This window comes from Serratia sp. HRI (assembly GCF_010119335.3).
In the GTDB taxonomy this organism is placed as follows: domain Bacteria; phylum Pseudomonadota; class Gammaproteobacteria; order Enterobacterales; family Enterobacteriaceae; genus Serratia; species Serratia nevei.
In genome coordinates, this window is sequence record NZ_CP083690.1 from 3,489,395 (window position 1) to 3,547,065 (window position 57,671).

A 57,671-nucleotide genomic window follows, 5' to 3' on the forward strand; every position below is an offset into this window, starting at 1 on the left:
TGTCGTGTGAGTGATTAAGATTGCAGCAGTTTAGGAAACAAAATGCGGGTTGTGTGACGGCGGGGGGGGATTCAGTGCATGAAATAAGCAACAAATCACATAATGCGCAAAAATAACGTAGATCCGAGCGATGGCGTGCGTTCAAATAATGAACGAAATCCCGTTGCGCTGCTCGCCAAATAGCCATTCATTAAAGCGTCATAACCATGCAATAAAACTCGGGCAAAAAGTTTGCACTCTGCCTTGCGTAAGGTTTGGTAAAAGTTAAATCCCCAACCCGGCGCGTAAATGGTAATACCATCACGGCGTTACCGGTTTGCAGCGGGGTTTTCAGCGGGGTGTTAAAATGTGCAGGTAACCTGATTTCGATCAAGGCCCGTATGGACAGGAGGTGAATACTTTGTTACTTTACCGTCACGTTTTTGAAATTGGTATTACCAATTGACTCCGCGCCATTCGCAGAGAAGAATTCACTCATGGCCTACAGCAAAATCCGCCAACCCAAGTTGTCAGATGTTATCGAGCAACAGCTCGAATACCTGATCCTCGAGGGGACACTGCGCCCAGGCGAAAAACTGCCTCCGGAGCGCGAGCTGGCGAAACAATTTGATGTCTCCCGTCCTTCTCTGAGAGAGGCCATTCAGCGCCTGGAAGCGAAAGGGCTGCTCCTGCGCCGTCAGGGCGGCGGCACCTTCGTGCAAACTAATCTGTGGCAGAGCTTCAGCGATCCGCTGGCCGAGCTGCTGGCCGACCATCCCGAATCACAGTTCGATCTGCTGGAAACCCGTCACGCGCTGGAAGGCATTGCCGCCTATTACGCGGCGCTGCGCGGCACCGATGAAGATCTGGCGCGCATCCGCGACTGCCATATCGTGATTCAACAGGCTCAAGACAGCGGCGATCTCGACGCCGAAGCCGATGCGGTCATGCAGTATCAAATCGCCGTGACCGAAGCTGCCCACAACGTTGTGTTACTTCACCTGCTACGCTGCATGGGGCCGATGCTGGAACAGAACGTGCGTCAGAACTTTGAATTGCTCTACTCGCGCCGTGAGATGTTGGCAAAAGTGAGCAGCCACCGCGCCGGAATTTTTGAGGCGATTGTGGCACGCGAGCCGGAAAAGGCCCGTGAAGCCTCGCATCGCCACTTGGCGTTTATCGAGGAAATCTTGCTGGATCTCAGCCGGGAGCATACTCGGCGCGAGAGATCGCTACGGCGTCTCCAGCAACGCAAGGATTAAGAGCTGTCCTCTTCAGGGTACACCAGCCTGCGGGGGTTAAGTTCGAGGTACTTAGTTAAGTACTTAAGCGGCAACTAAACTGATGGGCCTGTCTTCGTGTGTTTTTTGCACAGAGCACAGGAAGACAGGCTCCAAACAAACCATTAGACAGATAAGGAATACCACCATGTCAGAACGTTTAAACAATGACGTGGATCCGATCGAAACCCGCGACTGGCTGCAGGCGATCGAATCGGTCATCCGTGAAGAGGGTGTTGAGCGAGCTCAGTTTCTGATTGATCAGGTATTGGGAGAAGCCCGCAAAGGCGGCGTTAACGTTGCGGCCGGTGCTGCAGCGCACAACTACGTCAACACCATCGCGGTAGAAGACGAACCGGCCTACCCAGGCAACCTGGATCTGGAACGCCGCATTCGCTCAGCGATCCGTTGGAACGCGATCATGACCGTTCTGCGCGCATCCAAAAAAGACCTGGAGCTGGGCGGCCACATGGCTTCCTTCCAGTCTTCCGCGACCTTCTATGAAGTCTGCTTTAACCACTTCTTCCGCGCACGCAACGAGAAAGACGGCGGCGACCTGGTGTACTTCCAGGGCCACATCTCTCCAGGCGTTTACGCGCGTGCCTTCCTTGAAGGCCGCCTGACCGAAGAACAAATGAACAACTTCCGTCAGGAAGTGCACGGCAATGGCCTGTCCTCTTACCCGCATCCTAAGCTGATGCCGGAATTCTGGCAGTTCCCGACCGTATCCATGGGCCTGGGCCCAATCAGCGCCATCTATCAGGCGAAGTTCCTGAAATACCTGGAACATCGCGGCCTGAAAGACACCTCTGAGCAGACCGTTTACGCCTTCCTGGGCGACGGCGAGATGGATGAACCGGAATCCAAAGGCGCCATCACCATCGCGACCCGCGAGAAGCTGGACAACCTGGTGTTCGTCATCAACTGCAACCTGCAGCGCCTGGACGGCCCGGTCACCGGCAACGGCAAGATCATCAACGAACTGGAAGGCATCTTCTCCGGCGCAGGCTGGCAGGTGCTGAAAGTGATCTGGGGCGGCCGTTGGGACGAGCTGCTGCGTAAAGACACCAGCGGTAAACTGGTTCAGCTGATGAACGAGACCCTGGACGGCGACTACCAGACCTTCAAATCCAAAGACGGCGCTTACGTGCGCGAGCACTTCTTCGGCCGTTATCCGGAAACCGCGGCGCTGGTCAAAGACATGACCGACGACGAAATCTGGGCGCTGAACCGTGGTGGTCACGATCCGAAGAAAATCTTCGCTGCACTGAAAAAAGCGCAGGACACCAAAGGCAAACCGACCGTTATCCTGGCCCACACCATCAAAGGTTACGGCATGGGTGAAACCGCGGAAGGTAAAAACATCGCTCACCAGGTGAAGAAAATGAACATGGAAGGGGTTCACCACTTCCGCGATCGTTTCAACGTGCCGGTTGCCGATGCTGACATCGAAAAACTGCCGTACATCACCTTCGACAAAGAGTCCGAAGAGTACAAATACCTGCACGAACGTCGCCAGGCGCTGAAAGGCTACGTGCCGACGCGTCTGCCGGAATTCACCCAGAAGCTGGAAATGCCGGCGCTGGAAGATTTCAGCTCGCTGCTGGAAGAGCAGAACAAAGAGATCTCCACCACTATCGCCTTCGTGCGTGCCCTGAACGTGATGCTGAAGAACAAGTCGATCAAAGATCGCCTGGTGCCAATCATCGCCGACGAAGCGCGTACCTTCGGTATGGAAGGTCTGTTCCGTCAGATCGGTATCTACAGCCCGAACGGCCAGCAGTACACTCCGCAGGACCGTGAGCAGGTGGCTTACTACAAAGAAGACGAGAAAGGCCAAATCCTGCAGGAAGGCATCAACGAACTGGGCGCAGCCTCTTCCTGGCTGGCCGCAGCGACTTCCTACAGCACCAACGATCTGCCGATGATTCCGTTCTACATCTACTACTCGATGTTCGGTTTCCAACGTATCGGCGACCTGTGCTGGGCAGCGGGCGACCAACAGGCGCGCGGCTTCCTGATCGGCGGCACCTCGGGCCGTACTACCCTGAACGGCGAAGGTCTGCAGCACGAAGATGGCCACAGCCACATTCAGTCTCTGACCATCCCTAACTGCATCTCTTACGATCCGGCTTACGCGTACGAAGTGGCGGTGATCATGCACGACGGTCTGGTGCGCATGTATGGCGACAACCCGGAAAACGTGTACTACTACCTGACCACGCTGAACGAAAACTACCACATGCCTGCGATGCCGCAGGGTGCGGAAGAAGGTATCCGCAAGGGTATCTACAAGCTGGAAACGCTGGAAGGCAGCAAAGGCAAGGTACAGCTGCTGGGCTCCGGTGCCATCCTGCGCCACGTGCGCGAAGCTGCGCAGATCCTGGCGAAGGACTACGGCGTGGGTTCCGACACCTACAGCGTGACCTCGTTCACCGAACTGGCGCGCGACGGCCAGGATTGCGAGCGCTGGAACATGCTGCACCCAACCGAAACGCCACGCGTGCCTTACATTGCTCAGGTGATGAGCGACGCGCCGGCGGTAGCTTCTACCGACTACATGAAACTGTTCGCCGAACAGGTTCGTACTTATGTGCCGGCCAGCGACTATCGCGTACTGGGCACCGACGGCTTCGGTCGTTCGGACAGTCGCGAAAACCTGCGTCACCACTTCGAAGTCGATGCATCCTACGTGGTGGTTGCTGCACTGGGTGAACTGGCTAAACGCGGTGAGATCGAAGCTTCTGTGGTTGCCGATGCAATCAAGAAATTCGACATCAACCCGGAAAAAGTTAACCCGCGTCTGGCCTAAGAGGTACTGAATAATGTCTATCGAAATCAACGTACCGGACATCGGTGCAGATGAAGTCGAAATCACCGAGATTCTGGTGAAGGTCGGCGATAAAGTTGAAGCGGAACAATCGCTGATCACCGTGGAAGGCGACAAGGCTTCCATGGAAGTGCCCTCCCCGCAGGCGGGCGTGGTGAAAGAGATCAAAGTGGCGGTCGGCGATAAAACCGAAACCGGCAAACTGATCATGATCTTCGAAGCGGCAGGCGCAGCGGAAGCTGCACCGGCGGCGAAAGCGGAAGAAAAACCGGCGGCAGCTGCTGCCCCGGCCGCCGCTGCGGCCAAAGACGTTGCCGTGCCGGACATCGGCGCCGACGAAGTCGAAGTGACCGAGATCCTGGTGAAAGTGGGCGACAAGGTGGAAGCCGAGCAGTCCCTGATCACCGTGGAAGGCGACAAGGCTTCCATGGAAGTCCCTGCGCCGTTCGCGGGCACCGTGAAAGAGATCAAGATCGCGACCGGCGACAAAGTGAAAACCGGTTCCCTGATCATGGTGTTCGAAGTGGCCGGCGCCGCTTCCGCTGCGGCCCCGGCTGCGGCGCAAGCCCCTGCCGCCGCTGCAGCGCCTGCGGCCTCTGCGGCCAAAGACGTCGCCGTGCCGGATATCGGCGGCGACGAAGTCGAAGTGACCGAAGTGATGGTTAAGGTGGGCGACAAGGTTGCCGCCGAGCAGTCTCTGATCACCGTGGAAGGCGACAAGGCCTCTATGGAAGTGCCTGCACCGTTCGCGGGTACCGTGAAAGAGATCAAGATCGCGACCGGCGACAAAGTGAAAACCGGCTCCCTGATCATGGTGTTCGAAGTGGAAGGCGCTGCGCCTGCCGCTGCCGCCGCTCCAGCCGCTAAAGCGGAAGCTGCGCCGGCTCCGGCCGCCGCTAAAGCCGCCGCTCCGGCTGCGAAAGCTGACGACAAAGGCGAGTTCGCCGAGAACGCGGCATACGTGCACGCGACCCCGGTCATTCGTCGTCTGGCGCGTGAATTCGGCGTTAACCTGGCGAAAGTGAAGGGCACCGGTCGTAAAGGCCGCATCCTGCGCGAAGACGTTCAGACTTACGTGAAAGACGCGGTGAAACGCGCTGAAGCGGCACCGGCGGCTGCCGGCGGCGGTCTGCCAGGCATGCTGCCATGGCCGAAAGTGGACTTCAGCAAGTTCGGCGAGATCGAAGAAGTCGAAATGGGCCGCATCCAGAAGATCTCTGGCGCGAACCTGAGCCGCAACTGGGTGATGATCCCGCATGTGACTCACTTCGACAAAACCGACATCACCGATCTGGAAGCGTTCCGCAAGCAGCAGAACGAAGAAGCGGCCAAGCGCAAGCTGGACGTGAAGTTCACGCCTGTCGTGTTCATCATGAAAGCCGTGGCTGCCGCTCTGGAGCAGATGCCGCGCTTTAACAGCTCGCTGTCCGAAGACGGTCAGAAGCTGACGCTGAAGAAATACATCAACATCGGCGTGGCGGTAGATACCCCGAACGGCCTGGTGGTTCCGGTGTTCAAGGACGTGAACAAGAAGAGCATCACCGAGCTGTCTCGCGAACTGATGGCCATCTCCAAGAAAGCGCGCGACGGCAAGCTGACCGCGGGCGAGATGCAGGGCGGCTGTTTCACCATCTCCAGCCTGGGTGGCATCGGGACGACTCACTTCGCGCCGATCGTCAACGCGCCGGAAGTGGCTATCCTGGGCGTCTCCAAGTCTGCGATGGAGCCGGTCTGGAACGGTAAAGAGTTCATGCCGCGCCTGATGATGCCGATGTCGCTGTCCTTCGACCACCGCGTTATCGACGGTGCCGATGGTGCGCGCTTCATCACCATCATCAACAACATGTTGTCCGACATTCGCCGTCTGGTGATGTAATGCAAAAGGGGCGCAGCATGCTGCGCCCCTGACGATTCTGTAGCAGTTTTGTCGGATTTTGCACAACTCGACAAAATTGTTGAGACACGGGTCACTCGAACACGCTTTGCAGATTATTAACAATTCTGTAAACTGCTCGCGGTGTAAGCGTCCCGGTGGATGAAGGGCGTTATGAGATCGATTAGCAATAAAAATGACGTCTGACCCGCCGGACAATCAATTAAGAGGTCATGATGAGTACTGAAATTAAAACTCAGGTCGTGGTACTTGGGGCGGGCCCGGCAGGTTACTCTGCAGCCTTTCGTTGCGCTGACTTAGGTCTTGAAACCGTTCTGGTTGAACGTTATTCCACTCTGGGCGGGGTTTGCCTGAACGTGGGATGTATCCCTTCCAAAGCACTGCTGCACGTTGCCAAAGTGATCGAAGAAGCCAAAGCGCTGGCCGAACACGGCATCGTTTTCGGCGAGCCGAAAACCGACATCGACAAAGTGCGCGTCTGGAAAGAAAAAGTCATCACTCAGCTGACCGGCGGTCTGGCTGGCATGGCGAAAGGCCGTAAAGTGAAAGTGGTCAACGGCCTGGGCAAGTTCACCGGCGCTAACACCCTGGTTGTGGAAGGCGAAAACGGCCCAACCACCATCAACTTCGACAACGCCATCATCGCTGCAGGTTCTCGTCCGATCCAACTGCCATTCATTCCTCATGAAGATCCACGCGTGTGGGATTCTACCGATGCGCTGGAACTGAAAACCGTCCCAGAGCGTCTGCTGGTTATGGGCGGCGGCATCATCGGCCTGGAAATGGGCACCGTATACCATGCGCTGGGTTCACAGATCGACGTCGTTGAAATGTTCGATCAGGTCATCCCGGCGGCAGATAAAGACGTGGTGAAAGTCTTCACCAAACGTATCAGCAAGCAGTTCAACCTGATGCTGGAAACCAAAGTGACCGCGGTAGAAGCCAAAGAAGACGGCATCTACGTCACGATGGAAGGTAAAAAAGCGCCGGCAGAACCACAGCGTTATGACGCGGTGCTGGTGGCGATCGGCCGCGTGCCGAACGGCAAACTGCTGGATGCCGGCAAAGCCGGTGTTGAAGTTGACGAGCGTGGCTTCATCAACGTCGACAAACAGCTGCGCACCAACGTGCCGCACATCTTCGCTATCGGCGACATCGTCGGTCAGCCGATGCTGGCGCACAAAGGCGTGCACGAAGGCCACGTTGCCGCAGAAGTTATCGCCGGCATGAAGCACTACTTCGATCCGAAAGTGATCCCATCCATCGCTTACACCGAGCCGGAAGTGGCATGGGTGGGTCTGACCGAGAAAGAAGCGAAAGAGAAAGGCATCAGCTACGAAACCTCCACCTTCCCGTGGGCGGCTTCCGGCCGTGCGATCGCTTCCGACTGTGCAGACGGCATGACCAAACTGATCTTCGACAAAGAAACTCACCGCATCATCGGTGGCGCGATTGTCGGCACCAACGGCGGCGAACTGCTGGGTGAAATCGGTCTGGCTATCGAGATGGGCTGCGATGCGGAAGACATCGCGCTGACCATCCACGCTCACCCGACCCTGCACGAATCCGTGGGCCTGGCGGCGGAAATCTACGAAGGCAGCATCACCGACCTGCCTAACCCGAAAGCCAAGAAGAAGTAATTCTGCTGGCTTGACCGGTTAACCAGCGGCCCCTGACAAGGGGCCGTTTTTTTTGCTCAAACTCAGAAAGCGGTATTTTTGTGGCCGCTGCGCCAAATTCCGATCCTCCTGCTTATATCCATTCTAACTATATGGATATAATGCCCTGCTAGTCCGGCAGCCGATTACGCTGCGCTCAACGATTCAGCAAAGATTTAATGTTGCTTTTATGTGAACGAATTAACAACCGTTTCAAATCCTGATATGCTGGCTGAGCGGAACCGGGCACTGTACCTTACAGTCCAGGACATCGACAGCAGTGCCCCGTCAGGATAGATGGCATCTATATCGCCGTGCGCTCTACCCATCAGTCTTTCATGCTGTAACGCTGTTTGACCGTGCTTGTTTGCCCCAATCACCGTTTCGGGGCCTTTACGGGCCGATCGCCTAGCCGCAGAGTGAAACCCCAAGGGTATAAACCCGGTTTGCATATACGCCAGGCACAATAAATGACAATGAGAGCGAGGAGAACGTCGTGCTAGAAGAATACCGTAAGCACGTAGCCGAGCGTGCTGCTGAGGGCATCGCCCCTAAGCCGCTAGACGCCACCCAAATGGCCGCGCTGGTCGAACTACTGAAGAATCCGCCAAAAGGCGAAGAAGAATTCCTGTTAGACCTGCTGATTAACCGTGTTCCACCGGGCGTCGATGAAGCCGCCTACGTCAAAGCAGGTTTCCTGGCGGCCATCGCCAAAGGCGAAGCGACATCCCCCCTGGTTACCCCCGAGAAAGCCATTGAACTGTTAGGCACCATGCAGGGCGGCTATAACATTCATCCGCTGATCGAAGCGCTGGACAACGAAACGCTGGCGCCCATCGCCGCGAAAGCGCTGTCCCACACGCTGCTGATGTTCGACAACTTCTACGACGTGGAAGAGAAGGCCAAGGCCGGTAACCCGCACGCCAAGCAGATCATGCAGTCCTGGGCCGATGCCGAATGGTACCTGTCACGCCCTGAGCTGGCGGAAAAGATCACCGTCACCGTGTTCAAAGTCACCGGCGAAACCAACACCGATGACCTTTCTCCGGCGCCGGACGCCTGGTCGCGCCCGGACATCCCGCTGCACGCGCTGGCGATGCTGAAAAACGAACGTGAAGGCATCGTGCCGGATCAGCCGGGCAGCGTCGGCCCGATCAAACAGATCGAGCTGCTGAACAAGAAAGGCTTCCCGCTGGCCTACGTCGGCGACGTGGTCGGCACCGGTTCTTCCCGTAAATCTGCCACCAACTCCGTGCTGTGGTTTATGGGCGACGACATCCCGCACGTGCCGAACAAGCGCGGCGGCGGCGTGGTGCTGGGCGGCAAGATTGCGCCTATCTTCTTCAACACCATGGAAGATGCCGGCGCCTTGCCAATCGAAGTGGACGTGTCCGAGCTGAACATGGGCGACGTGATCGACGTTTACCCGTACAAAGGTGAAGTACGCAACCACGAGACCGGCGCGCTGATCGCCAACTTCGAGCTGAAAACCGACGTGCTGCTGGATGAAGTGCGCGCCGGCGGCCGTATCCCGCTGATCATCGGCCGCGGCCTGACCACCAAGGCGCGCGAAGCGCTGGGTCTGCCGCACAGCGACGTGTTCCGTATCGCCAAGCCGGTTGCCGCCAGCAGCAAAGGCTTCTCGCTGGCGCAGAAAATGGTCGGCCGCGCCTGCGGCGTCGCCGGCATTCGCCCTGGCGAGTACTGCGAACCGAAGATGACCTCCGTCGGTTCTCAGGACACCACCGGCCCGATGACCCGCGATGAGCTGAAAGACCTGGCCTGCCTCGGCTTCTCCGCCGATCTGGTCATGCAGTCGTTCTGCCACACCGCCGCGTACCCGAAACCGGTCGACGTGACCACGCACCACACGCTGCCTGACTTCATCATGAACCGCGGCGGCGTCTCGCTGCGTCCGGGCGACGGCGTGATCCACTCCTGGTTGAACCGTATGCTGCTGCCTGACACCGTCGGCACCGGCGGCGATTCCCACACCCGCTTCCCGATCGGCATCTCCTTCCCGGCCGGTTCCGGCCTGGTGGCGTTTGCCGCCGCGACCGGCGTGATGCCGCTGGATATGCCTGAGTCGGTGCTGGTGCGCTTCAAAGGCAAAATGCAGCCGGGCATCACCCTGCGCGATCTGGTGCACGCCATCCCTTACTACGCGATCCAGCAAGGCTTGCTGACCGTCGAGAAGAAGGGCAAGAAAAACATCTTCTCCGGCCGTATTCTGGAGATCGAAGGCCTGCCGGACCTGAAGGTCGAGCAGGCGTTTGAGCTGACCGATGCGTCCGCCGAACGTTCCGCCGCCGGTTGTACCATCAAGCTGGACAAGGCGCCGATCGAAGAGTACCTGAACTCCAACATCGTGTTGCTGAAGTGGATGATCTCCGAAGGCTACGGCGATCGCCGTACGCTGGAGCGCCGTATTCAGGGCATGGAAAAATGGCTGGCGGATCCGCAGCTGCTGGAAGGCGATACGGATGCGGAATACGCGGCGGTGATCGACATCGATCTGAACGAGATCAAAGAGCCGATCCTGTGCGCGCCGAACGATCCTGACGATGCACGCCTGCTGTCTGACGTGGCCAACAGCAAAATCGATGAAGTGTTCATCGGTTCTTGCATGACCAACATCGGCCACTTCCGCGCGGCCGGCAAGCTGCTGGATCAGCACAAGGGCCAGCTGCCGACCCGTCTGTGGGTGGCGCCGCCAACCAAGATGGACGCGGCTCAGCTGACCGAAGAAGGCTACTACAGCGTCTTCGGCAAGAGCGGGGCGCGTATCGAGATCCCGGGCTGCTCGCTGTGCATGGGCAACCAGGCGCGCGTGGCGGACGGTGCGACGGTGGTCTCCACCTCGACCCGTAACTTCCCGAACCGTCTGGGTACCGGTGCCAACGTCTATCTGGCGTCTGCTGAACTGGCTGCGGTTGCGTCCCTGCTGGGCCGCCTGCCGACGCCGGACGAGTACCAGACCTATATGGCGCAGGTCGACAAGACGGCGGCGGATACCTACCGCTATCTGAACTTTGACCAACTGGGGCAGTACACCGAAAAAGCCGACGGCGTGATCTTCCAGACCGCGGTTTAATTCAGCGTCAATCCCAAGCTGCGGGGCCCTTTCCAGGGCCCCGTTTTTTTATTTTACGTTCAAAGCCTGCCCGCTATTTTTTGAATATTTCTACGTGGATATCTTTGTGATCGCTCTCTTGCCCGGTGGCGGAGATGATGCGATAGAAGCAGTATTTCCCATCCAACCCGCTGAGTTCATTACATTTCTTATCAACCTCTGAGGAAATATATTTATGGCCGACGGTAGGCACGCCGGTCTGCTGAATGGAGAGATCGCCGAGTTTGGTGTAGCTGGCGGATTCTTCAAGGGTGATTTGTTTGGCGGCGAACGCCGATGCAGAGAACATCATGCTCAATGCGACAATGGAGGTTATGTATTTCATGGCACACATCCTGATCGTGGTGATAGGTATGAATGAGGTGAGAACACCACTGGCCGCTGGTGAACATAATTAGAGCTCCTTTATTTAAAAGCTAATCGATATTGAGGGGATGTCAATAAAGCCGCGTCGCGCCAGAAACAATTAACTTATTAATTTTAAAGGGAAATTATAATCCCGATAAAATCGTGACATACATCTCCACGGTATCTACATGATTCAAATAAATAACCTGCGAGCGGCGGATTATCGGCAGACTTTTCGCATGGCGGGCATGCGCCGCGCGGCGACGAGGCACCGCTTCGCTTTCCTTAAGGGATCGCGGCCGGCGTCTTCCCATCGCCGCCGCAAGCCGCTATATTGCGTGCCGCCAAGGTTTTATTTTGCCGAGTTGCCAACTTTGCGAGCGCTCACTGAGTTAGCAATCAATTTATGTTTACACTAAGAAAAAGGGCTCAGGAGGGCATGCTATGGATTACGAATTTCTGCGTGACGTTACCGGTCAGGTGATCGTCAGATTTTCGATGGGGCATGAAGCGATTGGCCACTGGATCAACGAAGAAGTCAAAGGCGATTTCAACCTGCTGGACCGCATAGAAGCCGGTGCGGCCGAGGTCAAAGGCAGCGAACGTCAATGGCAGCTGGAAGGCCATGAATATACGCTGTTGATGGATGGTGAAGAAGTGATGATCCGCGCCAATCAGCTGGAGTTCGAAGGCGATGAAATGGAAGAGGGGATGAACTACTACGACGAAGAAAGCCTCTCATTCTGCGGCGTTGAGGACTTCCTGCTGGTGTTGAAGGCCTATCGTTCTTTCATGCTGAAATACTAAGCATCAGGGCGCGGCGTGCCGCGCCCTTTCCATCACAGAGGCGGGATATTGCGGCCGTAATAGATTTCCTGCATCTCTTTCCATAACAGATCGGTGATCTGTTTGCGTTCGACGGCGCTCAGCGCTTCCGGTGCCGCGTTGAATAGGTAGTGCTTCAGATCGAAATCCTTCAGCAACATCTTGGTATGGAAGATATTTTCCTGGTAAACGTTCACGTCCATCATGTGGTACAGCGTCTTGATGTCTTCCGACATAAAGTTCTGGATCGAATTGATCTCATGATCGATGTAATGTTTCACGCCGTTCACGTCGCGGGTGAAACCGCGCACGCGGTAGTCCATGGTGACGATGTCGGATTCCAGCTGGTGAATTAAGTAGTTCAGCGCCTTGAGGGGCGAAATGACGCCGCAGGTCGAGACTTCGATATCGGCGCGAAAGGTGCACAGTCCGCCTTCCGGATGGCTTTCCGGGTAGGTGTGTACGCAGATGTGGCTCTTGTCCAGGTGCGCGACGACCGTGTTCGGCAGCGGGCCGGGGTGTTCCGACGTATCGACGTCTTTTGGATCGATCGGCTCTTCGCTGACCAGGATGGTGACGCTGGCGCCCTGCGGCTCGTAGTCCTGACGCGCGATGTTCAGAATATTGGCGCCGATGATTGAGCAGGTCTCGCTCAGGATCTCGGTCAGCCGGTTGGCATTATATTGTTCGTCAATGTAGGTGATATAGCCGTCGCGATCGTCCGCGGTCTTGGCGTAACAAATATCGTAAATACAAAAACTCAGGCTCTTGGTCAGGTTATTGAAGCCGTGCAGTTTTAGCTTATGCAATTTGGGCCACCTCCTTTATCTTCTCGCTTAACGTGTTACGTTCAGGGCATTGAGCAAATATTGTGGCAGGGCAAAGCTGCCGACGTGAATTGCCGGGTTGTAATAACGGCAGTGTAGGCCGCTTTGGTTAAAGCGCTGTTGCAGAGTAGGCAGATCGATCTGGCGCAGCGCCGGGTTCTGGCTTGCCCAAGCAAAGGTCATGATGCCGCCGTAATAGGTCGGGATCGCTGCCTGATAGAAGCTGACGTCGCTAAAGTAGCCGCTCAGTTTGGCGTGGCTGTTGACCGCTTCGTCCTGCTGCAGGAAACAGACGCCGTTTTGCGCGACGAAAATACCGCCCTCATTCAGGCAGCGGGCGCAGCCTTCATAAAACGCTGAGGTGAACAGGCTTTCACCGGGGCCGATCGGATCGGTGCAGTCGGAGATGATCACATCGAAGGTTTCGTCGGTTTGGTTCACGAAGTTGACGCCGTCGTCGATCACCAGCTTGAAGCGCGGATCGTCATAGGCGCCGGCGCTGTGGTTGGGCAGGTATTGGCGGCAGAACTCGACGACGCCGGCGTCGATTTCGACCATGGTGATCTGTTCCACGCCAGGATGCCGGCTGACTTCGCGCAGCATACCGCCGTCGCCGCCGCCGATGATCAGCACTTTCTTCGCCGCGCCGTGCGCCAGCAGCGGCACGTGAGTCAGCATTTCGTGATAGATGAACTCGTCACGCTCGGTGGTTTGCACCACGCCGTCGAGCGCCATCACGCGCCCCAGCACCGGGTTCTCGAAGATCACCAGATCCTGATGATCGGTCTTCTCGCGGTACAGCACCTTCTCTACCGAGAAGTACTGGCCGAAGCCCGTATGCAGCGTTTCGTACCAAATTTCTTTCTGGGTCATGTGCGGGAAACTCCGTAATAACAGCCATGAAAAATCGGCGCAACATCATAGCTAACTCTGCCTGGCGATGCACGGTTGAATTTCAGACAGAGAGAGCGTTAGGCGGGCGGGAGAAGGGGGGAAATTAGTTGGCGTAGGCCAGCAGGCTCAAAGAGTCGCGCGCCAGCGATTTGCATTTTTTAGGCGTTGGAATGGCGATGCCGCTGAGATCGCGGTAGCTGTCTTCGCCCAACGCCTTCATATTGAAGCTGTTGTAGTTGCTCAAATCCCAGCGGTTTTGTTGCGCGAAATAGACGATGGCGCGTTTGATTTGCGCATTTGGCAAATCGTTGTAGCCGCAATCATTTTTCAAATAAATAAATACCGCCGTCAGATCGGCCAGATCTTCCGCCTCGGATTCATTCAGCGCCAGACTGGCGTTGGAGAAGCCCAGCATCGCCAGCAACAGCATCGATAACGTTGTTTTTTTCATCATGAAATAGGCCTGTTTGTCGTTTGCAGACGTTACCACACTTGCCTGTAAAGGCACCAAATTTTATTGCCGCTGGGCGCGGCCTCGCGTTCGTCAATGGCGCTCTCTTGATTGTGAGGCATAGCTTAAAATACCGCCAGGAAAGGCTTGACCTTCCGCCAGGGGGAAGGTTTAGGCTGGCGGCATTGAGTTATGTCACTGAGAAAAGGGAGTCAGCGATGTTACGCCGTGATTTTATTAAATTAACCGCCGCGCTGGGCGCCGCGAGCGCATTGCCGTTATGGAGCCGGACCGCCTGGGCGGCCGATCGGCCGGCCCTGCCGGTACCGCCGCTGTTGATGCCGGACGCGCAGGGAAAGATTGCGCTGGCGCTGCAGGCGGGGGAAACCCGCTGGTTGCCCGGCGCCGCCACCAAAACCTGGGGATTCAACGGCGCGCTGCTCGGGCCGGCGGTGAAACTGCAGCGTGGCCAGCCGGTAACGGTTGATATCAAAAACAGCCTGGCGGAGGCCAGCACCGTCCACTGGCACGGCCTGGAGATTCCCGGTGACGTCGATGGTGGCCCGCAGGCATTGATTCATCCCGGCGCGACGCGCACGGTGAATTTCACCGTCGATCAACCGGCGGCCACCTGCTGGTTCCACCCGCATACGCACGGTAAAACCGGCAGCCAGGTCATGATGGGGCTGGCGGGGCTGGTGCTGCTGGAAGACGAAGAGAGCGCCAAACTGCCGCTGCCGAAAACCTGGGGACAGGATGATATTCCGGTGATCCTGCAGGATAAGCGGCTGGGCAAAGACGCGCAGATCGAATACCGCCTGGACGTGATGAGTGCGGCGGTGGGCTGGTTTGGCGACCGCATGTTCACCAACGGTGCGCAGTATCCACAACATCTGGCGCCGCGCGGTTGGCTGCGCCTGCGTTTCCTCAACGGCTGCAACGCCCGCTCGCTGAATCTGGCGGCCAGTGACAACCGTCCGCTGTATGTCATCGCCAGCGATGGCGGTTTCCTGGCGGAGCCGGTGAAACTGACCGAGCTGCCGATGCTGATGGGCGAACGCTTTGAAGTGCTGGTCGATGCCTCGGATGGGAAAGCGTTCGATATCGTGACGCTGCCGGTGAAGCAGATGGGCATGACGCTGGCGCCGTTCGATCAAACGCTACCGGTGTTGCGCATTCAGCCGTCGCTGGCGCAGGGCATCAAAACCATGCCGGACAGCCTGGTGAAGCTGCCGACGTTGCCTGCCACCACCGGCATCCAGGAGCGTTGGCTGCAGCTGATGATGGATCCGCAGCTGGATATGCTCGGAATGCAGGCGCTGATGGATCGCTATGGTCACCAGGCGATGGCCGGCATGAGCATGAATCATGGCGCGACGGGTGGCGCAGATATGAAAGGCATGGAGAAGGGCGGCATGCAGGGCATGGACCATGGCAACATGGGCAACATGAAGGGCATGGATCATGGCAATATGGCCGGGATGGAGCATGGTGGCGCGCAGGGCAAAGCCAAACCGTTCGATTTCAGCAACGGCAACATGATCAACGGCAAGGCCTTCGATATGACCAAGCCGATGTTCGCCACCAAACGGGGCCAGTATGAAAAGTGGACCATTTCCGGCGAGGGCGACATGATGTTGCACCCGTTCCACATTCACGGCACCCAGTTCCGCATCTTGTCGGAAAACGGCAAACCGCCGGCGGCGCATCGCAGCGGCTGGAAGGACACGGTGCGCGTCGAAGGGTGGCGCAGTGAAGTGCTGGTGCGTTTTGACCATCCGGCCAGCAGCGAACATGCGTACATGGCCCACTGCCACCTGTTGGAACATGAAGATACCGGCATGATGATGGGCTTCACCGTCGCCGATTGATGGCGGCCCGGTGCTCAAGCGGTGGCGCGCTCGCGTCGCCATCGCCTGGTTCAATGAAAGGAAGCCGTTATACTGATTAAAATATCAGCTACTGAGGAGTGCGTCATGCCGACAAAATTGGATCCCATCGTTTCTGAGTTTGAGACTCAAGAGCAGGCTGATAGCTACGATCGTTGGTTCAGAAGCACCGCGGAATCTTCCATCAATAGCGACTCCCCCCGTATTCCCCATGACGAAGTCATGGCCGGCGCTCGTCACATTATCGAGCAGGCGAAAGCCAAAAGAAAATCGGCCTGACCCTTATGTTAACCGTCAAATGGGCTGACGAAGCAAAAACGGGTTATATACGCCGCTGGCTTTTATCGCTGAGCGAAATCCACTTGCCGCTGAGGCTTTGTTGCAACGCATTGAAGAGTCGGTTATCCCGTTAGCGGAACATCCTTATCTATTCAGGCCAGGCAGGGTGAACGGGACTCGTGAAATGGTTTTTCATCCTAATTACATTGTGGTTTACCGCGTGCTGGCTGCACATATTGAAATAGTGAGTGTCCTGCACGCTCGTCAGGAATACCCTTAATAAAGAAAACTCCCCTGTCCGGGAGAGAGGCAAGTGGTAACGGCCTATGCTAAACTCTGCGCCTTTCTTCCGGCAACTGACCTGAATACTATGAAACACACTGTAGACGTAATGATTTCCGAGCAGGAAGTTAAGACCCGTATCGCCGAACTTGGCCGCCAGATCACCGAACATTACCGCGACAGCGGCAGCGACATGGTGCTGGTCGGGCTGCTGCGCGGCTCCTTCATGTTCATGGCCGATCTCTGCCGCGCGATCGACGTGCCGCACGAAGTCGACTTTATGACGGCCTCCAGCTACGGCAGCGGCATGTCCACCACCCGCGACGTAAAGATCCTCAAGGATCTGGACGAAGACATTCGCGGCAAAGACGTGCTGATCGTGGAAGACATCATCGATTCCGGCAACACGCTGAACAAAGTGCGCGAGATTTTGGCGCTGCGCGGGCCGAAATCGCTGGCGATTTGCACCTTGCTGGACAAGCCTGAGCGCCGTGAAGTACAGGTGCCGGTCGAATATGTCGGCTTCTCGATCCCTGATGAGTTCGTGGTGGGGTATGGCATCGACTACGCTCAGCGCTACCGTCACCTGCCGTACGTCGGTAAAGTGGTGCTGCTGGACGAGTAATTGATGTGGGGCGCGGCCAGCCGCGCCCGCGGCGGGATTATACGCCCTTATCCTGCTTCAGTTTGGCTATCGCTTTGCGGTAGCCCATCTCCAGGCTCTCGCGGCTGGTCGCCAGCACTTCCATATCGCGCAGGCGGCCGTCCTGAATGCCGTAGACCCAACCGTGGATCATCACCTTCTGGCCGCGCTTCCAGGCGGACTGCATGATGGTGGAGTGGCCCAGGTTGTACACCTGCTCAATGACGTTGATCTTGCACAGCATGTCGAAACGCTGCTCCGGCGGCAGTTCGCCCAGCAGCGAGCTGTGCTTGTACCACAGGTCGCGAATGTGCAGCAGCCAGTTGTCGATCAACCCCAGCTCCGGGTTTTCCACCGCCGCCTGCACGCCGCCGCAGCCCAGGTGGCCGCAGATGATGATGTGTTCGACTTCCAGCACATCTACCGCATACTGCACCACCGACAGGCAGTTAAGATCGGTATGGATAACGAGGTTCGCCACGTTGCGATGGACGAACAGTTCACCCGGCTCGAGGCCGGTCAGGCGTTCGGCGGGAACGCGGCTGTCAGAGCAACCAATCCATAAGAAACGGGGCTTTTGCGCCTGGGCTAAACGTTCAAAAAATTCCGGGTCTTCCTGACTGATATTGGCCGACCAGGCATGGTTGTTGGCGATAAGCTCTTCGATTTCTTTCATGGAGTTTATTGACTCGTAACGAACAGATTGCGTTGGGGTAATATAGGGTAAGCGTCACAATTTGGAAATCGGAACAGTGGTGCAACCTCATTTTCCGCACGGATTCGACTCAGTGGAAACGTCGCCGATGCTAGGATTATCGTTATTGTTTCAAGCCTCGCAGACAGGGGCGCGGCGGCATACTCATCGTCATAAGGTACTATTTTACATATGAATTATGCACTGGAATTAGCGCAGCTGACCAAGACTTACGCCGGTGGCGTCAAGGCGCTGCGCGGCATCGACCTGAGCGTCGAGGCGGGGGACTTTTATGCCCTTTTGGGGCCAAACGGCGCCGGTAAATCCACCACCATCGGCATCATCAGCTCGCTGGTGAACAAAACCGCCGGCAGCGTGCGGGTGTTCGGTTACGACATCGATAAAGACATCGTCAACGCCAAGCGCCAGCTCGGCCTGGTGCCGCAGGAGTTCAACTTCAACCCGTTCGAGACCGTGTTGCAGATCGTGGTGAACCAGGCGGGTTACTACGGCGTCACGCGGCGTGAAGCGATGGCGCGCGCCGAAAAATACCTCAACCAGCTGGATCTGTGGGGCAAGCGCAACGAGCGCGCCCGCATGCTGTCCGGCGGCATGAAGCGCCGCCTGATGATCGCCCGCGCGTTGATGCATCAGCCGAAGCTGCTGATCCTCGATGAGCCGACCGCCGGGGTGGATATCGAGCTGCGCCGTTCGATGTGGGGCTTCCTGAAAGAGCTGAATGCCCAGGGCACCACCATTATCCTTACCACCCACTATCTGGAAGAGGCGGAGATGCTGTGCCGCAACATCGGTATCATCCAGAACGGGGAGCTGGTGGAAAACACCTCGATGAAGGGGCTGCTGGCCAAGCTGAAGTCGGAAACCTTTATCCTCGATCTGGCGGCGAAGAGCCCGCTGCCGAAGCTGGACGGTTACCGCAGCCGCCTGACGGATACCTCCACGCTGGAAGTGGAGGTGATGCGCGAGCAGGGGCTGAACGGCTTATTCGCCCAGCTGAGCGCGCAGGGCGTGCAGGTGCTGAGCATGCGCAATAAGGCGAACCGCCTGGAAGAGCTGTTTGTCACCCTGGTTAACGGCAATGGAGAAAAAGCATGACGCGTTTGTATTGGGTGGCCTTACAGAGCATCTGGGCCAAAGAGGTGAACCGCTTCGCGCGCATCTGGATCCAGACCCTGGTGCCGCCGGTGATCACCATGACGCTGTACTTCATCATCTTCGGTAATCTGATCGGCTCGCGCATCGGCGATATGCACGGCTTCAGCTACATGCAGTTCATCGTGCCCGGCCTTATCATGATGGCGGTGATCACCAACTCTTACGCCAACGTCGCCTCGTCGTTCTTCAGCGCCAAGTTCCAGCGCAACATTGAAGAACTGCTGGTGGCGCCGGTGCCGACCCACGTGGTGATCGCCGGCTATGTCGGCGGCGGCGTGGCGCGCGGCATCTGCGTCGGCGTGCTGGTGACCATCATCTCGCTGTTCTTCGTACCGCTGCAGGTACACGCCTGGTGGGTGATTGCGCTGACGCTGTTGTTGACGGCGATCCTGTTCTCGCTGGCGGGGCTGATCAACGCGGTGTTCGCCACCACCTTCGACGACATCAGCCTGATCCCGACCTTCGTCCTGACGCCGCTGACCTACCTGGGCGGGGTGTTTTACTCGCTGTCGCTGCTGCCGCCATTCTGGCAGGCGGTGTCCAAGCTGAATCCCATCGTCTATATGATCAGCGGGTTCCGCTACGGTTTCCTCGGCATCAACGATGTGCCGCTGGCGTTCACCATGGCGGTGCTGGTGGCGTTTATCGCGGTGTTCTACCTGCTGTCCTGGTACCTGATCGAGCGCGGCCGCGGCCTGCGCAGCTGATCGTATCGCGCCCCCGCTTTCCCGGCGGGGGCACTTTTCTTGATTTGGCGCAGGCGGCACGTAAATCAATAGAATTGCTCAGATAACCGCTAGTTCCCCGCTGTTCAAATCGTGCTATGCTGGCGCTCCACATTTCCTTCACTTTTGTCATTACGCACTCGTAAGCAGAACATCATCATGCGGCCTCAATACAAGTTAGCGGCTGGGTTACTCGGCATTCTGATGTCGTTGGTTTCCCCTGTGAGCCTGGCGAATCTGCTGTCGGAAGACAGCGCGGTTAAATCTGAATACATGGAAGCGCAGCGCGACAGCGAAGTCTATGCGTTGGTAGGCGAGCATGTGATCCCGGTCGGGGAAGTGAAGCGCGGGCAGCTGATCCAGGTGTTCCCGGCGGATGCGGAATACTACGAATTCAAATTCGGGCACGGTACCGGCTTTATCGATAAAGACGACGTGCGTGAGCTGAAGAAGTCGCGCAAGGTGCAAGACGATCTGGGCGAGCTGAACAAACCGCTGACCAACCAGAACCTGATCACCCAAAAAACGATCGACGTTTACACCGCGGCGGACAAGGACAGCGAGGTCTTCGGCACGCTGGAAGGCAACCTGCGCTACCCGATCATCGGCAAACTGAAGGACCGGTTGAACAACACCTGGTACGAGGTCAACATCGGCGATCGGCTGGGGTTCGTCAGTGAGTTGGACTGCGAGATCGATAACGGCATCCCGGTGCTGACTTACCACCACCTGCTGAAAAACGAAGAGAACAAACGCTTCCGCCACACCTCGACTACCACCTCTGACGTGGCGTTCAGCAACCAGATGACCTACCTGAAACAGGCGGGTTACGACACCATTTCGCTGTACCAGCTGGAAGCCTACCTGAAGAACCAGATCAACCTGCCGGGCAAGGCGATCGTGCTGACCTTCGACGACGGGCTGAAGTCGGTTTATCGCTACGCTTATCCGGTGCTGAAGGATTACGGTTTCCGCGCGACGGCGTTCATCATCTCTTCGCGCATCAAGCGCCACCCGCAGAAATGGAACCCGGACTCGCTGCAGTTTATGAGCGTCTCGGAGCTGAAGCAGATTCAGGACGTGTTCGACGTGCAGTCGCACACCCACTTCCTGCACCGCACCGACGGCAATCGCCAGCCGATTTTGCTAAGCCGTTCGCTGCACAATATCGAGTTCGATTTTGAGCGCTCGCGCCGCGCGCTGTCGCAGTTCAACCCGCACGTGCTGTATCTGTCCTACCCGTTCGGCGGCTATAACCAGCGGGCGATCCAGGCGGCGCAGGATGCCGGTTTCCATCTGGCGGTGACCACGGTGCAGGGCAAGGTGAAACCGGGGGATAACCCCTATACGCTGAAGCGGCTGTATATTCTGCGCACCGACTCGATCCAGACCATGGCGGATCGAATAGCCAACAAGCCGGGCACGGTGGTGGTGCAGTAAGGGAGAACGGGCGCGCAAGGCGCCCGTTTTAGCGTCAGGCGACCTGAACCGGCACGGCTTTCGCCTTGCGCAGCAGGTTATTGTCACCTTCGAAATAGGCGACTTTCGGATGGTGTTGGCGGGCGTCGGCGTCGGTCATTTGCACATAGGAGCAGATGATCAGCTTGTCGCCCACGCAGGCGCAGCGCGCGGCGGCGCCGTTGACCGAAATGATGCGCGAACCGCGCTCGGCGGCGATGGCGTAGGTGGAGAAGCGCTGGCCGTTATCCACGTTGTAAATATCGATCGCTTCATATTCCAGAATGCCGGCGGCCTCCAGGAAATCCTGGTCGATGGCGCAGGACCCTTCATAGTGCAAGTCAGCCTGAGTGACTTTGACGCGATGCAGCTTGCCTTGCAGCATAGTACGTATCATAGCTTTACCTAACTGAATATCGGCCTTCACAGGCGCTGGGGTTGAACATCTCTCCTGCATCCCTGCAATCTCTATCGTCACCGATTGCCCCGCCGTTGTCTACCAATGGTCTGGGTTTCAGGGTGACGACAGTATAAAAAATGGCTTACAGCGTCAGGTCGACCTGCTGATTGTCGATAAGACGTGCCTTGCCCAGCCAGGCGGCCATCAGCACCACCGCCCGCTGGCTGTCCACCGTCAGCGGCTGCAGGCTGTCGGCGTCGCGAATAAACAGCTCATCCGGCGTAAAGCCGGCGGCGCGCAGCTGCTCGGCGGTCTGCTCCAGCAGCGCTTCGACATGGCGTTCGCCATTGGCCAACTGCTGCGCCAGCGCGTTCATGATCTTGCTCAGCTGCGGAGCGACCTTGCGCTCTTCGGCGGTCAGGTAGCCGTTGCGCGAGCTGAGGGCCAGGCCGTCTTTGGCGCGCACGGTCGGCACGCCGACGATGTCGATGTCGTAACCCATGTCCGCCACCATTTTGCGGATCAGCGCCAGCTGTTGGTAATCCTTTTCGCCGAAGCAGGCTAAATCAGGCTGCACCAGGTTGAACAGCTTGCTGACGATGGTGGAAACGCCGCGGAAGTGGCCCGGCCGGCTTGCGCCTTCCAGGATGCTGGAGATGCCCGGCACGTCGACGTAAGTCTGCTGCTCCAGCCCCTGCGGATAGACCGCGGCCGGAGCCGGCGCGAACACCAGGTCGACGCTGCGGCGGGTCAGCTTCTCGCTGTCTTCCTGCAGCGTGCGCGGGTAGCGCGCCAGATCGTCCGGCCGATCGAACTGCATCGGGTTGACGAAGATGCTCACCACCACCACGTCGGCGCGGGCGCGCGCTTCATCGACCAGCGTCATATGGCCGTCGTGCAGGTTGCCCATGGTCGGCACCAGCGCGATGCGTTTGCCTTCCTGGCGCCAGCGGCGGATCTGTTGACGCAGCATCGGCAGGGTTTCGATAATAATCATTGGGTGACTCCTGGAACCATCGCTTAGTTAAAAGAGTGTTCAGCCGCCGGGTAGAGGCCTTGCTCCACTTCCTGAATGTAGTGCTGCACTGCCGTGCGGATATCGCCGCTCTGCGCCAGGAAGTTCTTGGCGAACTTCGGCGTATGGCCGCCGGTGATGCCGAAGGCGTCGTGCATCACCAGGATCTGGCCGTCGGTGCCGTTGCCGGCGCCGATGCCGATGACTGGAATGGACAACGCTTCGGTGATCTGGCGCGCCAGCTCGGTCGGCACGCATTCCAGCACCAGCAGCTGAATACCGGCCAGTTCCAGATTCTGCGCGTCCTGCAACAGCTGTTTGGCGGCCAGTTCGTCACGTCCTTGTACCTTATAGCCGCCGAACACGTTGACCGACTGCGGCGTCAGGCCCAGGTGGCCGCACACCGGCACTGCGCGCTCGGCGAGCATTTTCACCGTGTCGCACAGCCAGCTGCCGCCTTCCAGTTTCACCATGTTGGCGCCGGCGCGCATCAGCTCGGCGGCGTTGGCGAAGGTCTGTTCCGGGGTGGCGTAACTCATGAACGGCAGATCGGCCAACAGCAGGCAGGCCGGCGCGCCGCGGCGCACGGCGCGAGTGTGGTAGGCCACGTCGGCGACGGTGACCGGCAGCGTGGAGTCGTGGCCCTGCAGCGTCATGCCCAGCGAATCGCCCACCAACAGGACTTTGATGCCTTGCTCTTCAAACAGTTTGGCAAAGCTGGCATCGTAGGCGGTAAGGGTAGCAAACTTGCGCTGCTCCTGTTTCCACTGGCGCAAGTGGGTCACGGTGGTGGGTTTCATCACAACGTCTCCTGAAACGGGCCGTGCGGCTTACGCAGGCCCAGGCTGCAAAAAAGTGCAGCCATTCTACTGTAACCCGATCGGGGTGGGTAGCGCGGATCGCCATGCTTAAGCGGTTCTTAAGAACCTTGTGGTGCAATGGCGCCAAGACTCAAAAGGGATACTCATGCGAATTTTGCTGATCGAAGATGACAAACTGATCGGGGACGGCATCAAGGCCGGGCTGACCAAACTCGGCTTCAATCTGGACTGGTTCACCGACGGCGTCGTCGGCAAAAATGCGCTGGACAGTGCGCCGTACGACGCGGTGATCCTCGATCTCAGCCTGCCGGGCCTCGACGGTCTGGATCTGCTGCGCCAGTGGCGCCAGGCCGGGCAAGACGTGCCGGTCCTGATCCTCACCGCCCGCGACGCGCTGGAGCAGCGAGTCAGCGGGCTGCAAAGCGGTGCCGACGATTATCTGTGCAAGCCGTTCGCGCTGGCCGAAGTGGCGGCGCGCCTGCAGGCGCTGATCCGCCGTCGCCACGGCCAACTGATGCCGCAGCTGACGCACGGCAACGTGGTGTTCGACAGCGCCACCCGCAGCGTGAGCTGCAACGGCGAGCCGGTGACGCTGACGCCGCGCGAATTGGCGGTGCTGGAACTGTTTCTGCACAACAAGGGGCGGGTGCTGGCGCGGCCGTTGATTCAGGAGAAGCTGTACAACTGGGATGACGAGGTGAGCAGCAACGCGGTGGAGGTACATATTCACCACCTGCGGCGCAAGCTGGGCAACGGCTTCATCCGTACCATCCACGGCGTGGGTTACACGCTGGGGGATGCGCCGTGAAGCGTCTCAGCCTGCGGCTGCGCCTGATCCTGATCTTCAGCCTGCTGGCGCTGCTGACCTGGAGCACCGCCAGCGTGGTGGCCTGGGTGATGTCGCGCAACACCATCAACGAAGTGTTCGACACCCAACAGATGCTGTTCGCCAAACGGCTGGCGACCGCCAACCTCGGCGATCTGCTGGCCGATGAAAGTGCGCGCAGCCTGCCGAAAACCAAGAAGCTGGTGCATCACGGCAAGCGCGGCGAGCAGGACGACGACGCGCTGGCGTTCGCCATCTTCGATCGCCAAGGCAAGATGCTGCTCAACGACGGCGAGAACGGCGCCGACTTCCTGTTTGACGGGGAGCGTGAAGGTTTTACCGACGGCGAGCGCAAAGGCGATGACGACAGTTGGCGCCTGGTATGGTTGACCAGCCCGGACGGGCGCTACCGCATCGTGGTCGGCCAGGAGTGGGATTACCGGCGCGATATGGCGCTGGGCATGGTGACCGGCCAACTGGTGCCCTGGCTGGCGACGCTGCCGGTGCTGATGCTGCTGATCGCGCTGATGGTCGGGCGCGAGCTGCGGCCGCTGCGCACTGTGGCGGCCGGTTTGCGCCGGCGCGCACCCGATGACGCGACGCCGCTGGACGCGCGCCAGGTGCCGACCGAGGTGCGCCCGCTGGTGGATGCGCTCAATGCGCTGTTCGCCCGCATCAACGCTCTGCTGGTGCGGGAGCGGCGCTTCACCTCCGATGCCGCGCACGAGTTGCGCAGCCCGCTGGCGGCGCTGCGGGTGCAGACCGAAGTGGTGCAACTGGCGGGGGACGATGCGCCGATGCGCGAGCACGCGCTGGACAATCTGACGCTCGGCATCGATCGCGCGACCCGACTGGTGGATCAGCTGCTGACGCTGTCGCGGCTGGATTCGCTGTCCGATCTGGCCGAACTGGCGCCGATCGACTGGAACGACCTGGTGACGATGACCCTGGCGGAGCAGGATCGGCAGGCCCATGCGGCGGGCGTGACGCTACGCTATGAACATCGGGGAACGCCGCCGCCGCGTCAGGGGGAAACCTTGCTGCTGTCGCTGCTATTGCGCAACCTGCTGGATAACGCGGTGCGCTACACCCCGCAGGGCGGCGTCGTCACCGTGACGCTGAGCGAACGCTCGCTGACGGTGGAGGACGACGGTCCGGGGGTCACCACGGAACATCTGGCGCGGCTCGGAGAACGCTTCTATCGCCCGCCGGGACAGGAGCAAACCGGCAGCGGGCTGGGGCTCTCGATCGTGCAGCGTATCGCCGGCTTGCATGGTCTACAGGTCAGTTTCGCCAATCGCCCGGCGGGCGGGTTTGTTGCGCGGTTGGCGCTGTAGGAGGGTCAGGACTTGGGTTTTGGCTGGTGCCACAGCGCCATGCCGTTTTCCGGCACGCGCTTGAGGCAGCTGGCGAGCGGCTCGCCATCGGGGAAAATCAGGTCGGGGGCGATTTCCGCCAGCGGGTAGAGCATGAATTCGCGCTCTTTCAGGCCGTAATGTGGCACCGTCAGGCGCTCGGTATGGATCACCTTGTCGCCGTACAGCATGATGTCCAGATCGAGCGTGCGCGGCCCCCAGCGTTCATCCTTGCGCACACGCCCCTGATTGCGTTCTATCGCCTGGGTATGGTCGAGCAGCTGTTCGGGCGGCAACAGGGTATCCAGCGCCACCACCGCGTTGAGAAAGTCCGGCTGGTTTTGCGGCCCCAGCGGCTTGGTGCGGTAAAACGAAGAACAGGTGACCAGCCGGGTGCGCGGGAGATGCTCCAGCGCCTCCAGTGCGGCTTTAACCTGTTGCAGTGGCTGCGCCAGGTTGCTGCCCAGCGCGATATAAACGCGGATCATTATGCCCCTTCTTTACGCGGTGCCCGGCGGCGAGGGCGGCGTTGACGCGCGCGGCGCGGCGCCGGATCGTCCCCCAGGGTGCTCAGCATGGCTTTCTGCCGCGCCGGCGTGGCGTCCTGGAATTCGCCCCACCACTCGGCCAAACGCAGCATCTCCTGATTGTCTTCCACTTCCGCACGCAACGCCAGCAGATCATAGGCGGCGCGGAATTTCGGGTGCTCCATCAGCTTGTGCGCGCGTTTGCCCTGGCGGCGGGACAGGCGCAGCTGCAGCTGCCAGATATCGCGCACCAGCGTGGTGATGCGTTTCGGGATGGCCAGCGAACGGCACTGCTCGTCGAGTACGTCGTTCATCGCCAGCGCGAAGGCGTCGTAGTAGGCCAGGCCGCTTTCCTGCGCCAGCTTCTGCGCATGCTCCAGCAGCGGGTACCACAGCATGGCGGCAAACAGGAAGGCCGGGTTGACGCGCATGTCGTTCTGCAGACGGTGATCGGTGTTCTTCAGCACCTGCACCAGAATGCGCTCCATCGGCGTATCGTGGTTCGGCGTGAAGTTGCGGGCGATCAGCGGGAACAGCGGTTGGAACAGCTGGTATTCGCACAGCTTCAGGTAGGTCTGGAAACCGTAACCCGCCTGCAGCAGCTTGAGGGATTCTTCGAACAGGCGCGCCGGCGGGATCTCATGCAGCAGCGAGGCCAGGCGCGGGATCGGCTCGGCGGTCTCTTCGCTGATGCGCATATCCAGCTTGGCGGCGAAGCGCACCGCGCGCAGCATGCGCACCGGATCTTCGCGGTAGCGGGTTTCCGGATCGCCAATCAGGCGAATCACGCCCTGTTTCAGGTCGTTCAGGCCGCCGACGTAATCGCGCAGGGTGAAATCCGCCACGCCGTAGTACAGGCTGTTGATGGTGAAATCACGGCGCTGGGCGTCTTCCTCGATCGAGCCGAAGATGTTGTCGCGCAGCAGCATGCCGTTTTGCGCCTGCTGGGACGAGTTTTTGTCGGATTCCTGATTCTGTTCGTGGTGGCCGCGGAAAGTGGCCACTTCGATGATCTCCGGCCCGAACATCACGTGCGCCAAGCGGAAGCGGCGGCCGACCAGGCGGCAGTTGCGGAACAGCTTGCGCACTTGCTCCGGCGTGGCGTTGGTGGTGATGTCGAAGTCTTTCGGCTTTTTGCCGAGCAACAGATCGCGCACGCCGCCGCCGACCAGATAGGCTTCGTAGCCTGACTTGTTCAGGCGGTAAAGCACTTTCAGCGCATTTTCGCTGATGTCTTTGCGGGAGATCGAGTGCTGTTCGCGCGGGATCACGGTCATCGAGTCGTTGCTCTCGGCGATAGGAAAAGGCGGACGCTTGCGCGGCGTTGAGCGGCGGGCAGGGGCATTGCTGCCGTTATCGGCGGCGCGCGGCTGCGGCGCAGGGCGGCTTGGCGCCGCGGCACGCTCTTCGCGGACTACGTTTTTATCGCCGGCCGCCGCGTCGTCGCGGGGCAGCTTGTCATCGCGGGTCAGTACCTTACGACAGAAGTTGGCTACTCGGGTAAAAATGGTACACCTCGATAGTGACTGATAAAAATGGAGCTAACAAAAAATAGCGGCTAATCATAGCTCACCATGGCTCCTTTGAGAATGCCGGCGTGTTTTCATCCAGAGGGATAGCCTCCTGACGCGGCACGTTTTCCAACCGCCAATGTGCGACCGCCCAGCTCAATAATAATGGCAGGTCAAGATCTTGCCAGCTTTCCGGCAGCGGTTGACGCAGAAATTTCAGCGCGGCGATCAGCACCGGGCGCGGATCGCCGGCGGGCAACGCCGGCGCATGGTTTTGCTTCGACAGCTTGATGCCGTTGGCGCCCAGCGCCAGCGGCAGATGCACATAGGCGGGCACCGGCGCCTGCAGCTGGCGATAGAGGGCAATTTGGCGCACCGTCGGTTCGATCAGATCGGCGCCGCGCACAATCTCGGTCACGCCCTGAAAATGGTCGTCGATCACCACCGCCAGGTTGTAGGCGAACAGCCCGTCGCGGCGGCGAATGATAAAGTCTTCCCCCGCCAGCGCCGGATCGGCGTGCAATTCTCCCTGCAGGCGATCGTGGAACCCGTAAACGGGCGCGGTCTGGCGCAAGCGGATGGCGGCGCCCTGCGGGCCGAGCTGCAAATCGCGGCAGTGGCCGTCGTACAATCCGCCGATCTGCTGGATGCGGCTGCGGGTGCAGGTGCAGTAATAGCTGAGCCCCTGGCGCTGCAACAGATCCAGCGCGGCGCGATAGGCGTCGTGACGTTGGGATTGATAGATGACCTGGCCGTCCCAGTGGAGACCATAATGTTCCAGCGCGGACAGGATGCGAGCGGCGGCGCCGGGGACTTCGCGCGGCGGGTCGATATCTTCGATGCGAACCAGCCACTGCCCGCGTTGGGCGCGAGCCTGAAGGTAGCTTCCCAGAGCGGCAATCAGCGAACCGAAATGCAGATCCCCGGAAGGCGATGGGGCAAAGCGCCCCACATAATGACTTTCTTGCATATCAGAGGGGAGAGGTTCCCTTTTCTCTGTGCGGCGCACGCAGGTGCGCACGCCGCAGCGGTAACAACGGTATTAGCCGGCCATCTGCTTTTCGCGGATCTCAGCCAGCGTCTTGCAGTCGATGCACAGATCGGCGGTCGGACGCGCTTCGAGGCGACGAATGCCGATCTCCACGCCGCAAGATTCGCAGTAGCCGAAATCATCGTCTTCCACTTTCTTCAGCGTTTTCTCGATCTTTTTGATCAGTTTGCGTTCACGGTCACGGTTACGCAGTTCAAGGCTGAACTCTTCTTCCTGGGTAGCACGGTCGGCCGGATCAGGGAAGTTGGCTGCCTCTTCTTGCATATGCGATACAGTACGGTCCACTTCGTCCCTGAGCTGGTTGCGCCACGCTTCAAGAATGCGCTTGAAATGCGACAACTGGGCGTCGTTCATGTACTCTTCGCCCGGCTTCTCTTGGTACGGCTCCACCCCAGCGATGGCGAGAATGCTCAAGGACGAGGTTTTACGGTTTTGCCCTTCTTGCATGTTGCTTCTCCTACATACACACGCACTATCGAATCCCCAATGCGGGGGAAAAACAGGCCGCTATAAATAACAGAAGGAAGGTAGGTTGGCAATTATTCCTGTCGCCCGCTTGACAATCGTGTGAAGGAGGGCGTATTTGGCGATCGTGCTGGCCGGTTGTCTATTTATAGGGACCCGACTGCGCTAATCGATAAAAAACGGCAGCTTATCGCAGAGATAAATACCGTCAGGTGATAACTTTGCCCCGTAACAAACCACTTCCACTCCCAACTGCCGGACCTGTGCCAACAGCGCCGCATAGCGCTCATCTATATGATGTGCCGGTGCGACCTGCTCAATACCGCTGTGTAACACGGCAAAGAACAACACCGCCCGTTGCCCGCTTTCAACCACGCTGAGCAACTCACGCAGGTGCTTTTGCCCTCTGAGCGTTACCGCATCAGGAAAGTAACCACGTTGTTGTTGCAGTAATGTGACTGACTTAACTTCAATATAGCAGTTAACCCGATTTTCTGCCTGTAATAACAAATCGATACGGCTGTTTTCACCGCCGTATTTCACTTCGCCGCTGATTTTACTGTAACCGGATAATTCATTGATTAAATTGTGTTCAATTGCCTCGCGCACCAGCGTGTTGGCGCGCAGGGTGTTGACGCAGATCCAGTGCCCCTGTCGGGTATGGGTCAACTCCCAGCTGTGGGCGTATTTGCGCTTGGGATTATCCGAGGTGGAGTACCAAACGGTGTCGCCGGGCGTGGCGCAGCCGGTCATGGCGCCGGTATTGGCGCAGTGCAGCGTAAAGGTTTCCCCTTCCGGGGTGATCACGTCCGCCAGAAAGCGTTTGTAACGTTTGATCAGCGTGGCGGAACGCAGCGGTGGAGAGAAAATCATGCGGATGCCTGCTTGGCCAGCGGCCACTGCTCGAGGTGTTGATAGCGGGTGCGGCCGTTTTCGAACACCGACTCATATAAGGAAAAGGCGTCGGCGCTGAACGCCCAGCCCGGCGTCGCCGGCGGGATCGCCACCGGCTGGGTGGCGGCGCGCAACAGCGTGATGTGCGGATGGAACGGCAGCGCGCTTTGATGGCAGCCGTTGCGGGCGGCCTGCGAACGCAGCAGCTCGGCCAGCTGCAGCAGCCCGCGCGGCGCGCGGCGGGTGCCGAGCCAGACCACGCCGGGGCGCGGCCAATGGCCGAGATCGTCGAGCCGCATGCTGAAGCCGGGTTGCACGATGCGGCCGGCCAGTTTGCGCAGCGCCAGCTCTTTCTGCGCGGTGACCTCGCCGAGAAACGCCAGCGTCAGGTGCAAATTAGCCGCCACCACCGGTCGGCCGGCCTCCGGCGCAAACGCCTCGGCGCGCCAGCGGATCACCTGCTGTTGCAGGGCATCAGGCAAGGACAGAGCGAAAAACAGGCGGCGCGAATTGGACATGGGGGCTCGGTAAATAATGACAAATCCGTCGGGACAGAGATGAATGCGGCTTGCAACGGTCCCGCGCGAAGCGGGACGCATGGACGAGCTCCGTACTATAGCTAACGCCGCCGCAGTTTGAAAGGCTACGGGGACAAAGCTAATGCTACACTGTACGCCGTTTAACGTTAATCACCACGGAGAGTTCAGTGTCTTCATTGCCCGTCAGCGCGGTGCTTGATGAGTTGTTGGCTGCGTTGCAGTCCGCTCCTCAGGTGCTGTTGCACGCCCCGACCGGCGCCGGTAAATCCACCTGGCTGCCGCTGCAGATCCTGGCTAAGGCCGGGTTGCCGGGGCGCATTATCATGCTGGAGCCGCGGCGGCTGGCGGCGAAAAACGTCGCCTATCGCCTGGCGCAGCAACTGGGGGAGGAACCCGGCCAGACCGTGGGCTACCGCATGCGCGCCGAAAGTAAAAGCGGGCCGCAAACCCGGCTGGAAGTGGTGACGGAAGGCATTCTCACCCGCATGCTGCAGCAGGACGCCGAACTGCAGGGTGTGTCGCTGGTGATCCTCGATGAGTTCCACGAACGCAGCCTGCAGGCCGATCTGGCGCTGGCGCTGCTGCTCGACGTGCAGCAAGGGCTGCGCGACGATCTGAAACTGCTGATCATGTCTGCCACCCTGGACAACGCTCGCCTGTCGCAAGTGCTGCCGGAAGCGCCGGTAGTGGTGTCCGAGGGGCGCAGCTTCCCGGTTGAGCGTCTGTATCAGCCGTTGGCCAGCCATCAGCGGCTGGAAGATGGCGTAGCGGCGGCGGTGAAGCGGTTGCTGGCCGAGCAGCCGGGATCTTTGCTGCTGTTCCTGCCGGGCGTGGCGGAGATCAATCGGGTGCTGGAGCGATTGACCGGCGAGGTGGCGAGCGATACCGATCTTTGCCCACTGTATGGGGCGCTGCCTCTGGCCCAGCAGCAAAAAGCGATTCAACCGGCGGCGTCTGGCCGCCGCAAGGTGGTGCTGGCGACCAACATCGCCGAAACCAGCCTGACGATCGAGGGCATTCGGCTGGTGGTGGACAGCGGCCTGGAGCGTGTGGCGCGCTACGACGTGCGCAATGGTTTGACGCGGCTGGCGACGCAGCGCATCAGTCAGGCGTCGATGGTGCAGCGCGCCGGGCGCGCCGGGCGCCTGGAGCCGGGCATTTGCTGGCATCTGTTCGCCAAAGAACAGGCGGAGCGCGCGGCGGAACACGCCGAACCGGACATTTTACAGAGCGATCTCACCGGCTTCTGGCTCGAACTGCTGCAGTGGGGATGCCATGATCCGGCGCAGCTGATCTGGCTGGATGCGCCTCCGGCGGCGGCATTGGCGGCGGCCAGGGCGTTGCTGCACCGGTTGGGGGCCACGGATGACGGCGGCAAACTTACCGCCCCGGGGCGCCAGATGGCCGCGCTGGGGTGCGAGCCGCGGCTGGCGGCGATGCTGGTCGCCGGCGCGGCGCTGAGTGCCGACGGCCTGGCGACGGCGGCGTTGCTGGCGGCATTGCTGGAAGAACCGCCGCGCGGCGGGCAGATGGATATCGGCTACTGGCTGAGCCGCCCGCAACCGAACTGGCGGCAGCGTGCCGCGCAGTTGACCAAACGCCTGCCGCAACGTGCGGGGCAAATCGACGTCGATCTGGCGCCGCGCCTGTTGGCGCAGGCATTTACCGATCGTATCGCCCAGCGGCGAGGCCAGGACGGCCGCTACCTGCTGGCCAACGGCCTGGGGGCGGCGATGAACCAGGACGAGGCGCTGTCGCGCGCGCCTTGGCTCATCGTCCCCAGTTTGTTGCAGGGCCACAACAGCCCCGATGCGCGTATCCTGTTGGCGTTGCCGGTGGATATCGACGCGCTGGCGGCGCAGCTGCCGGCGATCGTCACGCAGCGCACGGCGGTGGAGTGGGATGACGAGAAGGGCACGCTGCGCGCCTGGAAGCGTCAGCAGATCGGCCGTCTGACGCTGCGCGCCCAGCCGCTGGCCAAACCGGCGGATGAAGAGCTGCAGCAGGCGCTGCTCGATTGGGTGCGCGCACAGGGGCTGGCGGTGCTCAACTGGGAGGGCGCCGCCGAACAATTGCGGGTGCGCCTGCAGTGCGCGCAAGCCTGGCTGCCGGAGGCGGCATGGCCGGCGATGGACGAGGAACCCCTGCTGGCGGCGCTGGAGCAGTGGCTGTTGCCGTCGCTGAACGGCGTGCGCGATCTGCGCGGTTTGAAGCAGGTCAACATCGCCGAGGCGCTGTCCCGTCTGCTGGACTGGCAGCAAAAGCAGCGGCTGGATAATGCGCTACCCACTCATTACACTGTGCCGACCGGCAGCCGCCTGCCGATCCGTTATGAGGCCGGCAAACCGCCGGCGCTGGCGGTGCGTTTGCAGGAGGTGTTCGGCGAGCAGCGCAGCCCGATGTTGGCGGAGGGTCGCATCCCGGTGGTGCTTGAGTTACTCTCACCGGCGCACCGGCCGTTGCAAATCACCGGCGATCTGGCGGCCTTCTGGCAAGGCGCCTATCGCGAGGTGCAAAAAGAGATGAAGGGCCGCTACCCGAAACACGTTTGGCCGGACGATCCGGCCACGGCGGTACCGACGCGCCGAACGAAGAAATATCAGTAGGTCGCGATCATTTAAGGTTTGGAATTCAGATGTTTCTTCTGGTCAGCGCTGCGGCGTAGGCACAGATTAAGCGACTAATCATGGCCGGCAGTGTCGGCAAGCTCGGAGAACAACAGCCATGGCTGGGGATGACCGCGAGCCCATCGGGCGCAAAGGAAAACAACCAAAAAGCACCGCGTCGCGCAAGCCGCCGCGCCGTCGCCGAGACGACGATTATGACGATTACGAAGAAGACGAGTATGACGATGATGAGTATGAAGAGGAGGAGGAACGCATGCCGCGTAAGGTAAAAGCGACTCCGCCGCGTAAAAAACGCCGTTGGCTTGGCCTGTTTATCAAACTGATCCTGGTGATCGCCGTCCTGTTGGCGATCTATGGCGTCTATCTGGACTCGCAGATCCGAAGCCGCATCGACGGCAAAGTCTGGCAGCTGCCGGCGGCGGTGTACGGCCGCATGGTCAACCTGGAGCCGGGCATGCCGTACAGCAAGAAGGAGATGGTCAACCTGCTGGAAGGCATGCAGTATCGCCAGGTCAGCCGCATGACGCGTCCGGGCGAGTTTACCGTGCAGGCCAACAGCATCGAGATGCTGCGCCGCCCGTTCGATTTCCCGGATGGGAAAGAAGGGCAGATCCGCGCCCGTCTCGACTTCCAGAACAACCGCCTGGCGAAGATCGAAAACCTGGACAGCGGCCGCAGCTTCGGCTTCTTCCGCCTCGATCCGCGTCTTATCACCATGCTGCAGTCGCCGAACGGTGAACAGCGTCTGTTCGTGCCGCGCTCCGGTTTCCCGGATTTGTTGGTGGATACGCTGATCGCCACGGAAGACCGCCACTTCTATGAGCATGACGGCATCAGCCCGTACTCCATCGGCCGTGCGGTGCTGGCCAACCTGACCGCCGGGCGTGCGGTGCAGGGCGGCAGTACGCTGACGCAGCAGCTGGTGAAGAACCTGTTCCTGAGCAACGAACGTTCGCTGTGGCGTAAGGCTAACGAAGCCTATATGGCGCTGCTGGTGGATTACCGTTACAGCAAGGACCGCATTCTGGAGCTGTATCTGAACGAGGTGTACCTCGGCCAGAGCGGCAGCGACCAGATCCGCGGTTTCCCGCTGGCCAGCCTGTACTACTTCGGCCGTCCGGTGGATGAGCTGAGCCTCGATCAGCAGGCGCTGCTGGTCGGCATGGTCAAGGGCGCGTCGCTGTACAACCCGTGGCGTAACCCGAAACTGGCGCTGGAGCGCCGCAACCTGGTGCTCAAACTGCTGCAGAACCAGGGTGTGATCGACGGCGAGCTGTATGACATGCTGAGCGCGCGTCCGCTGGGCGTGCAGCCGAAAGGCGGCGTCATTACGCCACAGCCGGCGTTTATGCAGATGGTGCGTCAGGAACTGCAGACCAAGCTGGGCGAGAAGGTCAATGACCTGTCTGGCGTGAAGATCTTCACCACGCTGGATCCGGTGTCGCAAGACGCGGCGGAAAAAGCGGTCGAAGACGGCATCCCGGCGCTGCGCGCCGCGCGTCACCTGCAGGATCTGGAAGCGGCGATGGTGATCGTCGATCGCTTCAGCGGTGAAGTGCGCGCTATGGTCGGCGGCGCCAACCCGCAGTTCGCCGGCTTTAACCGCGCCATGCAGGCGCGCCGTCTGGTCGGCTCGCTGGCCAAGCCGCCGACGTACCTGACCGCGCTGTCCGAACCGGATAAATACCGCCTCAACACTTGGCTGGCGGATGCGCCGCTGTCGCTGAAACAGCCTAACGGCGCCGTCTGGCAGCCGAACAACTATGACCGTAAATTCCGCGGTCAGGTGATGCTGGTGGATGCGTTGGCCAACTCGCTGAACGTGCCGACGGTGAACCTCGGCCTGTCGGTCGGGCTGGATCAGATCAGCGCTACGCTGCAACGCCTGGGTATCCCGAAAGCGGAGATCAACCCGGTGCCATCGATGCTGTTGGGGGCGATCGGCCTGACGCCGATGGAAGTCGCGCAGGAGTACCAGACCATCGCCAGCGGCGGTAACCGTGCGCCGCTGTCGGCGGTGCGGTCGGTGATCGCCGAAGACGGCACGGTGCTGTACCAGAGCTTCCCGCAGGCGGAACGCATGGTGCCGGCGCAGGCCGCTTATCTGACGCTGTACGCGATGCAGCAGGGCGTGGCACGCGGGACTTCCCGCTCGCTGTCGGTGAAGTTCCCGAACTACAACCTGGCGGCGAAAACCGGTACCACCAACGATCTGCGCGACAGCTGGTTCGCCGGTATCGACGGCAAGGAAGTGGCGATCGCCTGGGTAGGGCGCGACAACAACGGCCCGGCCAAACTGACCGGCGCCAATGGCGCGTTGACCCTGTATCGCCGTTATCTGGAAAACCAGACGCCGCTGCCGCTGATGCTGCAGCCGCCGGAAGGCATTAACCAGATGAGCATCGACTCTGCCGGTAACTTTATCTGCGGCGGCGGCAGCTGGCGCACCATCCCGGTCTGGACCGACAATCCGCAGGGATTGTGCCAGGCCAGCCAGGCGGCGGTGCAGCAACAGCAGCAACCGGCGGCGGGTGAGCAAAAAGATGGCGATGGCGTCGCCGGCTGGATCAAGGATATGTTCGGCCAGTAATCGCTACCGGGGCGTCGGCCCCGGTGAAAATTTTTTCTTTGTTATTAAGCCCGTAACCTTGGTTGCGGGCTTTTTTATTTTTCCGCTCGTTTTATTTCCCTGTTAACCGCATGGCTAAGCGCCTAATCCTTAACCTATTTGCCTTATGAATTCGGCTTGCAGTTTAATTTGGCTTCTGCATAAAATGCGACGCTTATAATAATTATTATCGTTTAGATTCGTCATTTAATTATTCATCAGAGAAATCAACTATGCCGACCAAGCGCCTTTCATCATCCGCGGCCAAGCAGGGCCGTACCTCCGTCAGCGCGTTAGCGATCACCGTCGCCGCGGCGTTGGGCACGCTGGCGATGCCGGCTTTTTCCGCCGACGCCAAGCCGGCCGCCAAGGAAGACACGATTACCGTTGTGGGCGGTAGCAACACCGCCCAACAGGAAAGCGCCTGGGGGCCGGTCGGCACCTATGTCGCCAAACGCAGCGCCACCGGCACCAAAACCGATACGCCGATCGAGAAGAACCCGCAGTCCGTTTCCGTGGTGACGCGTGAAGAGATGGACATGCGTCAGCCGGATACGGTGAAGGGCGCGCTGGCCTATGCGCCGGGCGTATTTGCCAGCCGCGGCAGCTCCTCGACCTATGATGCGGTGGCGATCCGCGGTTTCCCGGCCACCAACACCACCCAGTATCTGGATGGTCTGCGCTTGCTGGGCGACAACTACAGCGAAGCGTCCATCGATCCTTATTTCCTCGAGCGCGCCGAGCTGCTGCGCGGCCCGGTCTCGGTGCTGTACGGCAAAAGCAACCCGGGTGGTTTGGTCTCGATGGTCAGCAAGCGGCCAACCACCGAGCCGCTGCGCGAAATCCAGTTCAAAATGGGCACCGATAACCTGTTCCAGACCGGTTTCGATTTCAGCGACGCGCTGGACGATCAGGGTATCTATTCTTACCGCCTGACCGGCCTGGCGAAAGACAGCGATACGCAGCAGACCATGAGCAAAGAGAAGCGCTATGCGATCGCGCCGTCCTTTAGCTGGCGTCCGGATGACAAAACCAACTTCACGTTGTTGGCCAACATTCAAAACGATCCCTATACCGGTTATTACGGCTGGCTGCCGAAGCAGGGCACGCTGATCCCGTTGCCGGACGGTAGCAAACTGCCGACCGATTTCAACGAAGGCGAAGCCAGCAACTATATGGCGCGCAAGCAGCGGATGATCGGCTACAGCTTCGAACATGCCTTCAACGATACCTGGGCGGTACGACAGAACCTGCGTTACATGCAGGTGGACACCGATATGAAGAGCATCTACGGATTCGGCTTGTCATCACCGACGACGATCAATCGCTTCTATGTTCAATCGAAGGAACACCTGAACAACTTCTCTGTAGATACCCAGGCACAAGCGAAGGTGAAAACGGGGCAGATCGATCACACCTTATTGTTTGGGGTGGATTACTCACGCATGCGTAACGACATTAATGCTATTTATGGCAGCGCCAGCGCTCTGAGCATGACTCATCCGCAGTATGGCAATGATGCTATTGAGGTGGGTTCTTATTACAACTTCCTGAACCGTCAGGAGCAAACCGGCCTGTATGTGCAGGAGCAAGGGGAGTGGAACCAGTGGCTGTTGACGCTGGGCGGGCGTTATGACTGGGCGAAGACTTCCGCCTATAACCGCGATACGAGTTCGACGAGCCAGCAGACCGATCGCCAGCTCACCTGGCGCGGCGGCCTGAATTACCTGTTCGACAACGGCGTGACGCCGTATTTCAGCTACAGCGAATCGTTTGAACCGAATCTGGGTACAACCCGCGGGGGGAGCACCTTCAAACCGTCGATCGGCAAGCAGTATGAGGCCGGCGTGAAATACGTGCCGAAGGATCGCCCAATCGTGCTGACCGGTGCGCTGTATCAGCTGACCAAAAACAACAACCTGACACCGGACCCAAGCAATGCACGGTTCAGCGTGCAGAGCGGCGAGATCCGTTCGCGCGGCGTGGAGCTGGAAGCCAAGGCGGCGTTGAATGCCAACGTCAACCTGATCGCCTCCTATACCTATACCGATGCGAAGTACACCAAAGACAATACCTATCAGGGCAAACCGACCGTCGAAGTGCCGAAACACATGGCTTCGCTGTGGGCGGATTACACCTTCCACGAAACGGCGGTGAGCGGCCTGACGCTGGGTTCCGGCGTGCGTTACGTCGGCTCCAGCTCGAGCTTCAACAGCGATAATTCCGCCTTCAAGGTGCCGGACTACACGCTGGTGGACGCTACCATTAAATACGATCTGGCGCGCTTTGGCCTGCCGGGCTCGTCCGTGGGCGTCAACATCAACAACCTGTTCGACAAGACCTACGTGTCGAGCTGCTACCGCGACTACGCCTGCTACTGGGGCGCAGAACGCCAGGTGGTCGCCACCGCAACCTTCCGTTTCTAACCGGATAGCCGGGGCGGCGCCGCGCCGCCCTGGACAAAGCAGGATCTATGCAGGACAAACATCTTAATCCCGGCGCAACTTTCGCGCTGGATAACGCCAGCTTCGCCGTCCCCGGCCGGGTGCTGTTGCAACCGCTGTCGCTCAGTTTTCCCCAGGGCAACGTCTGCGGCTTGATCGGCCATAACGGGTCCGGTAAATCCACCCTGTTGAAATTGCTCGGGCGGCATCATGCCCCCAGCGGTGGCCAGGTACTGCTCAATCGGCAGCCGTTGGCGCAGTGGGACAGCAAATCCTTCGCCCGCCAGGTGGCTTACCTGCCGCAGCAGTTGCCGGCGGCGGAAGGCATGACGGTACGCGAGCTGGTGGCCGTCGGCCGCTATCCGTGGCACGGCGCGCTGGGGCGTTTTGGCGCCAACGATCGCCAATTGGTGGAAGAGGCCATTTCACTGGTGGGGCTGAAGCCGTTCGCCAACCGCCTGGTGGACAGCCTGTCCGGCGGCGAGCGCCAACGCGCCTGGCTGGCGATGATGGTGGCGCAGGACAGCCGCTGCCTGCTGCTCGACGAACCGACGTCGGCGCTGGACATCGCGCACCAGGTCGAGGTGCTGGCACTCATCCAGCGCTTGAGCCGCGAACGCGATCTCACGGTGATCGCCGTACTGCACGACATCAACATGGCGGCGCGCTACTGCGACCATCTGGTGGCGCTGCGCGGCGGTGAAATGATCGCCCAGGGCGGCCCGCTGGAACTGATGCAGGGGCCGGTGCTGGAGCAAATTTACGGTATTCCTATGGGCACCTTGCCGCACCCGAGCGGCGGCGCGCCGGTGAGTTTTGTCTACTGATGTCTTCTGCATTCACTTCTTCTCACGATCCGCTGCGCCGCCGTTTATTGATGGCGCTGGCGCTGTCGCCGCTGTTGGGCTCGTTGCCCGGCCGAGCGGCGGATGTGCCGCCGGATATCGCGCGCGTTGCGGCGCTGGAATGGCTGCCGATCGAGCTGCTGTTGGCATTGGGCGTGACGCCGCTGGCGGTGGCCGATGTCCATAACTACAACCTGTGGGTGGCGGAGCCGAAGCTGCCGGCGGCGGTGGTCGATGTCGGCCAGCGCACCGAACCCAATCTTGAACTGCTGCAGCAGCTCCAGCCTTCGCTGGTGTTGCTGTCGCAAGGCTATGGCCCGACGCCGCGGAAAATCCAACCCATCGCGCCAACCATGAGCTTCGGCTTCAACGACGGCAGCGGCAAACCGCTGACCGTCGCCCGCCAGTCGCTGATGGCGCTGGGCCAGCGGTTGGGCATAGAAAGCCGGGCGGTAAACCACCTGGCGCAGTTCGACCGCTTTATGCAGGATGCGCGTCAGCGCCTGCAAAGCTACACCCGGCAACCGTTGCTGCTGTTTTCACTGATCGATACGCGCCATGCGTTGATCATCGGCCAGAAAAGCCTGTTTCAGGAGGCGATGGATCAATTGGGCATCCGCAATGCCTGGCAGGAGCAAACCGACTTTTGGGGCACGGCGGTGGTGGGCATTGAACGGTTGGCCGCGGTGCGTAACGCCCGGGTCATCTATCTCGATCACGGTAATCAGGCGATGATGGACAAGGTCAGCGCGACGCCGCTGTGGCAGTCGTTGCCCTTTGTGCGGCAAAACCAGCTGCGGCAGGTGCCGGCGGTGTGGTTCTATGGCGCTACGCTGTCGACGATGCGATTTTGCCGCCTGTTGGCGCAGGCCCAGGAGAGCGCGGCATGAATGCGGGCATTCGGAGATTACCACTGACGCTGATCCTGCTGTTGCTGGCGGCGGCAGGCGGCCTGACGATATACAACCTGGCGCAGCAGCTGCCGCCGGCGCAATGGTTGCGGGCGCTCAGCGCGCCGGACATCGACGACGTGCGGCAAATGCTGTTCCATTACAGCCTGCTGCCGCGGTTAACGGTGTCGCTGTTGGCCGGCGCCGGCCTGGGATTGGTCGGCGTGCTGTTCCAGCAGGTGTTGCGCAATCCGTTGGCGGAGCCGTCGACGCTCGGCGTTGCCGCCGGCGCGCAGCTCGGCCTGACCATCGCCACGCTGTGGGTGCTGCCGGGGGGCGAATTCACTCGCCAGCTGGCCGCTATGGTGGGCGCGATTGTGGTCGGCGGGCTGGTGTTTGGCGTCGCCTGGGGCAAGCGGATGTCGCCGGTGACGCTGATTTTGGCCGGGCTGGTGCTGGGGCTGTACTGCGGCGCGGTCAACAGCCTGTTGGCGCTGTTTCATTACGATCAGCTGCAGGGCATGTTCCTGTGGGGAACCGGTGCGCTGAACCAACAGGACTGGAGCGCCGTACAGTTCCTCCTGCCGCGTTTGCTGGTGGCAGGCGCGCTGGCGGCGCTGTTGCTGCGCCCGCTGACGCTGCTGGGGCTGGACGACGGCGTGGCGCGTAACCTGGGGCTGGGGCTATCGATGGCGCGCTTCTGCACCCTGGGGCTGGCCATTATCTTCAGCGCCATGTTGGTGAGTGCGGTGGGCGTTATCGGCTTTATCGGCCTGTTTGCACCGCTGATGGCGAAGATGTTGGGCGCGCGCCGCCTGGCGCACCGCATGATGCTGGCGCCGTTGCTGGGGGCGCTGCTGCTGTGGTTGACCGATCAGGTGATGCTCGGGGTAACGCAGGTGTGGCGCGAGATCCCGACCGGCGCGGCCACCGCGCTGTTCGGCGCACCGCTGCTGCTGTGGCTGTTGCCGCGTTTGCGCAGCGCCGCCACGCCGCCGCCGATGAACCTCGGCGACAAGGTGCCTGCCGAACGCGGGAATCTGCCTGCCTGGATCCTGGTGGGTGGCCTCGTACTGCTGATCGGCCTGACGCTGGCGCTGATGCTGGGCAAAAATGCCGGCGGCTGGCACTGGAGCCTGGGCGCGGAACTGGATTCCTTGCTGCCGTGGCGCTGGCCGCGGGTGCTGTCGGCGCTGGCGGCGGGCATGATGCTGGCGGTCGCCGGCACGCTGATCCAGAAATTGACCGGCAATCCGATGGCCAGCCCGGAAGTGTTGGGCATCAGTTCCGGCGCCGCTTTTGGCGTCGTGATGATGCTGTTTATGGTGCCGGGCGACGCCTTCGTTTGGCTGCTGCCCGCCGGCAGCCTGGGGGCGGCCGCAACGCTGCTGATCATCATGATCGCCGCAGGCCGCGGCGGTTTCTCGACGGAACGCATGCTGCTCGCCGGTATCGCGCTCAGCACCGCCTTTACCACCGTCATCTTCCTGCTGTTGGCCAGCGGCGATCCGCGTATGGGGGGCTTGCTGACCTGGCTCTCCGGCTCGACCTATTCGGTGGAGCCGGCGCAGGCGCTGCGTACCGCGCTGGTGGCCGCCGGCCTGATGGTATTGGCGCCGCTGTGCCGCCGTTGGTTGACCATCCTGCCGCTCGGCGGCGCCACCGCCCGTTCGGTGGGCATTGCGCTGACGCCGGCGCGGTTGACCATTCTTTTATTGGCTGCCGTGCTGACCGCGATGGCGACCCTGACCGTAGGGCCGTTGAGCTTTGTCGGGCTGATGGCACCGCATATGGCACGCATGCTGGGCTTCCGCCGTGCGCTGCCGCAGATGGTGATCGCCGCGCTGCTGGGCGGCTTGCTGATGGTGTTTGCCGACTGGTGCGGGCGGATGCTGCTGTTCCCGTACCAGATCCCCGCCGGGTTATTGGCGACCTTTATCGGTGCGCCGTACTTCGTTTATCTGTTGCGTAAGCAGACGTCGTAATCGGCATCTCGGCCGTGCTTTTTCTGCCCTCAAAGGTTCAGCGTCGCTGAGCCTTTTTTATTTTTCAGGGTGTTGCAAGGAGCTGCGAGCGATTGCGCAAAAACGATATTGCGTGCGAAAAGGAACACGAGACGTGGTGGTGAGATGAATATACTGCGGGCGGGTGCTCTGGATCTTTGTCTCTGGAGCCTGCGTGAAAGATACAAAGAGAAAAGCCCCGAGTCGATATCCATCAACCCGAGGCCTACTCTAACGCGTGACAACGTTAAGTTAGCCTCTTACCCGCCGCGAGGCAAGGAGAAGAAGGCATGATGCCGAACAAACGGAGCCTGTTAAAATTGGTGGTTATTTGTGCCACAGTAATATCACTGGCATGGATAACTCGCAGCACGCTGTGTGAGTTGCGGATCCGATCGGGCACTACGGAGGTTGCGGCCATTTTGGCTTACGAATCCGAACGGTAAGGCAACCCGGCGGCGGGGGCTTTGCCTCCGCTTGCCGGCAAGTCGCTGCGTTGATCCGGGAGCACCCATCCGCTCAAAAAAAACGGCGAGCCTAAGCTCGCCGTTTTCATGTTGATGTCGGGGCTTATTTCAGGCCGGCGGCATCGCGCAGCAGCGCGGCTTTGTCGGTCGCTTCCCACGGGAAGTGCTCGCGGCCGAAGTGGCCGTAGGCAGCGGTTTCGCGGTAGATCGGCTGCAGCAGATCCATCATCTGGATCAGGCCGTATGGGCGCAGATCGAAGAATTCGCGTACCAGCAGCGTCAGCTGCTCGGTCGGCACTTTCTCGGTACCGAAGGTTTCCACCATGATGGAGGTCGGTTCCGCTACGCCGATAGCGTAAGACACCTGGATCTCGCAGCGATCGGCCAGGCCGGCGGCGACGATGTTTTTCGCCACGTAGCGCGCCGCGTAAGCCGCGGAACGGTCAACCTTGGACGGATCCTTACCGGAGAAGGCGCCGCCGCCGTGGCGCGCCATGCCGCCGTAGGTGTCGACGATGATCTTACGGCCGGTCAGGCCGCAGTCGCCCATCGGGCCGCCGATAACGAAACGGCCGGTCGGGTTGATGTGGTATTTGGTGCCCGCCGTCAGCCATTCTGCCGGCAGGACCGGTTTGATGATCTCTTCCATCACCGCTTCTTGCAGATCTTTCAGCGCGATGTCTTCGGAATGCTGAGTGGACAGCACCACGGCGTCGATGCCGACGATTTTGCCGTCGTCGTACTGGAAGGTCACCTGGCTCTTCGCGTCCGGACGCAGCCACGGCAGGGTGCCGTTTTTGCGCACTTCGGACTGGCGCTGCACCAGACGGTGCGCGTAGGTCACCGGGGCCGGCATCAGCACGTCGGTTTCGTTGGTGGCGTAGCCAAACATCAAGCCCTGATCGCCGGCGCCCTGCTCGAGAGGATCGGTACGGTCAACGCCCTGATTGATATCCGGGGATTGCTTGCCGATGGCGCTCAATACTGCGCAGGAGTTGGCGTCAAAGCCCATGTCCGAATGAACGTAGCCGATTTCGCGCACGGTCTTGCGGGTGATCTCTTCGATATCGACCCAGGCGCTGGTGGTGATTTCACCGCCGACCAGCACCATGCCGGTTTTCACGTAGGTTTCGCAGGCGACGCGCGCCTTCGGATCTTGTTCCAGGATGGCGTCGAGGACGGCATCGGAGATCTGATCGGCGATTTTATCAGGATGTCCTTCGGAGACGGATTCGGACGTGAATAGGTGTTTAGCCATTGTGTTCTTTACCTTGCATAAGACGGGTTAGAAATTACTGCACAGCGCTGGAGATCCGGCATCAAAGCGAAGGGTCTTCCGCTGATGGCGCGAGATGCATCCTGCAACGCCCCTCAGGCAAAGCCGTTAAGCAGTTTATCAGTTAACCAGTATAGATGGATTAACATCTGGACGTCTATTTTAGGTCAGGGTTTAGCCAGATTGCCAGTAATTTTTTGCGCTTTCGCTCTTTTGCGCAAACGGGTTGGCGCCATTTTCATCGCTTGAAACAGTTTTCGGCGAATTTTCATTTTGCTTTTTCACCTGCTTACCGGTATAAACTGCGCGCGCGGTTCATTTGCTGCACAGTACGGCGGTCTGGCGTGGTGGAAGGTGCGATTAACTTCCGCTTTGCATTCGCCGGCGTTGCGCTATTATCCGTCGCGGGCGTTCGCCGTAAGCGCCGCCGCTTCATCGAACGGTCACGTTCTTACACTATTTTAGAGGCTGGGTCGTTCACTCCGAACGGCGCGCGTGGAGGTGGTTGGATTAATGATCCGTTGTCTACCGGTTGTTGGTTCTCAACAGCAGTGCCGTTCTGGCGCACATTCTTCTGCTATTTCCCGTCTTGTCTCTCTGTCACTTACCAGGTGCGATAAACACTTGGCCGCTACTCAGGATTCTCGGGCCGGCTAACGGTCGTCTGAAGAACTGAACAAGGGTAGCCTGCAGCCTTCCTGTGGGATGTTTCTTGGCCCGATTCACGAGGTTTGAACAGGGTGTCTTACAATTATATGAGTGATAAACCGATCGCTGACCGCGAACGGCAGTTCTCTTCGCTGCCGCCGGCGCGGCTTGTTGGGTTGTTCTCGCGGGTTGTAGCTGCGATAGTGGCTGACGGTTTCGTCAGTGCGGAATGTGAGGCGAACCATGTCTGATGATCTGTTGATTCACCGTCCGCCGGTTGCGGGCGAGTCTTTATCTTTGCGCTCCATGCAGGAGGTTGCCATGAATGATCGTAATGCCAGCAAGATGCTGCGTACTTATAACGTCGCCTACTGGGGCAACAATTACTATGACGTCAACGAGCTGGGCCATATCAGCGTGTGCCCGGATCCGGATGTCCCGCAGGCGCGCGTCGATCTGGCAGAACTGGTGAAAACGCGCCAGCAAGACGGCCAACGTCTGCCGGCGCTGTTCTGCTTCCCGCAGATCCTTCAGCATCGCCTGCGTTCGATCAACGCCGCGTTCAAACGCGCGCGCGAGTCCTTCGGTTACCAGGGCGGTTATTTCCTGGTGTATCCGATCAAGGTGAACCAGCATCGCCGCGTGATTGAATCGCTGGTGAACTCCGGCGAACCGCTGGGGCTGGAAGCCGGCTCCAAGGCCGAACTGATGGCGGTGCTGGCGCATGCCGGCATGACCCGTTCGGTGATCGTCTGTAACGGCTATAAAGATCGTGAATACATTCGCCTGGCGCTGATCGGGGAAAAACTGGGGCACAAGGTGTACCTGGTGATCGAGAAGATGTCCGAGATCAACCTGGTGCTGGAAGAAGCCGAACGGTTGAACGTCATACCACGCCTGGGCGTGCGTGCGCGTCTGGCTTCGCAGGGCTCCGGCAAATGGCAGTCGAGCGGCGGCGAAAAATCCAAGTTCGGTCTGGCGGCGGTGCAGGTGCTGAAGCTGGTGGAAACCCTGCGTGAAGCGGGCCGCCTTGACAGCCTGCAACTGCTGCACTTCCACCTGGGTTCGCAGCTGGCCAACATTCGTGATATCGCCACCGGCGTGCGCGAATCGGCGCGTTTCTACGTTGAACTGCACAAGCTGGGCGTCAACATTCAGTGCTTCGATGTGGGCGGCGGCTTGGGCGTCGACTACGAAGGCACCCGCTCGCAGTCCGACTGCTCGGTGAACTACGGCCTGAACGAATATGCCAACAACGTGATTTGGGGCATCGGCGACGCCTGTAACGAACACGGCCTGCCGCACCCGACGGTGATCACCGAGTCCGGCCGCGCCGTGACCGCGCACCACACGGTGCTGGTCTCCAACGTGATCGGCGTAGAACGCAACGAATTCAGCGAACCGCTGCCGCCGGAAGCCGACGCGCCGCGCGCGCTGGAAAGCATGTGGGAAACCTGGCTGGAAATGAACGAGCCGGAGAACCGCCGCTCGCTGCGCGAATGGCTGCACGACAGCCAGATGGATCTGCACGACGTGCATACCCAATACGCGCACGGCATGCTGGACTTGACCAAGCGCGCCTGGGCCGAGCAGCTGTATCTGAACATCTGCAACAAGATCCAGCAGCAGCTCGATCCGAGCAACCGCGCGCACCGCCCAATCATCGACGAACTGCAAGAACGCATGGCGGACAAGTTCTACGTCAACTTCTCACTGTTCCAGTCGATGCCGGATGCCTGGGGTATCGACCAGCTGTTCCCGGTGCTGCCGCTGGAAGGGTTGGATAAGCCGCCGGAAGGCCGCGCGGTGCTGCTCGACATCACCTGCGACTCCGACGGCACCATCGACCACTATGTCGACGGCGACGGCGTGGCGACCACCATGCCGATGCCGCCGTACGATCCGGAGAATCCGCCGGCGTTGGGCTTCTTCATGGTCGGCGCGTACCAGGAAATCCTCGGCAACATGCACAACCTGTTTGGCGACACCGCCTCGGTTGACGTGTACGTGTTCCCGGACGGCAGCGTCGAGACCGAACTGTCCGACGAGGGCGACACCGTGGCGGATATGCTGGAGTACGTGCAGCTCGATCCGAGTGCGCTGCTGGCCAAATTCCGCGATCAGGTCAAAGAAACCGATCTGGACAGCGAGCTGCAGGCGCAGTTCCTGGAAGAGTTTGAGGCCGGTCTGTACGGCTACACGTATCTGGAAGACGAGTGATGAAATGAAGAAAGGCCGGGCGTCGTTAAGGCACCCGGCCTTTTCTTTTCTGTTGCACGGGTACGTTATAGATGGCGTACAGGTCGCAGATACTTATGCTGTCGTTTTAACGGTGTCGCAGGGCGTACTAAATATTACCGGGCTTTTGCCGCCTTGATGCAACGTCCTGCTATGCAGTGGTGAGCTCAACGCGTTACGAAAAGTATGTTTTATTTCATATTGTTATTTAATTTATCCTTCCGATAAATTCATTTCCTAAATACAAGAAACCTCTGAAATTAACATTTTCATTCACAAACTATATTTTCCTGTTAAAAATATAATCAATATTATTTATTGCTATTCATTATAAGCTCGATAATTTAACAGTTTGTCTTTCGTTTTGTTTTATATTTGTTATGGGATTAAGTTTTTTATTAAATGCCTGTATGGTTTGGTCTTTCCTTATTAATGAGAAATCTCCTTGTTTTATAGCGGGTTGTATTTTTTTCTATATTTATTCATTCCTGTTGTTAGGGTCTGATTCTGATTTTTAAAAAAGTAAATTCATTAATCATGGTCTTTGGTTTTGTTTTTTTCTCCTTTTTTTGTTTTTGATTGAATTAATGTTTTTAAATGTCTTATTATCCTTGGTGGTTTTCTAAGTGCTAATGACATTCCTTAGATTTTATAATGATGACTCCATGCATGGCACCCATATTATCTTGCGTGAAGTATTATATATTGGCATCGGTAATAGAGATGCGCAGTAAACGTGGTGTTCACGCCACGGTAAATTATGTATATCGACATATAACTTAGTGGTTTAAATAATATAAGGGACTTATATGAAAAAGTATCTGGTAGCTTCCGCACTGGCCTGTGCGGCGATCTCTTCCTCCGCATTCGCCGCCGACGGCGTAATTAACTTCACCGGAAAAATCGTCGACAACGCCTGCATAGTGGATCCGACGCTGAACGTGCAGATGGGGGATGTGGCGGCGGCGGCATTTAAAAATGTCGGTGATGAGGCTCAAGAGCAGTCCAGACTGTTCTCATTGGATCTGAAAGATTGCCCGGCCAACCTGAAAACAGCCACCGTGCAACTGGACGGCGAGGCGGATGCCGATAATAAAGATCTGTTTAAGCTCACCGCCGGCGGCGCCACCGGGCTTGCCTTGCGTATTAAGGGGCCAAGTCAGGATATCGTCCCAGGTGGCAAGTCAGAAGCTCTCGAATTAAAGGAGGGTACTAATTCCCTCACCCTCTTAGCAGTCTACAAATCAACGGATAAAGTCACCGCCGGTGATGCTAACGCCACTATCCAATTTAGCGTTTCGTATAACTGATTCTTTTGGTTCATCGCGCTTTACCGGGGAACGCTGCTTTGATTTTCAGGAAGAAGTAAGCGTTATCCCGGTATCCATAGGCCATCCGCTTCATCACTTTTATCTTATTGTTCATCCCTTCCAGCACGCTGGTATTCAACCTGTGTCTGGCACTCGCGATGATGCCACCGGCATACCCTTTCAGTTTCTCGGCGAAGTGTTGCAACGCCTTGATTCCGCTTTCCTGAGACTGCCTGTACCAGCTTGTCCAGCGTCTCTGCGCCTCTTGTTCACTCGGGGCGTACCACAGTTCTTTCAGCGTCGTTTTCATCAGCCATACCACATTCAGCGGCTGATTCGCCTCCAGCAACTCCGTGAGCTTTACCTCATGCCCTTCGGGCAGGTTTTCTGGGTTGCGCAGCAGCAGCCAGCGGCTGCGTTTGATGACCTGACGCGATTTTGGGTTATCACGGAGTTGATTGGCCTGGTCGACGCGGACCCGGTCGATAACCTCCCGGCCATACTTTGCCACCACATGGAACAAGTCATAGACCACTTCCGCCTGCGGGCAGTGATGCCTGACCTCCAGGTCTAACGCCGTATTCATATCCATGGCGACAGACTGGATAGCAGCACAGCCTTCAGCGCCCAGCCAGACGAAGAAGGGGCGGAAGGCCGCTCTGCTGCGGCCTTCGCCCACCCACAACACCTGTTGCGTATCCGCATCCATCACCACGGTGGCATAGCGATGTCCTTTGAACAGGGCGAACTCATCCATCACCAGACGGCGGAGGGTATGGCGCTGCGGCTCTGTTCGTTCCCGCAGCAGACGCCGGTAGTCGATATTCTTGACCGTATGCCAGTGCAGTCCGGTGAGTTGTGCAACATGTTTAATCGGCAGTAAACGGGTCAGTGACTCAACCCATACGGATAGCGTCGTGGTATATCTCTGGCGTTCAGGCAACCAGCTGATTTTTTCGGTGGTGACCCCGCAATGGGGGCAACACAGGCGCCGGACGGGGACGTTGAGCCAGACGACCCAATCGAGCAGCTGGCGTTCACGCACTCGGCGGAAGGAAACATCATGCACAACAGGCACCCGCCGCTCACAACGACGACAACAGGGCATGACGGCAGCGTCAGGCTGGAGCTGGATAAGCAGGGAGTTGGCAGAAGGATGCGAGAAGGAATTGACGACAAAGCCTTCCCAGAACAGGGAGCAAAGGTTAGCATTCATAGTGACGGCAGTTTTGAAGGTTTAGGGTGTGTTTTGGCGAATACAAACCTAAACGTTCTGACTGCCGTTTTCTATTGGTTCACGCTAAAGCGCGATGAACCATTCTTTTTAGCATTAATTTACCGGCGGAATACCTTTTCGCCGGTTATTCGCTGCATCTTCGCCCGCCAGAATGGGTATTCCGCAGCGCTTATTGAGAAACGGGAAATAACATCAGGGAATGGAAACAATGAAGGCAGTCTATCTGGCGTTGTGCGCCACGTTGTTACTCAACAGTTTTCAGGCCGCCGCTGGCGTCGTGGTTGGCGGCACCCGTTTGGTCTATCCCGGCGGTAAGAAGGAAGCGACCATCACGGTAAAAAACCCGGACGATATCCCTTATCTGGTGCAGTCGTGGGTTAACGCCGATCTGGAAGGTAATGTAAAAGCACCGTTCCTGGTGACGCCGCCGCTGTTTCGCTTGAATGGCGGCAAAGAAAACACGCTGCGGGTGGTGAAAACCGCGCAGGCGCTGCCGGAAGATCGCGAATCGGTCTTCTGGCTCAGCGTCAAAACGGTGCCGCCGGAGGCGGAAGGCAAAGGCAACCACCTGCAAATCGCGGTGCGCACCCGCATCAAACTGTTCTATCGCCCGGCGTCGCTGGTCGGTTTGCCTGAAGAGGCGGCTAAAAAGGTGCGCTGGGAGCGCAGCGGCAACACGCTGAAGGCGATCAATGACTCCCCCTACTACTTAAGCTTCTCCACGGTTTCCGTCGCCGGCGAAAAAATCAAAGAGCCGCAGATGGTGGCGCCGTTCGCCACGCTGGCCTATACCTTGCCGCCTTCAGCAACGGGCAAGCAGGTGAGCTGGCAGGTGATTAACGACTACGGTGGCCTGAGTGCACAGTTCCAACAGGCGCTGTAACGTGCCCATCGGCTATCTGAGGATACGGCGTGAACAGGGACGTGAAATATGGATGGCAAAGCGGTGCGCAGCGGCACAACGGCCAGCATCGGCTGAGCTCGCTGGCCTGGCTGATTGCCGGTGTGCTGTTGTATGGCGGGGCGGCACAGGCCGATTACCGCTTCAGCTCCAGCCTGCTGCAAATCGGTAATACGCCGCCTACCGAGGTAGATCTGGCGCTGTTTTCCGAGGCGGATCAGCAGCCACCGGGAGAGTATCGTGTCGATATCTTCCTTAACGAACAACAGCGGGATACCCGTGCGCTGGCCTTCTCTCTGCAGCCCGACGGGCAGGGTAGGGAGCACCTTCAACCCTGCTTGCAGCGGGAGGATCTGGAAGGCTTTGGTGTCGATATGGCCGCGTTTCCCGCGCTGCGGCAAACCGAAGGATGCATCAACCTGCCGCAGGCAATCCCGGGGGCGAAAGCGGAGCTGTTGTTTGAACAGCAACAGTTGAAGCTGAGCATCCCGCAGGCGGCGTTAAAGCGCCAGGCGCGCGGCTATGTGCCGCCGGAGCAATGGGACAGCGGCATTCCGGCGCTGTTAAGCAATTACACCCTGCGCGGGGCGAACGACCGCAACCGACAGGGGGGCGGTAATACAAGCAGCTATTTCGTCAACCTGCGCAACGGCGTCAACTGGGGCGCCTGGCGGCTGCGGCACGACGGCGTGTGGAACCGAGACGAGCAGGGGCAGGCGCATTGGCGCACCTTGAACAGCTACGTGCAGCGAGATATTACCCAGTTGAATGGGTTGCTTACGCTGGGCGATGCCGCCACACCGGGCGATATCTTCGATTCGGTGCCGCTGCGTGGCCTGCTGCTGGCTTCGGTGGAGGAGATGTACCCGGACAGCCTGCGTGGCTACTCGCCGGTGGTGCGCGGCATCGCCAGAAGCAACGCGGAAGTGATCGTCCGCCAGAACGGTGTGGTGATCGATCAGCGCTATGTGCCGCCGGGGGCGTTTGAAATCAGCGATCTCTATGCGGTTTCCGGCAGCGGCGATCTGGATGTCACCATCAAGGAGAGCGACGGCACGGAACAGCGCCTGCTGGTGCCGTTTGCCTCGCTGCCGGTGCTGCAGCGCGAAGGGCGGCTCAGCTACGGCCTGGCCGCCGGGCAATACCGTGCGCCGGACGCGAGCGCCGATGATGAGAAGTTTATGCAGGGCACGCTGATCTACGGTTTGCCGCTTGGCACCACGCTATATGGCGGCGGGCAGTGGGCCAATCGCTACCGCTCCCTCGCGATAGGCGTCGGGCAAAACCTTGGCCGCGCCGGTGCGCTCTCGTTGGACGTGACGCAAAGCTGGGCCAGACGGCCGGAGGAGGCCGCTCAGAGGAGCGAGCGGCAAGGCAAAATGTGGCGCTTGCGCTATGAGAAAAGTTTCCCGCTCACCGGCACACAGTTGAGCCTTGCCGGCTATCGTCATGCGAGCGAAGGCTATCGCACGCTGCAACAGGCGATGCAAACCCTCGGCGGGTCAAACAACGCCGCCACCCGCAGCCGTAAAGAACTTTCGCTGCAACAGGGGCTGGGGCCGTTACCCGGCTCGTTGTTCCTGAGCCTGGCGGAGGATCAAAGCTGGCATGAGCAGGGTAAGCGCCAGTCTGTCAGCCTGGGCTATAACGGCAGCCTCGCAGGCGTGAGTTATGGCCTCAACTACAGCCAGAACAAAAGCTATCGGGCGCAAACCGATCGTGTAGTGGCGTTGAACGTCAGCGTGCCGCTGAACCTCTGGGCACACAACACCTGGGGCAGTTACGGCATCAGTAACGCCCAAAACGGTAAAACGCTGCAGACGCTGGGCGTGAACGGCACCGCATTGCAAGGCGACAACCTGAACTGGGGGCTGACCGGCGGTTACGGCAATCAGGGGGAAGGTGAGAACGGCAACCTGACGCTCGGTTATCGCGGCAGCAAGGCGCTGCTCGGCGCCGGGCTGAGCCTGGATGGCCAGCGTCAGCGGGTGAACTACGACATGCAGGGCGGCGTGTTGCTACATGCCGGCGGGATAACGTTGTCGCAACCGCTTAACGACACGGTGGCGTTGGTGCGCGCGCCGGGTGCCGGCGGGGTCAGCGTGGTAAATCAGGTGGGAGTGAAAACAGATGATCGTGGTTATGCGGTGGTGCCTTATCTCTCTGCCTATCGCCAAAACATGATCGCGCTGGATCCGACCACTCTGGCGGACGATGTGGAGCTGGGGCTGACCAGCCAGACGGTGATCCCAACCCGCGGCGCGGTGGTGTTGGCGGATTATCAGACCAAAGTCGGCTCTCGGTTGATGGTAACGCTGACGCGCGCCGACGGCCGGCCGGTGCCCTTTGGCGCGACGGCAAGCCTGATGGGTAGCGAGGATGGCGGCAGCATCGTGGGGGATGGCGGTCTGCTGTTCCTGGCCGGCGCGCCGCTTAGCGGGGCGCTGCACGTGCAGTGGGGCAAGCAGGCCGATCAGCAGTGCCGGGCTAACTACGCACTGCCGGAGACGGCCGGCGCGGAGATTGCGGAGATCGCGGCCCAGTGCCGTTAAGGAGCGAAAGGTGAAAGCAGGAGTATGGACGCTCTGCCTATGCGGGCTATGGGCAGCAGGCGGCGTCTGGGGGGCGGAATGCCCACCGGCCGGCAGCCCGGAACGGCTGCTGTTCGACATTCCGGCACAGACGCTGCAACGCGATCTGCCGGTGGGCAGTGTGGTATGGCAGGGCACGCGCCAGGTGCAGCAAGCGGCGTCGCTGGCGCCCTGTGAAGGTGCGGAAGAGGCCCGCCTCAACCTGTTGGGTAGCGACAGCGGTTTGAAAAGCGGCAACAGCGCGGTCTATGGCACCACTATCAGCGGTCTGGGGTATGCGCTGGATACCGACGCCGCCTTCAGCGGTGGTTGGCCGGCAAGCGGCGCCATTGCCGCCGGAAGACGGCAAATCAGCCTGCGCCTGGTGGTGACCGGGCCATTATCCTCCGGCGTATTGACGGCGGAAACCCTGGCCCGCCGCACCCTCAACGGCCAAGCGGTGTTGGATATCGCCTTGCAAAAACCGGTCGCGATCGCTCGTTTAGCCTGTGAGCTGCAGGGCAGCCGTCATCGCACCGTCGCGTTGGGTGAAGTGGCGCGCAGCGATTTTCGCGGCGTGGGCAGCACGCGCGGCGAACAGCCTTTCCTGCTGGATCTGGCCTGTGACGCCGGTGCGCGGGTCAATATTCAATTCGATGGCATCGCCGCAGACGGCGATATGCCTGGCGTATTAGCGCTGGTTAATCCCGATGAGCAGTCCAGCGCACGCGGCGTAGGGGTGCAATTGCTTTATCGCGGCGCGCCGCTGGTGCTGGGCGAACGGCTGCCGTTAGAAACGGCCTTGCAGGGATTGCGCAGCTACCCATTCAGCGCCCGTTATTACCAAACGCAACCGCAGATCGCCGCCGGCGAGGCCAACGCGGTGGCGACCTTTAGCCTCACCTATCAATAAGGACGAAGATGATGATGAGAAAAATAGCACTGCCCCTGACGCTGCTCGGTACTGCCATGCTGGCGCAGCCGCTATACGCGGCAGACGGGAATATTAATGTGACAGGTCAGGTACGGGAAGGAACATGCCGGGTTGATGATGAGTCCAAGAATATCATCGTAGATTTTGGTACGCGGCTGGGTAATTCTGTAAAGCATGAATCTGGCGCATCTGAAAAGAGGGCGATTACATTATTGGACTGCCCTGTGGATTTTGTACGTATTAAATTTGAAGGTAATGTTTCATCTTACGATGGACGATCTTTTGTGCCGGATAATCATGATCAGCCAGGTGCGGCGAGTAATGTGTCATTTTATATATATGATGAGAATTATAAATATATCGCACCTAATGACTATTTAGACGCAGGCGGGCTAAACACAGGAGCGGGAAGTAGAAATGTTATTCCATTTACTTTTGGTGTTTCTCGTCTGGATAAAAATAAATTTATTACAGTTGGAAAGGCTAATGTCAATGTCCAAATTTCTGTTGCATATAACTAATTGCTTCTGGGTGGTGCGTTGCACTATAAGGGGATTATAATGAAAAAGGTAATTTTCGGCTTGTTGTTAAGCAGTTTTGGAACAGTATTCTCGGCTTTGGCTTCAGATGCTACATTAAAATCTGAGGTAACATTCGTTCATGCCAGCTGTAATCTGACTGATGAAAGTAAAACAATGACCGTGCCATTGGGGAATGTTAGTCGGAAGGATGTTGTATATGCTCAGTCAACTTCTTATTTTAGCCTTAAGGCTACGGGGTGTCCACCAGATGGGAGCGCTCGTATTGGCATTCGTTTTGATGGTTCGGGATTAAATTCTAATTTTGGGAAATATTTTTATTTGGATAAGGAATCTACGGCTAAGGGAGTTGTTATCGCCATAGGTGGCTACTTCCCAGCTATTAATGAGTATACGAGCATAGGCCCTGGGGATGAAAGAGTATATGTTACCCCTAACTCTTTAGGTGAGGCTACGCTATATTTTTATGCTAGGTATTATAATTCTTCTGGATATATTAAGGATATTGTTCCTGGCAGCGCTAATACTACCGTGCAGATCAGTCTTATCTATATGTGAGTGGTTGAAATCTATCAATATGACTGTGTCCCGGATTTAAGAGCCGACTTCAGTATTCATGGTAGTGAAGCTAACCGATACGAGAGAAGAAACACCTTTGAATTAAATAGTGACTCTGTTGCATCTGGAGTTGGGGTACAGGTAGCCGTTGATGGTGGCTCATGGGAGTCACCGTACGCTTTTATAGGCCGTGCTAATGCCGCTGTACAGTTTACCCTGCTCTATAACTAAACCAATCCACCCGATGTATCGCTCCGTCGGGTTATTTAAATTATCAGCATAAATAATACCCCGTCCAGTCATAAGGAATTTAGCTATGATAACGAAAGTAAAAAGAACGATACCGCTGTTAGCATTACTTAGTGCAGCTATGTTGACACCACTGGTGTACGCAGCGGATGGCAATATCAATATTACCGGCAGGGTGTCGGAAAGTGCCTGTAATATAGCTACCAGTTCGAAAGATATGACGATTGAAATGGGGGAGGTTAATCGGTCGATGTTCAGTTCTATCGGTGATGGAAGTCTTGAAAAGATATTCGATCTGGAAATTGAATGTGGGGCTTCTTCGCTCGTAGGCGTACGGCTTGAAGGTAAAGCTTCGGATGCCAATCCTGAAGTGTTTGCACTGGATGAGGTAAGTGGTGCTAAAGGGATAGGACTGAAGTTGATAACCAGGATAAACGGTGATGAGCGAGTTGCCAAACCTAATGGTCGACCGACGTTTCATTACCAAATACCCTGGACCCAGCAACATAATAAACAATGGGCTCGTTTCTATGCTCAATATGTTTCAGTTAGCGATAATATCAGTGGGGGCAGTGGCAATACCATGTTGCAAGTATCACTGGACTATCTTTGAGCATAAGGTTCGTGCCAGAGATGAGGGCGGGGTAGATAAGCGATATTGAGATTTGTTCTCGGCGAACGGAGTCGTTACTGGTTATAGGAGGTTTTAAGGGAGGTTGGCTGTTCCGTCTTGGAACGAATGAACTGGCATGCCAGGGCAGGATATGAACCTTGCTCGTTCAGATATTGTCGCTCTCACCCGCTTGAAGCTTAGGAAAAATGCGGCCATAATCTGCCGTATCGGTAGCACCGAAACACACATCGAATAAATCCCTTTCTCGTCGGGCTAACGACGCGGGAGGGATTTTTTTTTGTAACGGCCCGGCGTCTGCGCCCGGCAACTTGTTGAACTACGAGGGTTTACTATGAGCACCTTAGGCCATCAGTCCGATAATTCATTAGTGTCCAACGCCTTTGGTTTCCTGCGCTTTCCGCTGAACTTCATGCCTTACGACAGCGATGCAGAGTGGGTCATCACCGGCATTCCGTTTGACATGGCGACCTCCGGTCGCGCCGGTGGCCGTCACGGCCCGGCGGCTATTCGTCAGGTATCCACCAACCTGGCCTGGGAAGGCAACCGTTGGCCGTGGAGCTTCGATCTGCGCGATCGGCTGAACGTGGTTGACTGCGGCGACATCGTGTTCAATTTCGGCGATGCGCAGGACATGAGCGACAAGCTGCAGGCGCACGCGGAGAAACTGCTGAAGGCCGGTAAGCGTATGCTCTCGTTCGGCGGCGACCACTTCGTGACCCTGCCGCTGCTGCGCGCGCACGCCAAGCATTTCGGCAAGCTGGCGCTGGTGCACTTCGACGCCCATACCGATACCTACGCCAACGGCAGCAAGTTCGACCACGGCACCATGTTCTACCATGCTCCGAACGAAGGCCTGATCGATCCGCACCACTCGGTGCAGATCGGTATTCGCACCGAGTTCGATCATGACAACGGCTTTACCGTGCTGGACGCCGCGCAGGTGAACGATCGCAGCGTGGACGACCTGCTGACCCAGATCAAAGGCATCGTCGGCGATATGCCGGTGTACCTGACCTTCGACATCGACTGCCTGGATCCGGCGTTCGCACCGGGCACCGGCACGCCGGTGATCGGCGGCCTGACTTCCGATCGTGCGCTGAAACTGGTGCGCGGCATGCAGTCGCTGAACATCGTCGGCATGGACGTGGTAGAAGTGGCGCCGGCCTATGATCAGTCCGAGATCACTGCGCTGGCCGCGGCGACCCTGGGCCTGGAGATGCTGTACCTGCAGGCGGCGAAGAAACACGCCTGACGCCAGGCCACGCCTCGCTGAAAAAGCGGCTCCCATCGTATGGGGCCGCTTTTTTTATTTCATTTGTCGCCATCCGCGCTGCGATTTTCAGCCTGTTGCAACGCCTTTGCGCAATTCTGCGCAGAAATGAAACTGAGTCAGAGAAAAGGAACCGGGATTGCGGGGAGGATGCATATACTGCGCGCGGGTGCTCTGGATCTTTGTCTCTGGAGCCTGCGTGAAAGGTACAAAGAGAAAAGCCCCGAGTCGATATCCATCAACCCGAGGCCTACTCTAACGCCAGACAACGTTAAGTTAGCCTCTTACCCGCCGCGAGGCAAGGAGAAGAAGGCATGATGCCGAACAAACGGAGCCTGTTAAAATTGGTGGTTATTTGTGCCACGGTAATATCACTGGCATGGATAACTCGCAGCACGCTGTGTGAGCTGCGGATCCGATCGGGCAACACGGAGGTTGCGGCCATTTTGGCTTACGAATCCGAACGGTAAGGCAACTCGGCGACGGGGGATGTCCCCCGTCTGCTGATTGTTGGCGTCCAGATCCATGAGCACCCTCTCAACGCTGTCGGTTTTCCGCCGCGCAGGACAGAGAAACGGGTCTATGCCCGCTTTACCTGCCGCGCCAGCAACATGCGGCCAAACAGTGCGCCGCCCGCCAGTAATGTCAGCAGCTGCGAGGCGATCAGCACCGCAAAGCCTGAAGACACCTTGCCCTGGCTGGCCATCACCATGCCCATCGCCATCGGCACAAACGCCGAAAACAGATTGCCGAT

At 58.9% G+C, this 57,671-nt stretch carries 49 protein-coding genes (1 of these 49 cut by a window edge); 32 read left to right on the forward strand and 17 right to left on the reverse strand.

Going from position 1 to position 57,671, the window contains the following annotated elements; genetic code table 11:
* Positions 1–476: 476 nt before the first annotated feature.
* The 5 genes from pdhR to acnB all read left to right on the forward strand — a co-directional run bounded on the left by pdhR (position 477) and on the right by acnB (position 10,735).
* Positions 477–1,241, forward strand: a complete 765-nt coding sequence (gene pdhR, locus GF111_RS16735; protein WP_004937490.1) for a pyruvate dehydrogenase complex transcriptional repressor PdhR — start codon at positions 477–479, stop codon at positions 1,239–1,241.
* A 166-nt stretch (positions 1,242–1,407) separates the two neighbouring features.
* A complete protein-coding gene (aceE, locus tag GF111_RS16740) occupies positions 1,408–4,071 on the forward strand; it encodes a pyruvate dehydrogenase (acetyl-transferring), homodimeric type (RefSeq protein ID WP_047729862.1) in 2,664 nt (887 codons plus the stop codon).
* A gap of 13 nt (positions 4,072–4,084) precedes the next feature.
* On the forward strand, positions 4,085–5,965 hold the full coding sequence (aceF, locus tag GF111_RS16745) for a pyruvate dehydrogenase complex dihydrolipoyllysine-residue acetyltransferase (protein WP_047729863.1): 1,881 nt from the start codon (positions 4,085–4,087) through the stop codon (positions 5,963–5,965).
* 233 nt (positions 5,966–6,198) lie between these two features.
* A complete protein-coding gene (gene lpdA / locus GF111_RS16750) occupies positions 6,199–7,623 on the forward strand; it encodes a dihydrolipoyl dehydrogenase (RefSeq protein ID WP_004937500.1) in 1,425 nt (474 codons plus the stop codon).
* Positions 7,624–8,137: 514 nt separating this feature from the next.
* Positions 8,138–10,735, forward strand: coding sequence for a bifunctional aconitate hydratase 2/2-methylisocitrate dehydratase (gene acnB, locus GF111_RS16755; RefSeq protein WP_147191382.1), 2,598 nt, complete (start codon positions 8,138–8,140; stop codon positions 10,733–10,735).
* Positions 10,736–10,808: 73 nt separating this feature from the next.
* Here the strand turns inward: acnB and GF111_RS16760 are convergent, their stop codons facing one another.
* A complete protein-coding gene (locus GF111_RS16760) occupies positions 10,809–11,099 on the reverse strand; it encodes a hypothetical protein (RefSeq protein ID WP_224217737.1) in 291 nt (96 codons plus the stop codon).
* Positions 11,100–11,566: 467 nt separating this feature from the next.
* Between GF111_RS16760 and yacL the strand changes: the two genes are divergently transcribed.
* Positions 11,567–11,929, forward strand: coding sequence for a protein YacL (yacL, locus tag GF111_RS16765; RefSeq protein ID WP_004937507.1), 363 nt, complete (start codon positions 11,567–11,569; stop codon positions 11,927–11,929).
* Positions 11,930–11,961: 32 nt separating this feature from the next.
* Here the strand turns inward: yacL and speD are convergent, their stop codons facing one another.
* From speD to GF111_RS16780, 3 genes are all read right to left on the reverse strand, one after another.
* On the reverse strand, positions 11,962–12,756 hold the full coding sequence (speD, locus tag GF111_RS16770; RefSeq protein WP_147191479.1) for an adenosylmethionine decarboxylase: 795 nt from the start codon (positions 12,754–12,756) through the stop codon (positions 11,962–11,964).
* Positions 12,757–12,783: 27 nt separating this feature from the next.
* Positions 12,784–13,647, reverse strand: coding sequence for a polyamine aminopropyltransferase (speE, locus tag GF111_RS16775; protein ID WP_049200099.1), 864 nt, complete (start codon positions 13,645–13,647; stop codon positions 12,784–12,786).
* Between the two features lie 124 nt (positions 13,648–13,771).
* Positions 13,772–14,119 (reverse strand): YacC family pilotin-like protein, encoded by a 348-nt coding sequence (locus tag GF111_RS16780; protein ID WP_004937515.1) that lies wholly within the window; start codon positions 14,117–14,119, stop codon positions 13,772–13,774.
* A 218-nt stretch (positions 14,120–14,337) separates the two neighbouring features.
* Between GF111_RS16780 and cueO the strand changes: the two genes are divergently transcribed.
* The 4 genes from cueO to hpt all read left to right on the forward strand — a co-directional run bounded on the left by cueO (position 14,338) and on the right by hpt (position 17,194).
* Positions 14,338–15,990 carry a multicopper oxidase CueO gene (cueO, locus tag GF111_RS16785; RefSeq protein ID WP_147191481.1) on the forward strand — a complete coding sequence of 551 codons (1,653 nt, stop codon included), beginning with the start codon at positions 14,338–14,340 and terminating at the stop codon, positions 15,988–15,990.
* A 105-nt stretch (positions 15,991–16,095) separates the two neighbouring features.
* Positions 16,096–16,287: a hypothetical protein gene (locus GF111_RS16790; protein WP_038872442.1), complete on the forward strand. Its 192-nt coding sequence runs from the start codon at positions 16,096–16,098 to the stop codon at positions 16,285–16,287.
* Positions 16,288–16,387: 100 nt separating this feature from the next.
* Positions 16,388–16,567, forward strand: coding sequence for a type II toxin-antitoxin system RelE/ParE family toxin (locus tag GF111_RS16795; protein ID WP_370633471.1), 180 nt, complete (start codon positions 16,388–16,390; stop codon positions 16,565–16,567).
* Positions 16,568–16,657: 90 nt separating this feature from the next.
* The gene (gene hpt, locus GF111_RS16800; protein ID WP_048234659.1) at positions 16,658–17,194 is read left to right on the forward strand and encodes a hypoxanthine phosphoribosyltransferase; all 537 of its coding nucleotides are present in this window, start codon (positions 16,658–16,660) and stop codon (positions 17,192–17,194) included.
* A 37-nt stretch (positions 17,195–17,231) separates the two neighbouring features.
* On the opposite strand, the gene can is transcribed toward hpt, so the two are convergent.
* Positions 17,232–17,888, reverse strand: a complete 657-nt coding sequence (can, locus tag GF111_RS16805) for a carbonate dehydratase (RefSeq protein WP_038872439.1) — start codon at positions 17,886–17,888, stop codon at positions 17,232–17,234.
* Positions 17,889–18,098: 210 nt separating this feature from the next.
* On the opposite strand from can, the gene GF111_RS16810 reads away from it, so the two are divergent.
* From GF111_RS16810 to GF111_RS16820, 3 genes are all read left to right on the forward strand, one after another.
* A complete protein-coding gene (locus tag GF111_RS16810) occupies positions 18,099–19,022 on the forward strand; it encodes an ABC transporter ATP-binding protein (RefSeq protein ID WP_033644695.1) in 924 nt (307 codons plus the stop codon).
* Complete coding sequence (locus GF111_RS16815) at positions 19,019–19,789, forward strand: ABC transporter permease (protein ID WP_004937535.1); 771 nt, start codon at positions 19,019–19,021, stop codon at positions 19,787–19,789. The genes GF111_RS16810 and GF111_RS16815 overlap by 4 nt, the downstream gene beginning before the upstream one ends.
* Positions 19,790–19,966: 177 nt before the next feature.
* Positions 19,967–21,247: a polysaccharide deacetylase family protein gene (locus tag GF111_RS16820; RefSeq protein WP_055311947.1), complete on the forward strand. Its 1,281-nt coding sequence runs from the start codon at positions 19,967–19,969 to the stop codon at positions 21,245–21,247.
* A gap of 34 nt (positions 21,248–21,281) precedes the next feature.
* On the opposite strand, the gene panD is transcribed toward GF111_RS16820, so the two are convergent.
* The 3 genes from panD to panB all read right to left on the reverse strand — a co-directional run bounded on the left by panD (position 21,282) and on the right by panB (position 23,480).
* A complete protein-coding gene (panD, locus tag GF111_RS16825) occupies positions 21,282–21,662 on the reverse strand; it encodes an aspartate 1-decarboxylase (RefSeq protein WP_147191483.1) in 381 nt (126 codons plus the stop codon).
* 145 nt (positions 21,663–21,807) lie between these two features.
* Positions 21,808–22,662, reverse strand: coding sequence for a pantoate--beta-alanine ligase (gene panC, locus GF111_RS16830; protein WP_047729867.1), 855 nt, complete (start codon positions 22,660–22,662; stop codon positions 21,808–21,810).
* 23 nt (positions 22,663–22,685) lie between these two features.
* Positions 22,686–23,480 carry a 3-methyl-2-oxobutanoate hydroxymethyltransferase gene (gene panB, locus GF111_RS16835; RefSeq protein ID WP_004937548.1) on the reverse strand — a complete coding sequence of 265 codons (795 nt, stop codon included), beginning with the start codon at positions 23,478–23,480 and terminating at the stop codon, positions 22,686–22,688.
* Positions 23,481–23,646: 166 nt separating this feature from the next.
* On the opposite strand from panB, the gene qseB reads away from it, so the two are divergent.
* Together qseB and qseC are read left to right on the forward strand one after the other, a co-directional pair.
* Positions 23,647–24,309: a quorum sensing response regulator transcription factor QseB gene (gene qseB, locus GF111_RS16840; RefSeq protein WP_038872425.1), complete on the forward strand. Its 663-nt coding sequence runs from the start codon at positions 23,647–23,649 to the stop codon at positions 24,307–24,309.
* Positions 24,306–25,664, forward strand: coding sequence for a quorum sensing histidine kinase QseC (qseC, locus tag GF111_RS16845; RefSeq protein WP_038872422.1), 1,359 nt, complete (start codon positions 24,306–24,308; stop codon positions 25,662–25,664). The genes qseB and qseC overlap by 4 nt, the downstream gene beginning before the upstream one ends.
* 5 nt (positions 25,665–25,669) lie before the next feature.
* Here the strand turns inward: qseC and folK are convergent, their stop codons facing one another.
* The 6 genes from folK to thpR all read right to left on the reverse strand — a co-directional run bounded on the left by folK (position 25,670) and on the right by thpR (position 30,648).
* A complete protein-coding gene (gene folK / locus GF111_RS16850; RefSeq protein ID WP_019456064.1) occupies positions 25,670–26,170 on the reverse strand; it encodes a 2-amino-4-hydroxy-6-hydroxymethyldihydropteridine diphosphokinase in 501 nt (166 codons plus the stop codon).
* Positions 26,170–27,717 (reverse strand): polynucleotide adenylyltransferase PcnB, encoded by a 1,548-nt coding sequence (pcnB, locus tag GF111_RS16855; protein WP_071591451.1) that lies wholly within the window; start codon positions 27,715–27,717, stop codon positions 26,170–26,172. Before pcnB ends, folK begins: the two co-directional genes overlap by 1 nt.
* 61 nt (positions 27,718–27,778) lie before the next feature.
* Positions 27,779–28,690 carry a tRNA glutamyl-Q(34) synthetase GluQRS gene (gluQRS, locus tag GF111_RS16860; RefSeq protein WP_047729869.1) on the reverse strand — a complete coding sequence of 304 codons (912 nt, stop codon included), beginning with the start codon at positions 28,688–28,690 and terminating at the stop codon, positions 27,779–27,781.
* Between the two features lie 72 nt (positions 28,691–28,762).
* Positions 28,763–29,218, reverse strand: a complete 456-nt coding sequence (gene dksA / locus GF111_RS16865) for an RNA polymerase-binding protein DksA (protein ID WP_004937569.1) — start codon at positions 29,216–29,218, stop codon at positions 28,763–28,765.
* Positions 29,219–29,401: 183 nt separating this feature from the next.
* Positions 29,402–30,109: a DNA/RNA nuclease SfsA gene (gene sfsA, locus GF111_RS16870; RefSeq protein WP_038872409.1), complete on the reverse strand. Its 708-nt coding sequence runs from the start codon at positions 30,107–30,109 to the stop codon at positions 29,402–29,404.
* On the reverse strand, positions 30,106–30,648 hold the full coding sequence (gene thpR / locus GF111_RS16875) for an RNA 2',3'-cyclic phosphodiesterase (RefSeq protein ID WP_038872406.1): 543 nt from the start codon (positions 30,646–30,648) through the stop codon (positions 30,106–30,108). The genes sfsA and thpR overlap by 4 nt, the downstream gene beginning before the upstream one ends.
* A gap of 188 nt (positions 30,649–30,836) precedes the next feature.
* Here thpR and hrpB point away from each other — a divergent pair, with 188 nt between their 5' ends.
* The 7 genes from hrpB (at position 30,837) to GF111_RS16910 (ending at position 42,532) form a co-directional block, all read left to right on the forward strand.
* The gene (hrpB, locus tag GF111_RS16880) at positions 30,837–33,275 is read left to right on the forward strand and encodes an ATP-dependent helicase HrpB (protein ID WP_186766887.1); all 2,439 of its coding nucleotides are present in this window, start codon (positions 30,837–30,839) and stop codon (positions 33,273–33,275) included.
* Positions 33,276–33,393: 118 nt separating this feature from the next.
* A complete protein-coding gene (mrcB, locus tag GF111_RS16885) occupies positions 33,394–35,886 on the forward strand; it encodes a bifunctional glycosyl transferase/transpeptidase (RefSeq protein ID WP_055311951.1) in 2,493 nt (830 codons plus the stop codon).
* Positions 35,887–36,137: 251 nt separating this feature from the next.
* Positions 36,138–38,330: a ferrichrome porin FhuA gene (gene fhuA / locus GF111_RS16890; protein WP_224217738.1), complete on the forward strand. Its 2,193-nt coding sequence runs from the start codon at positions 36,138–36,140 to the stop codon at positions 38,328–38,330.
* A 47-nt stretch (positions 38,331–38,377) separates the two neighbouring features.
* The gene (gene fhuC, locus GF111_RS16895; RefSeq protein WP_055311954.1) at positions 38,378–39,175 is read left to right on the forward strand and encodes a Fe3+-hydroxamate ABC transporter ATP-binding protein FhuC; all 798 of its coding nucleotides are present in this window, start codon (positions 38,378–38,380) and stop codon (positions 39,173–39,175) included.
* Positions 39,175–40,083 carry a Fe(3+)-hydroxamate ABC transporter substrate-binding protein FhuD gene (fhuD, locus tag GF111_RS16900; protein WP_055317660.1) on the forward strand — a complete coding sequence of 303 codons (909 nt, stop codon included), beginning with the start codon at positions 39,175–39,177 and terminating at the stop codon, positions 40,081–40,083. The genes fhuC and fhuD overlap by 1 nt, the downstream gene beginning before the upstream one ends.
* On the forward strand, positions 40,080–42,068 hold the full coding sequence (fhuB, locus tag GF111_RS16905; RefSeq protein ID WP_147190357.1) for a Fe(3+)-hydroxamate ABC transporter permease FhuB: 1,989 nt from the start codon (positions 40,080–40,082) through the stop codon (positions 42,066–42,068). The genes fhuD and fhuB overlap by 4 nt, the downstream gene beginning before the upstream one ends.
* Positions 42,069–42,379: 311 nt before the next feature.
* Positions 42,380–42,532 carry a Hok/Gef family protein gene (locus GF111_RS16910; protein ID WP_004937610.1) on the forward strand — a complete coding sequence of 51 codons (153 nt, stop codon included), beginning with the start codon at positions 42,380–42,382 and terminating at the stop codon, positions 42,530–42,532.
* 124 nt (positions 42,533–42,656) lie between these two features.
* On the opposite strand, the gene metK is transcribed toward GF111_RS16910, so the two are convergent.
* A complete protein-coding gene (gene metK, locus GF111_RS16915) occupies positions 42,657–43,811 on the reverse strand; it encodes a methionine adenosyltransferase (protein WP_033654692.1) in 1,155 nt (384 codons plus the stop codon).
* A gap of 909 nt (positions 43,812–44,720) precedes the next feature.
* Between metK and speA the strand changes: the two genes are divergently transcribed.
* On the forward strand, positions 44,721–46,697 hold the full coding sequence (gene speA, locus GF111_RS16925; protein WP_055311965.1) for a biosynthetic arginine decarboxylase: 1,977 nt from the start codon (positions 44,721–44,723) through the stop codon (positions 46,695–46,697).
* A gap of 827 nt (positions 46,698–47,524) precedes the next feature.
* A complete protein-coding gene (locus tag GF111_RS16930; RefSeq protein WP_038874457.1) occupies positions 47,525–48,025 on the forward strand; it encodes a fimbrial protein in 501 nt (166 codons plus the stop codon).
* A gap of 10 nt (positions 48,026–48,035) precedes the next feature.
* Here the strand turns inward: GF111_RS16930 and GF111_RS16935 are convergent, their stop codons facing one another.
* Complete coding sequence (locus GF111_RS16935) at positions 48,036–49,241, reverse strand: ISL3 family transposase (protein WP_047729874.1); 1,206 nt, start codon at positions 49,239–49,241, stop codon at positions 48,036–48,038.
* A 229-nt stretch (positions 49,242–49,470) separates the two neighbouring features.
* Between GF111_RS16935 and GF111_RS16940 the strand changes: the two genes are divergently transcribed.
* From GF111_RS16940 to GF111_RS16975, 8 genes are all read left to right on the forward strand, one after another.
* Complete coding sequence (locus tag GF111_RS16940) at positions 49,471–50,145, forward strand: molecular chaperone (protein ID WP_038874459.1); 675 nt, start codon at positions 49,471–49,473, stop codon at positions 50,143–50,145.
* A 29-nt stretch (positions 50,146–50,174) separates the two neighbouring features.
* On the forward strand, positions 50,175–52,715 hold the full coding sequence (locus GF111_RS16945) for a fimbria/pilus outer membrane usher protein (protein ID WP_223294872.1): 2,541 nt from the start codon (positions 50,175–50,177) through the stop codon (positions 52,713–52,715).
* A 10-nt stretch (positions 52,716–52,725) separates the two neighbouring features.
* On the forward strand, positions 52,726–53,646 hold the full coding sequence (locus GF111_RS16950; protein WP_049194135.1) for a fimbrial protein: 921 nt from the start codon (positions 52,726–52,728) through the stop codon (positions 53,644–53,646).
* Positions 53,647–53,654: 8 nt separating this feature from the next.
* Positions 53,655–54,188 (forward strand): fimbrial protein, encoded by a 534-nt coding sequence (locus tag GF111_RS16955; protein ID WP_071845358.1) that lies wholly within the window; start codon positions 53,655–53,657, stop codon positions 54,186–54,188.
* A gap of 39 nt (positions 54,189–54,227) precedes the next feature.
* Positions 54,228–54,764 (forward strand): fimbrial protein, encoded by a 537-nt coding sequence (locus GF111_RS16960; RefSeq protein ID WP_147095941.1) that lies wholly within the window; start codon positions 54,228–54,230, stop codon positions 54,762–54,764.
* 316 nt (positions 54,765–55,080) lie between these two features.
* Positions 55,081–55,626, forward strand: coding sequence for a fimbrial protein (locus tag GF111_RS16965; RefSeq protein ID WP_038874461.1), 546 nt, complete (start codon positions 55,081–55,083; stop codon positions 55,624–55,626).
* A gap of 352 nt (positions 55,627–55,978) precedes the next feature.
* Positions 55,979–56,899 (forward strand): agmatinase, encoded by a 921-nt coding sequence (speB, locus tag GF111_RS16970; RefSeq protein ID WP_004937606.1) that lies wholly within the window; start codon positions 55,979–55,981, stop codon positions 56,897–56,899.
* A gap of 335 nt (positions 56,900–57,234) precedes the next feature.
* Positions 57,235–57,387, forward strand: a complete 153-nt coding sequence (locus GF111_RS16975) for a Hok/Gef family protein (protein WP_033638576.1) — start codon at positions 57,235–57,237, stop codon at positions 57,385–57,387.
* A gap of 110 nt (positions 57,388–57,497) precedes the next feature.
* On the opposite strand, the gene GF111_RS16980 is transcribed toward GF111_RS16975, so the two are convergent.
* On the reverse strand, positions 57,498–57,671 hold the 3' portion of the coding sequence (locus GF111_RS16980; protein WP_147190359.1) for an MFS transporter. Its footprint extends 1,068 nt past the window's final position; 174 of the gene's 1,242 nt are visible here — the last part of the coding sequence; its start codon lies off the right edge, out of view; it ends in the stop codon at positions 57,498–57,500.

Coding starts and splice junctions, on each gene's coding strand:
- pdhR (WP_004937490.1), top strand. CDS start 477: ATGGCCTACAGCAAAATCCGCCAACCCAAGTTGTCAGATGTTATCGAG.
- aceE (WP_047729862.1), top strand. CDS start 1,408: ATGTCAGAACGTTTAAACAATGACGTGGATCCGATCGAAACCCGCGAC.
- aceF (WP_047729863.1), top strand. CDS start 4,085: ATGTCTATCGAAATCAACGTACCGGACATCGGTGCAGATGAAGTCGAA.
- lpdA (WP_004937500.1), top strand. CDS start 6,199: ATGAGTACTGAAATTAAAACTCAGGTCGTGGTACTTGGGGCGGGCCCG.
- GF111_RS16760 (WP_224217737.1), bottom strand. CDS start 11,099: ATGAAATACATAACCTCCATTGTCGCATTGAGCATGATGTTCTCTGCA.
- yacL (WP_004937507.1), top strand. CDS start 11,567: ATGGATTACGAATTTCTGCGTGACGTTACCGGTCAGGTGATCGTCAGA.
- speE (WP_049200099.1), bottom strand. CDS start 13,647: ATGACCCAGAAAGAAATTTGGTACGAAACGCTGCATACGGGCTTCGGC.
- GF111_RS16780 (WP_004937515.1), bottom strand. CDS start 14,119: ATGAAAAAAACAACGTTATCGATGCTGTTGCTGGCGATGCTGGGCTTC.
- cueO (WP_147191481.1), top strand. CDS start 14,338: ATGTTACGCCGTGATTTTATTAAATTAACCGCCGCGCTGGGCGCCGCG.
- GF111_RS16790 (WP_038872442.1), top strand. CDS start 16,096: ATGCCGACAAAATTGGATCCCATCGTTTCTGAGTTTGAGACTCAAGAG.
- hpt (WP_048234659.1), top strand. CDS start 16,658: ATGAAACACACTGTAGACGTAATGATTTCCGAGCAGGAAGTTAAGACC.
- can (WP_038872439.1), bottom strand. CDS start 17,888: ATGAAAGAAATCGAAGAGCTTATCGCCAACAACCATGCCTGGTCGGCC.
- GF111_RS16810 (WP_033644695.1), top strand. CDS start 18,099: ATGAATTATGCACTGGAATTAGCGCAGCTGACCAAGACTTACGCCGGT.
- GF111_RS16815 (WP_004937535.1), top strand. CDS start 19,019: ATGACGCGTTTGTATTGGGTGGCCTTACAGAGCATCTGGGCCAAAGAG.
- GF111_RS16820 (WP_055311947.1), top strand. CDS start 19,967: ATGCGGCCTCAATACAAGTTAGCGGCTGGGTTACTCGGCATTCTGATG.
- panD (WP_147191483.1), bottom strand. CDS start 21,662: ATGATACGTACTATGCTGCAAGGCAAGCTGCATCGCGTCAAAGTCACT.
- panC (WP_047729867.1), bottom strand. CDS start 22,662: ATGATTATTATCGAAACCCTGCCGATGCTGCGTCAACAGATCCGCCGC.
- panB (WP_004937548.1), bottom strand. CDS start 23,480: ATGAAACCCACCACCGTGACCCACTTGCGCCAGTGGAAACAGGAGCAG.
- qseB (WP_038872425.1), top strand. CDS start 23,647: ATGCGAATTTTGCTGATCGAAGATGACAAACTGATCGGGGACGGCATC.
- folK (WP_019456064.1), bottom strand. CDS start 26,170: ATGATCCGCGTTTATATCGCGCTGGGCAGCAACCTGGCGCAGCCACTG.
- gluQRS (WP_047729869.1), bottom strand. CDS start 28,690: ATGCAAGAAAGTCATTATGTGGGGCGCTTTGCCCCATCGCCTTCCGGG.
- dksA (WP_004937569.1), bottom strand. CDS start 29,218: ATGCAAGAAGGGCAAAACCGTAAAACCTCGTCCTTGAGCATTCTCGCC.
- sfsA (WP_038872409.1), bottom strand. CDS start 30,109: ATGATTTTCTCTCCACCGCTGCGTTCCGCCACGCTGATCAAACGTTAC.
- thpR (WP_038872406.1), bottom strand. CDS start 30,648: ATGTCCAATTCGCGCCGCCTGTTTTTCGCTCTGTCCTTGCCTGATGCC.
- mrcB (WP_055311951.1), top strand. CDS start 33,394: ATGGCTGGGGATGACCGCGAGCCCATCGGGCGCAAAGGAAAACAACCA.
- fhuA (WP_224217738.1), top strand. CDS start 36,138: ATGCCGACCAAGCGCCTTTCATCATCCGCGGCCAAGCAGGGCCGTACC.
- fhuC (WP_055311954.1), top strand. CDS start 38,378: ATGCAGGACAAACATCTTAATCCCGGCGCAACTTTCGCGCTGGATAAC.
- fhuD (WP_055317660.1), top strand. CDS start 39,175: ATGTCTTCTGCATTCACTTCTTCTCACGATCCGCTGCGCCGCCGTTTA.
- fhuB (WP_147190357.1), top strand. CDS start 40,080: ATGAATGCGGGCATTCGGAGATTACCACTGACGCTGATCCTGCTGTTG.
- GF111_RS16910 (WP_004937610.1), top strand. CDS start 42,380: ATGCCGAACAAACGGAGCCTGTTAAAATTGGTGGTTATTTGTGCCACA.
- metK (WP_033654692.1), bottom strand. CDS start 43,811: ATGGCTAAACACCTATTCACGTCCGAATCCGTCTCCGAAGGACATCCT.
- speA (WP_055311965.1), top strand. CDS start 44,721: ATGTCTGATGATCTGTTGATTCACCGTCCGCCGGTTGCGGGCGAGTCT.
- GF111_RS16930 (WP_038874457.1), top strand. CDS start 47,525: ATGAAAAAGTATCTGGTAGCTTCCGCACTGGCCTGTGCGGCGATCTCT.
- GF111_RS16935 (WP_047729874.1), bottom strand. CDS start 49,241: ATGAATGCTAACCTTTGCTCCCTGTTCTGGGAAGGCTTTGTCGTCAAT.
- GF111_RS16940 (WP_038874459.1), top strand. CDS start 49,471: ATGAAGGCAGTCTATCTGGCGTTGTGCGCCACGTTGTTACTCAACAGT.
- GF111_RS16955 (WP_071845358.1), top strand. CDS start 53,655: ATGATGATGAGAAAAATAGCACTGCCCCTGACGCTGCTCGGTACTGCC.
- GF111_RS16960 (WP_147095941.1), top strand. CDS start 54,228: ATGAAAAAGGTAATTTTCGGCTTGTTGTTAAGCAGTTTTGGAACAGTA.
- GF111_RS16965 (WP_038874461.1), top strand. CDS start 55,081: ATGATAACGAAAGTAAAAAGAACGATACCGCTGTTAGCATTACTTAGT.
- speB (WP_004937606.1), top strand. CDS start 55,979: ATGAGCACCTTAGGCCATCAGTCCGATAATTCATTAGTGTCCAACGCC.
- GF111_RS16975 (WP_033638576.1), top strand. CDS start 57,235: ATGCCGAACAAACGGAGCCTGTTAAAATTGGTGGTTATTTGTGCCACG.